Here is a 55952-nt window from a genome sequence, read left to right on the forward strand (position 1 = left end):
TTATGGGTTACAACCCCTTGGTGCAATTTCTGATGCAGCCAATATTAATTTTGGGAGTTGTTATACATTTTGTGATGGGCTTTGTTTTGGAAATCCAAAACAGAAAGGCACGGGCAATAAACTATGTAAAATATAAAGGAAGCGCCAATGCTCCTTGGGTTTCGCGTAACATGATCTATTCTGGATTGGTTGTTCTCGCCTTTCTTGTGCTGCATTTTTACGATTTCTGGATTCATGAAATGTCCTATAAATATGTGGAGGCACTCCCGGAAGACCTCACGCGGTATTACCATGAAACTGTTGAGAAATTCGCTCCCTTTTGGCGTACCGCACTCTATGTGATTTCTTTTGTGTTACTTAGTTTGCATCTTTGGCACGGGTTTGCTTCTTCGTTTCAATCCATGGGAGTGAACAATAAATACACACCGGGCATTACGAAATTTGCAAAACTATTTGCAGTGGTGGTTCCGTTGGCCTTTGCATTTATAGCCATATATCACCATCTTAACCCAATAACACATTAATTATGGGCATACTTGATTCTAAAGTTCCATCAGGTCCGTTAGCGGACAAATGGACAAAACATAAAAACGATATTGACCTAGTAAACCCTGCCAACAAAAGGAATATAGATGTTATAATTGTTGGGACAGGACTGGCTGGAGGCTCTGCTGCTGCCACCTTAGCAGAGTTGGGCTACAATGTAAAGACTTTCTGTTATCAAGACTCCCCAAGACGGGCACATTCCATTGCTGCTCAAGGAGGAGTAAATGCCGCAAAGAATTATCAAGGAGACGGTGACAGTATCTACCGGCTTTTCTACGATACCATTAAAGGCGGGGACTACCGTTCTCGCGAGGCGAATGTTTACCGCTTGGCCGAAGTATCAGGAAATATTATTGACCAATGTGTGTCACAAGGGGTCCCCTTTGCTAGGGAATATGGTGGTCTTTTGGACAACCGTTCGTTCGGCGGGGTATTGGTGTCAAGAACCTTTTATGCCAAAGGGCAAACTGGTCAACAGCTTTTGTTGGGAGCCTATGCCGCAATGAACCGACAAATACAAAGAGGAAAAATTAAATCCTATACCCGCCATGAAATGTTGGACCTTGTTTTGGTTGATGGGAAAGCACGAGGAATTATTGCTCGAGACTTGGTCACAGGGGAAATAGAAAGACATTCGGCGCACGCTGTAGTACTGGCTACAGGCGGATACGGAAACTTATTTTTCCTTTCTACCTATTGTATGGGAGCCAATGTCATGGCCGCGTGGAGAGCACACCGCAGAGGGGCTTATTTTGCCAATCCTTGTTTTACGCAGATACACCCAACTTGTATCCCCGTTTCAGGGGATCATCAATCCAAGTTAACGCTAATGTCAGAATCCTTGCGTAACGATGGTCGTATATGGGTGCCCAAAAGATTGGAGGACGCCCAAGCCATACGGGAAGGTAAGTTAAAGCCGACCCAATTAAGCGAAGAAGAAAGAGATTACTATTTGGAAAGACGATATCCCGCTTTTGGAAACCTCGTGCCAAGGGACGTGGCATCGAGAGCTGCAAAAGAACGTTGTGATGCAGGCTACGGCGTAAATAAAACTGGCGAAGCCGTTTATCTCGATTTTGCTTCGGCAATTATGCGCTATGGAAGAGAAAAGGCATTGACCTCCGGCATGAAAGATCCAGACGAAAAGACTATTCGGGAACTTGGGGAGAAGGTCGTCGAAGCCAAATACGGAAATCTCTTCCAGATGTATGAAAAAATCGTTGATGAAAATCCATACAAAACCCCAATGAAAATTTATCCTGCCGTACATTATACCATGGGTGGGCTTTGGGTAGATTATAACCTGCAAACAACAATTCCTGGTTGCTATGCAGCAGGTGAGGCCAATTTTAGTGATCATGGTGCCAACCGTTTAGGAGCTTCTGCATTGATGCAAGGCTTGGCCGACGGCTATTTTGTACTGCCATACACTATTGGCGATTATCTATCGGACGATATTAGAACAGGACCCATTCCTACTGATTCACCTGAGTTTGAACAAGCTGAAAAGGGAGTACGGGAGCGTATTGAAAAGCTTATGTCCGGCCGAGGGATCCATTCTGTTGATTACTATCACAAAAAGTTGGGCAAAATCATGTGGAACAAATGTGGGATGTCCAGAAATGAGAAAGAGCTCAACGAAGCAATTAAAGAAATTGCTGAGTTGCGTAAAGATTTCTGGGAAAATGTAAAGATAACTGGCACTCCAGATTCCAAAAATCAAGAACTGGAGAAGGCAGGTAGAGTAGCTGACTTTTTAGAACTTGGCGAATTGTTTGCCAAGGATGCACTTCACAGAAACGAGTCTTGTGGGGGGCATTTCCGAGAAGAATATCAAACCAAAGAAGGGGAGGCGCTCCGTGACGATAAGAACTTCAAATATGTCGCAGCTTGGGAGTATGTGGGCGAGCCCAAGGACTCCAAACTTCATAAAGAAGACCTGGTTTACGAAAATATCGAAGTAAAGACACGTTCATATAAATAATATTGCTATGAAATTATATTTGAAAATATGGCGTCAGAAAGATGCAAACTCCAAAGGATCCATGGTCGATTATACCCTTGAGGGGGTAGAAAGCGATATGTCTTTTTTGGAAATGTTGGACATACTTAACGAAGAACTGATTTCAAAGGGAGAAGAACCTGTGGAGTTCGACCATGACTGCCGTGAAGGTATTTGCGGAACGTGTTCCTTGATGATCAATGGTCGTCCGCACGGTCCTGATTCTATGATTACGGTATGTCAATTACATATGCGAAGCTTTAATGACGGCGACGAAATTGTGATCGAGCCTTGGAGAGCCACCGCTTTTCCTGTCATCAAAGATCTTATTACGGATAGAAGTGCATTTGACCGTATCCAGCAGGCTGGCGGGTATATTTCCGTGAATACTTCTGGTCGTCCCGTGGATGCCAATACCATTCCCATTCCAAAGCCTAACGCTGATGAATCGTTCAATGCGGCAGCCTGTATTGGTTGCGGTGCCTGTGTAGCAGCCTGTAAGAATGCGAGTGCCATGTTGTTCACTTCCGCAAAGGTTTCACAATTTGCGTTGCTGCCCCAAGGCAGAATCGAAGCTGCTGAAAGGGTTCAAAATATGGTACGCCAAATGGATTTGGAAGGTTTTGGAAACTGCACCAATACAGGGGCTTGCGAAATGGAGTGCCCCAAAGGTATTTCATTGGAAAACATTGCCCGTATGAATAGAGAGTACCTATCCGCTACTTTAAAGGGTTAGTTGGTTTTTGCCTTTAGGTTTTATTCTTAATTTGCATTTATTGAACCTTTGTTCTAATTGCTTTTTTTAAATCCCATACAGTAAGTCACAAACTCTTTCATACCCATTTTCCTTGAGCATCTTTTCCAGTTCTTTGTTATTGACAACATCGGGGACGAATGCACTTAGAATCTTTTTTCCATGATTCTTTTTTAGAGTTTTGTATTTCATCTCCAAATAGACCAACTCCAAAATGTTTAGATGATTATAAATAAGAATACTTTTTTATTTGTAGACTTATAAATTGATTCTTAAGTTTTATCAACAATGCCAAAATATTCCTCTTCCCGTATAAAGGTCCCACGCTTTCGAGAAGAAGATGGTTTTTACACGACCCCGGAACGGTCCAAGATCATGGGCAAGATTCGAGGAAAGAACACCAAGCCTGAGTTGGCGTTCCGAAAAGCCTTATGGAATGCTGGTTATCGCTATCGTGTAGATTATAAAAAGTTAATTGGAAAGCCGGACATAGCACTAAAAAAATACAAGACCGTCATTTTTATTGATGGTGAATTTTGGCATGGTCATAACTGGAACGAAAGAAGGCACAAGATAAAAAGCAACCGTGAATTCTGGATTCCAAAAATTGAACGTAATATGCAACGCGATGGCGAGGTGAACATCGAATTAAATAGAATGGGGTATACCGTGTTCCGTTTTTGGGAAAGCGAGGTAAAAAAGAATCTTGATTCTTGTTTGAACAAGGTATTGGAACATTTGGATGAAATCAGAGCTGCTTCTTCACAATCCTAAAAACCTGTAAAATATCATTCAGGGAAAGGTCGAAATCCTTATACTCCGGTGAGGTGTTCAAATTATGGCACTGCACCGTTTCCCTGTTCTTATCGTAGCCAATGATATCCTTGCAAATAATCCTGTCCTTACAGACTAGTACGTAAGACTTGTTCCACATTTCGGTATTATCTGTGCCAAGTGCCCCCTTTTTTATCTCCACTCCCAGTGCTATGGCTTTATTGGGTATGGCCTCCACTCCCTGATTGTTCATGGCATCACCGGCTATCTCAAAGGCCATATAGGTGGCATCTTCTAAAAAGTCAACGACAAAGCCAATTTGAAAAGGGGTCTTTTTGGCGGTTTCCATCTCCAGTTTTTCCAAATAACTTCCATGTTGTTCCATGAGCACTAAGGGAACCATCACAAGATATTTGCCATGATCCAAGGGATAAAAAACACTTCCATGTTTTATAAAGGGCTGTTTTCGGATATAATTTTCATCCATGTCATTTACCTCACGCAGGTATAGTTCTGCAATGGTCATTTCAAAATATTCGGCAATCTTGGTCAAATTTTTTATGGGAATGTTGGCATTCTTCTTTTCATAAAGCTGTATAGTCCGTAAGCTGACACCAATTTGGTTCGCCAAATCGGTTTGGCTCATATTTTTTTTTCTACGTAATTGTTTTATTATGTACATAAAATTACTATATTGTGTAATATAATTACACATTATTTGTTTTTCGCAGCAATCCGCCGCATTTCTGTAATTGGATTACAAACCAAATATAGAAAATAGGACTCGACCCCAGGAACCTAATTTTTACAACGCTTATTCATTGTCATGGGATCAACAAAAAACCTTGGGCTCATTATTAGGGCAGAAGATATCTTTGAAGAAGAAGATTACGGTAGGCCCATCAGCGAAAGACTTTCAGAAATTCTAAGAAGAAATGTTTCAAAGAATGACTATGCGAATATTGCCATTCGCAGCAAAGTGAGTTTTTCCACGATTAGAGATGTGGTCTACCGAACCAACAGTTTAACGAAGACCAATGCCACCGCTATTTGTTTGTTGATGCATGCGGCATTCGAAAACTCCATGGCTTATAAACTTCGCGCTGAAAGCGATATAATTTTTTTGAATGACATGTTAAACGTCTAAGCGCAATAACCAATCGGTCTGCTTGTCCGTACCAATATAGTAAGGATGTTCCCCAAATTTATGGAACCCATGCCGTTGATAAAACCGGATAGCCCTTTTATTATGTTCCCACACCCCTAGCCATACGTATTGTTTTTCCATTTTCTGAGCCAACCCTGCAATTTTTTGGAGCATCCCATATCCGAAGTTTTTTCCTTGGTAGGTCTCCAGCACATAAATGCGTTCTATTTCCAACGAGTCCAGATCATGGACATCGGTCTGGGCGTCATTCACATTAAGTTTAAAATAACCTATGAGCTCCTCTGATTCATAAACAAAGTAGAAGAGAGAGTTTTCATTTTGTAGCTCTTCTTTTATCCTTTCAGGATGAAATGCCCTCTGAACATAATCTTTAAAATCCGTGGGGTCGTTGTCCTTTTCAAAAGCAGCTACAAAGGTATCTCTGGCTACCTGAGCCAAAGTGTCTAAATGGAGAATAGTGCACCGTTTAAATTGCAGTGACATTTTTTTTGTTTTTACCAAAGTATCGCAAAAAAAAGAGCCCACAAAATTGTGGGCCACAAGTGTTTTTTTGATGTTGTTGGTTCTAAAGCATAAAAAGCTTTTTAATCAAAAGCATAAATCCAGTAAAAAAGTCATTTCTGTAAATTTGTACGCCTTCGTCCATTGTTGTGTGGTTTAATTCGGGTGCCATGTTGTTATTTTTTAGGTGTTAATTTGGGGTGCATTTCTGTACGAACAAAGTTACCCAACCTATATAGTTATTAAAATATTTGTTGCAAAAGTTACCATTTTTGTTGTAAAACCGACTCATTGGTCGGTGTTAAATTTTCATTTCTGGAATTTCCCCTTCGACCACCAGTCTTCCTTCCGTAGCTGTTTTGATTTCTTCAACGGAAACACCGGGAGCTCTTTCAAGCAATTTAAAGCCTTTGGAAGTCACCTCCAATACGGCTAAATTGGTCACTATCTTCTTTACGCAGCCTACCCCGGTAAGTGGGAGGGTACATCTTTTCAATAATTTTGATTTTCCTGCTTTGTTGGTATGCATCATCGCAACGATGATATTCTCCGCAGAGGCCACTAGGTCCATGGCTCCCCCCATACCTTTTACCATTTTACCAGGAATTTTCCAATTGGCAATATCTCCATTTTCAGCCACCTCCATTGCCCCCAAAATAGTGAGGTGTACATGCCGGCCCCTGATCATTCCAAAGCTCAAAGCCGAATCAAAAAATGATGCGCCAGGCAATGTGGTTATCGTTTGTTTTCCAGCATTGATAATGTCAGCATCCTCTTCTCCTTCAAACGGAAAGGGTCCCATACCCAACACCCCATTTTCACTTTGGAATTCCACGCTTATGTCGTCCCTAACAAAATTGGCCACCAATGTGGGGATCCCGATTCCCAAATTCACGTAATAGCCATCTTTGACTTCTCTTGCTATCCGTTTTGCTATTCCATTTTTATCCAACATACCCTACTCTTTTTTCCTGACCGTTCTTTGTTCTATTCGCTTTTCGTAATGTTTTCCTTGAAAAATCCGCTGCACAAATATTCCGGGGACATGAATTTCATTGGGGTCCAAGCTTCCAGCCGGAAGCAACTCCTCCACTTCAGCCACGGTAACTTTTGCAGCTCCGCACATGCAAGGATTGAAATTGCGCGCAGTTCCCTTAAAAATCAGATTCCCCGCTTCATCTCCCTTCCATGCCTTTACAAATGCGAAATCAGCCTTGTAAGCTGGTTCCAGAACATACATTTTACCACCAAACTCCCGGGTCTCTTTTCCCTCTGCCACTTCTGTGCCATATCCCGCCGGGGTATAAAAAGCCGGAAATCCAGCTTGGGCCGCTCGACACTTTTCGGCCAACGTTCCCTGTGGGGTCAGTTCAACTTCCAATTCTCCGCTGAGCATTTGACGCTCAAATTCGTCATTTTCACCTACGTAGGAGGATATCATTTTTTTGATTTGATGTTTTTGCAGGAGTAGGCCCAAGCCGAAATCGTCCACCCCAGCATTATTCGATATGCAGGTAATGTCCTTGATGCCCAATCTTACCAGTTCCGCGATTGCATTTTCTGGGATTCCGCAAAGACCAAACCCTCCCAGCATAAAGGTCATTCCATCAGCAACACCATCTAAAGCTTTCCTTACGTCTGAAACTGTTTTATTGATCATAAATAATTTAGTTTTTCGATTGTTTGAAAATACGATTTAAATAAAAAAGCCCCAAGACATATTATGCCCGGGGCCAATGTTTTTTGTTGCTTCAATCACTAGAAGTCTATTTCTTCCAAATCGTCTTCGGTATCCAACTCTTCCTTTCGATCTTCCAGCACTTTGGTACAATCCACATTGATCGATATTTCCTCTGGTTCTTCAAAAGCTTCCTTGGACACGCCCAACTCCTCATTTTCATAATTCTTCTTCATATACAAGCCCCATATGGGCAATGCCATGGAGGCTCCTTGTCCGTATGTGAGGCTGGAAAAGTGAATGGCCCGGTCCTCACCTCCAACCCAAACACCTGTTACCAAATTGGGTACCATACCCATAAACCAACCATCACTCTGGTTTTGTGTAGTCCCCGTTTTTCCAGCAATGGGGTTGGTAAGCTCATAAGGATATCCGGTAATTATTTCTTTGTATACGGTCTGGTTTTTGGCAAAGGAATGCCTTAACCTGCCCCCTGAGCCATATTGAGTCACACCTTCCATGAGGTTGACCATGGCATAGGCCACGTCCTTGCTCAATACGTCCTTGGTTTCTGGTCTGTATTCATATAATACCGTGCCATTCTTATCCTCTATTCTGGTTACCATTACCGGTTTTACGTATACTCCTTGGTTGGCAAATGTTCCGTAGGCTCCCACCATTTCATATACATTAAAATCGGGTGTTCCTAGAGCAATGGAGGGCACTTCGGGAATTTCTCGCGTCAATCCCATATTTTTGGCAATGGCTGCCACAGATCCTGGACCTACTTTATCTATCAGCTGAGCTGTTACGGTATTTACGGAGTTGGCCAAGGCATTTTTTAGCGTCAGGTTTTCACCGGTGTATTTTCCGTTGGAGTTTTTGGGGCACCATGCTTCCATGTTGCCATGTTTTAATGGTTCTATGCAATATTGATTATCGGGCAAAGAGTCGCATGGGGAGTACCTGAGCTGGTCGATGGCCGCTGCATACACAAACGGTTTAAAAGTGGAGCCCGCTTGCCTTGCCCCTTGAATTACGTTGTCATACTGAAAATGCTTGTAGTCCACACCCCCCACCCAGGCCTTTACATGTCCTGTTTGTGGTTCCATTGACATCATGGCTGTTCTCAAAAATGTTTTATAGTAGCGAATGGAGTCCATGGGGGTCATCACAGTATCTTTCTCAAACGAATCGCTGTTCCAATCAAAGACCGTCATCTCGGTTTTTTGGTGGAAGGTACTTTCAATATCCTTATCGGTCATTCCTTCACGCTTCAAATACCTCCATCTTGCCGAGCGTTTCATCGCGCTTCGCATGATGGTATCAATAGCACCAGATGTTAAATCCAAAAAAGGAGCTGTGCGGTTTCTTTCTGGCGTGTTCTGATGGAAAAATTCGGCCTGTAGATTTTTCATATGCTCTTGAACGGCTTCCTCCGCGTTTTTCTGCATGCGTGAGTCTACCGTGGTATACACTTTAAGGCCGTCCAAGTAGATATTGTACTTTTCGCCATCTGGCTTAGGGTTCTTTTCCACCCAGTTGTTCAAAAATCGCTGTAAGTACATCCTAAAATAAGTGGCCAGTCCTTCCCTGTGTGATTCTGGATTGAAGTTGATATCCATTTTCAGCTTTTGCAGGGAGTCTTTCTCTTTCTGTGTTATGTAATCGTACTTGGCCATTTGTGCCAAGACAGTATTTCTTCGGTTTAGAACCAAATCGTGTCTCCGAATCGGATTGTAAAGGGAAGAGTTCTTCAACATCCCGACCAAAACGGCCGATTCTTCAATTCTTAGTTCTGCTGGTTCCTTGCCAAAGTAAATTCGAGATGCAGATCGTATGCCGTCCGCATTGTAGTTGAAGTCATAGATATTCATATACATGGCTATGATTTCTTCCTTGGTGTAGTTTCGTTCCAATCTGGCGGCAATGACCCATTCTTTTATTTTTTGAAGCACAGCCTGCATTTTGTTCTTTGACCGTACACCAACGAAAAGCTGCCTTGAAAGTTGTTGGGAGATGGTACTCGCCCCTCCTTTACTCCCCAAGAAAATCAAGGCCCTCAATGTGCCTCGTGCATCTATGCCAGAATGATTATAATACCGCGCGTCTTCCGTGGCAACCAATGCGTTCACCAAATTTTGTGGTAAGTCTTCGTAAGCCACGGGGGTTCGGTTATCGTTTAGATACAGTTTCCCCAAGGTTTCACCATCGGACGATATAAACTCAGTGGCTAAATTGGTCTCTGGATTTTCTAAACGCTCAAAAGTGGGCATGGCTCCAAAAACTCCGCATGAAGCCAAGAGGAAAATCAGTGTAACCAAAAGAACACCGGAGCCAAATAGAATCCAAAACCATTTTATGTACGTGAAGTAGCCTTTTTGTTCCTGCCGTTTAGATTTTGCCATTTTTATTGGGTGCTTTTTTCAATTTCCAAACCAACATCTGTAATCCCATCCAGTATTTGTACGCCTTCCACATTTCCGTTTTGGCGCATGGCATGGATAATGCTCACCTTATATACGCCCGAATCGGGAAAAACGATTTTTTCCTTATACCAAAGTTTATTTTCCTTGATGCTTCCCAAACCTTTGCCCAACCATTCCCCTGTGGGTTCTGCCATGCGGTACTCCAGTGTATCTTTTTGTGTGTTTCCGTCTGGATGTTCCAACTCGGCAATCAAAAACAGGTTGTTATATGGGAAAACATCGTCGTTTCTAATGTTGATGAACATATTATAGGTTTGTGTCGTGTCCAACCCTTCAACTTCAAAATGGGCCGGTTTATCCACTTCCCACTTTCCATCATTCATTGTTTGGTAATCGGAGAAAACCAGATTGGAATTACAGGAAGCAATTCCCAAAAGCAGCACGACTAGAAAACTATTTCGCATCTGAAGAGGTTTTGGCTGTGGGTCTGTTTTTTCTTCTTTTCTTGTTTTTTCTCTTCTTTGGCCTGTCAAATCTTGTCAAGCTGTCTTGCCCAACCACATTTTCAAAAACGGTGTTATGATCATCTATGTTGTCTTGTGCAAATTCCTCTAAACTGGAGACTTTTTCGTTGTTTTTGTTTTTTTCGAGAATTTTCAGCACTTGGTCCTTTTTTAGGGCATGCCAAGTTGCTGGGTCGTCCTTATAGGAAAACCATAGGGTTTCCTTGAAAATATCTGCTTTTTGGCAGAAAGCCAATCCTTTTTTGGTCATCAGCTTACTATCCTGTGGAGGAAACTCTTTCAGAGCCTCCAAATACATATCGAGTTCATAATTGAGACAACATTTGAGCTTGCCGCATTGTCCCGCTAATTTTTGCGGATTCAACGCCAACTGTTGGTATCTTGCCGATGCAGTACTCACTGACCTAAAGTCGGTTAACCATGTGGAGCAGCAAAGTTCACGCCCACAGGACCCGATACCACCAAGACGCTGAGCTTCCTGCCTGTATCCTATTTGACGCATCTCAATCCGAATGCCGAAGGCCCGTGCCATGTCCTTGATCAATTGTCTAAAATCTACTCGATCCTCAGCGGTATAGTAAAAGGTTGCTTTGGAACCATCGCCTTGAAACTCTACGTCACTCAACTTCATCTGAAGTTTAAGAGAAATGGCTATTTCTCGAGCACGTTTTTTTATCTCTTCCTCTTTGTTTCTACTTTTTTGCCACACATCCACATCCCTTTGTGTAGCTTTTCGATAAATTTTTGGGAGAGACTTATCATCCAAAACCTTTTTGCGTTTCATCTGAACTTTTACCAACTCTCCGGTAAGAGTGACCATTCCCACGTCGTGCCCTGATTTGGATTGCGTGGCCACAACATCCCCTATGGAAAGCGGAAGATCATCCGCATTTTTAAAAAACTCTTTTCTGCTATTCTTAAAACGTACCTCAACACAATCAAAAGGTTTTTGACCGTTGGGCAGCGCCATATTGGAAAGCCAGTCAAAGACTGTAAGCTTGTTACAACCATCAGTGCCACAAGTACCGTTGTTCTTGCAACCACGCGGTTGTCCATCCTTCCCGGTTGAACAACTGCTACATCCCATATTTTGTATCTTGGTTTAAGGGAACTTTGCAGTATTTCCCTTAAATAAGGTTCATAAATTTACTAGATGTAAATATAGTACAATTTGTGGCGGTTGTGAAATACTACTTTTTGTACTTGAGGACCGGGGAACGGCCTTTCTTGAATATTTTGTTGCTCACCACTTTGCCCTTTCGTAACCTTTTTTGCTCTTCAAAAGGCAGGGCGTGTATTTGTTTGCATTCATCTGAACAGCAGTCATTCATGGCCTGTGTACATTCTTCACATTGAATAAACAACAAATGGCAGGCTTCGTTTGCGCAATTTACATGAGTGTCGCAGGGTTTTCCACATTGGTGGCAGTTGGAAATGACATCTTCCGAAATGCGTTCCCCTCTTCGATGGTCAAAAACAAAATTTTTGCCCAAAAACTTGTTTTCGAGGCTCTTTTCCTTGACCTGTCTGGCATATTCAATAATGCCTCCTTCCAATTGGTACACTTTTTTGAAGCCTTTATGCTTGTAGTAGGCACTCGCTTTTTCACAGCGAATGCCTCCTGTACAATACATCACCAATTTCTTGTCTTCCTTGTGGTTTTTCAAGTCATTTTCAATAATGTCCAAGGAGTCTCTAAAAGTATCCACGTCAGGAGTAATGGCATTTTTAAAGTGGCCTATCTCACTTTCGTAATGGTTTCTCATATCCACCAAAACAGTCTCAGGATCCTCTATAAGTTGATTGAATTGTTCAGCACCTACATGCACTCCTTTGTTGGTTACATCGAAGGTGTCATCATTTAAGCCATCAGCAACAATTTTTTTGCGGATTTTCACTTTTAATTTCAAAAAGGATTTGTTGTCTTGTTCAATAGCGATGTTGAGCCGCACATTCTCCAAAAAGGTAATGCTGTCCAGATGGTTCTTAAAAACTTCAAAGTTTTCCGCAGGAACCGAAAGTTGTGCATTAATGCCTTCATGGGCCACATAGATGCGACCAAGCACTTCCATTTTGTTCCAAGCAATAAAAAGATGGTTTCTTAGAATTTGAGGGTTCCCAATGTGCGCATATTTATAGAAAGAGATGGTAAGCCGGTCTTTGCCAGCTTCCTCAATGAGTTTTTCCCTTTCCTTCGCACTTAATGTATTGTACAGTTGCATGCTATACCAATATTTTAAGTTAAAGAATGGATATCTTCGTAAAACGCTGCAAAGATAAAAATTCTAAGAACCTATAAAAGAAAAGGGCTCCGTGTTACATAGAGCCCTTTTTAACTTTCAATCCCTTTTTCATAGCGCAATTTTTCCCATTGCTTGACTCGCGAATTTTCAAATTCCAATTCGCTATCTGGATTTTGAGTTAGTACACTTTAGATTCAATCTTACAAAAAGGTTGCGTCTCTTTTGCAGCATGCAGAAAGAAGTGTAATTTAGCCTTCCTAACAATTGAAAAACATGAGCAACGAGAAAGATGCAAAGTTAAAGGCGCTAAAACTGACACTGGACAAGCTGGACAAAACCTATGGTAAGGGAGCTGTGATGAAAATGGGGGATAGTGTTGTGGAAGATGTTGAGGTAATTCCGTCTGGTTCTTTAGGTTTGGATATTGCCTTGGGCGTTGGGGGATATCCTCGCGGACGTGTAATAGAAATTTATGGCCCCGAGTCTTCAGGTAAGACCACTTTAACGTTGCATGCCATGGCAGAGGCACAAAAGGCTGGTGGCATAGCAGCATTTATTGATGCAGAACATGCTTTTGACCGTTTTTACGCCAAAAATTTGGGTGTGGATATTGATAATTTAATCATTTCCCAACCCGATCACGGGGAACAAGCTCTAGAAATTGCTGATAATTTAATCCGTTCCGGTGCCATTGATATTGTAGTTATTGACTCAGTAGCGGCATTAACCCCAAAGAGTGAAATTGAAGGGGAAATGGGGGATTCCAAAATGGGGCTCCATGCACGACTCATGTCCCAAGCGCTTCGAAAACTGACTTCCACAATAAGCAAAACAAATTGTACTGTAATTTTTATCAACCAATTGCGTGAGAAAATTGGGGTGATGTTCGGAAATCCCGAAACTACTACGGGTGGTAATGCCCTCAAGTTCTATGCTTCAGTAAGGTTGGATATACGCCGATCCACACAGATAAAGGATACGGATGGCAACGTTCTGGGAAACAAAACCCGGGTAAAGGTAGTGAAGAACAAAGTTGCGCCACCATTTAGAACAGCAGAGTTTGACATTATGTACGGAGAAGGGATTTCCAAGGTAGGCGAGGTACTGGATTTGGGAGTCGCCTATGAAATTGTTAAGAAAAGTGGTTCATGGTTCAGCTATGGCGACACCAAACTCGGTCAAGGAAGAGATGCTGTAAAGGCGCTGCTGTTTGATAATCCTGAACTTTCTGAGGAGCTGGAGGCCAAAATAAAGGAAGCCATCGCTGCCGTGGGCAAATAAAACCATCCAACTTCCAAAGAACATCTATCAAGGTTGCGCCATTCCACGCAACCCTTGAATATACCAATCATCTAAAGAAAAAGAATTTGATGATGAAAAAGGGTTTTTTACCTATTGTTCTCGTTGTCGTATGTTTTTTGTTCAGTTCGTGTGATTTGGACGATGATACCCCGAATTTTCATTTTACTACATTGAATGTTGTACAGGTTTCTTTTCCTGAAGCGTTTGAGGTGAACAAAACCTATGATATTGAAGTAACTTATTTAAGGCCCGATGGCTGTACCTTCTTTGAAGGATTTGAAGTTACCAAAACGGGAGATACCGATAGGGATGTCGTTGTTATAGGAACAGTTTTGACCAATGAAGATGCAGTCTGCACACAGGCCATAGAAGAAGTCATAGCCAATTTTAGATTCAATGTGATTTTTACGGGTGAATATCATTTTAGGTTTTACAGTGGCCGTGATGAAAACGGCGATCCCGTATATCTGGAGTATACCGTTCCTGTAGAGGAAGCGCCATCAAATTAAGTAACAACAATCCAAAATTGACCAACGTTTGGATCTTGAAGAACTTATACATAATTGTAAAAAAGGAAAAAGGGAGGCCCAAGCTGAATTGTATCGGAAGTATTCCGGTATTCTTTTCGGGATGTGCCTAAAATACTCCAAAAACAAAACCGAAGCAGAGGATAACCTCCACGACAGTTTTGTGACCATTTTCAACAAAATAGACCAATACCGCTTTAAAGGTTCTTTTGAAGGTTGGATCAAAAGAATAACAGTGAACACGGTGTTGCAGAAATACAGAAAGGAACAGCACCTTAATGTGGTTTCCGAAAATTATGGGGAAACTGTTGAGGTTGATACGGAACATGCGGACATAAGCCTATCCACTCTTTTGGGGTACATTCAAGAATTGCCCAATAAATATAGGTTGACCTTCAACTTATATGTTTTAGACGGATACAGTCATAAAGAAATCAGTGAGATGTTGGGGACATCCACTGGGACATCAAAGTCAAATTTGGCCAGGGCCAAAATGATTTTGAGAGAAAAAATTGAAAAAGAAAATATAAATATTGCTTAAAGACCAATGTAATGGGGAAAAAGAATTTAGAGCAATTGTTTAAAGACAGCTTCAAGGATTTTGAACGAACACCTGACGAACGAGTTTGGGATTCCATAGAAGCCACTTTGGACAAAAAGAAACAGAAACGACGCATTATTCCATTTTGGTGGCAACTTGGTGGAATTGCTGCACTGCTGGCCATCCTTTTTTATGTGATAAATCCACTGGATACTACTACTGATGGAAATGAGGAAATCATTGTTTCTGATATTGAAAACACTGATGAGACGCCAAAAATTGAAGACAAAACAAAAGAAGCATTGCCTGCTGAAGTTAAGTCCAACAGGGATGAGAATCAGATTTTGACGGATACTTCAGACGAAACCGAAAAACGTTTGGATCAGACCACAGATGGTTCCATTGAAAAGGAATCTGGTTTTGATTCCAATGAGAAACTTGTCACGCAAACTCAGGATAAGAAAGAAGACTTGAATAAAAGAGAACCTTCTGTTGTTTCGGCCATTTCTGAAAAGAACAGGAAGAATGCACTGTTAGTAAACAATCGAGATGTTTTCAAGGAAACAGACCAGATGGATAATACCGTTGAAAAAATCAAAGAGCGTAGGTCCTTGGAAAGCACTAGCGGTGAAAAGGCACTGGCAGATAACACTGATAAGAATCCCAGCTCGAAAAAAAGTTCTTTGTCCGATGCCTTAGAAACTGAAAAACAGGGTAATGAAGCTCTTGCAGAAACCGAGGAAGAGGAAGAGACCGCTATAAAGCGATCCATTTTTGAAGCTATTGCAGAGCAAGAAGATGAAATTGAAGTGGTTGAAGCTTCTCAGGACAAATGGTCCGTTGGTCCTTCGGTGGCTCCGGTATATTTCAATGGTAATGGTGAAGGCTCACCGATACATTCAAACTTTGCCTCCAATTCCAAATCAGGAAACATTAATCTAAGCTATGGATTAACTGTTGCCTATACTATTAGTAAAAGGCTCAAAATCCGTTCTGGGGTGCATCGGGTCAATTATGGTTATGACACCAATGATGTTGTATTCTCTTCTTCACTAGAGGCTTCCACCGATCAAACAATTGACAACATCAACTATAGTGAAACCTCCCGCACCCTTGTGGTACAAAGCAAAAACGAGATTCAAGGAAAATCGTTGAATGATACTTCTGTTGAGTTGACCGCCAACGAGGTTCCCGCTTTAGAAGGAAAAATGGTACAGCAATTGGGTTACATCGAAGTGCCCCTGGAGCTCAACTACACCTTGATAGATAAAAAGCTTGGAGTTAACCTTATCGGTGGTGTTAGTTCTCTTTTTCTTGTGGAAAATACTGTTCTACTTGAATCTCAGGACTTGGTAACAGAAATGGGAAAGGCCAATAATGCCAACTCGGTAAACTACAGCACTAATATAGGTGTTGGACTTAATTATGAAATTTCGCCAAAACTGCAGTTCAACTTGGAACCCGTTTTTAAGTATCAACTGAACACGTTTTCAGAAACCGCCGGACCATTCAGGCCTTACTCCGTTGGTGTTTACAGCGGTGTCAGTTTAAGGTTTTAGGCATAACGAAGTTGGTTAGGAAGATTGCCCCTTTAGGCAATCAATTGGACACCCTGCTATTTGTGGGGTGTTTTTTTGTTCTTTAGCCTTGAGTTCATACCTGTCCCATACTCCAAAAAAGACAAAGTTGAAAAATCACTATTTTGAAGATCCTAAACCCACCGTTTTGACAAAAGGCAAATTTGAAGACATCCTAATTTATTTCTCAAGATCGCTCTTGGGAAAAGCGAGCGAAGAGGAAATTCTTTGGGATTTGGCCAAAAATTGTATCGCAAAACTCGGTTTTGTGGATTGCGTTATTTATTTATTGGATGAAAACAATAAGCTGCTTGTTCAAAAAGCTGCTTACGGCCCTAAGAATCCTAAAGACCACACCCTGTATAATCCTGTGCAGATCATGGTGGGGCAAGGTATAACAGGCTCCGTTGCCAAAACCGGTATTCCCGAATTGATTCATGACACTTCCAAAGACTCTCGGTATATAGAAGACGATGCCAAGAGATTATCCGAGATTTGTGTTCCTATTGCCGATGAAAATGTGATATATGGTGTAATCGATTGTGAGCATCCTGAAAAGGGCTTTTTTAATGAGTATCACTTAAAAATGTTATCCGCAGTAGCTTCCATCTGTGCCATAAAAATTAAAACGGTAAGAGCCGATAAAGCGCTTAGGGAAAAACAAGAAAAACTCTTATCAATAAGAGAAGAAATGGTAACATTGAAGTTCCAGGCATTGAACTCACAGCTCAACCCCCATTTTGTTTTCAACGCCCTGAATGCCATTCAATATTTTGTGACCAAGGAAAATAAGAAGAAAGCGCTGGAATATCTGTCCCTCTTCAGTCATTTGATACGATTCTATCTAAAAAATCTGGAAAAAGATACCATTCTTTTGACCGACGAGGTTGATATGCTCAAAAGTTACCTGAAGCTACAAAGTCTTCGATACGACGATTCTTTTTATTATACCATATCCTTAAAGGACAACAATAATGATTACATGGGAATGGAAATCCCTTCCTTTGTAATTCATACTCTTTTTGAGAACATCATCGAACAATCAGTGTTCAAAAAGCAGGAAAATCAACATTTTTATGTAGTATTCAATATTTTGGAGAACCATGTGCAATTAAAAGTTGACTATCGCGAAAATGAGAAGCCTAGTTCTGCTACCCCAGAGTACAGGCAAGGAATAGTCCAATTACAGGAACAAATTGACTTGCTGAACAGTGTAAAAGGTTATGGCATTACCTATAAAACTCTCGATGAGAAACAAACAAAAACTAAAAGCATAGAATTAATGCTTCCTAATCTTTATTCGAAGAGCTAAATCAAGTTTTCTTCATTAGGATGCCGAAACTATTATTCAGCGCTTATTTGTCAACTCTGTTAGCAGGAGCTCTCGAACCTCTTCCCGAAGCGTCGATTTATCTTCAGTCCCTAAGATTCCAGTTTCAAAAAAAGGCAACACTTTAACCCTTACCTTTCCGGGACCTCCACTGAAGAACGTGAAAGAAAATCGTTTTTTGTTATCATAAAAAACAATGGGGACTACCGGTATTTTATGGGCAATGGCCATTCTGAATGCGCCATCCTTAAATTCGTCCAATAGAACGCTCTCATCGGGCACTCCCCCCTCAGGAAAAATGCAGATACTCAACCCTTGGTTCAATCGCCTTTGGGCTCTGAGATACACTCCTGTGCGACTTTTTACGTTGTCACGATCGACCAAAATGCAAACCCGTTTATAAAAAAAGCCGAAAATGGGAATTTTTACCAATTCTTTTTTGCCAACAAAAACGAATGGGTTTTTGCTCACAGCCAGCATCAACATAATATCGAGCATACTGGTATGATTGGCTACGAGCATATAGCTTTTTCCTTTTTCTAGCTGCTGTTCCCATGTGATTTTTGGAATACAGCCCATCCCATAAAGTATAGGCTTAGCCCATAAGTTTCGGGCCATCCAAAAAAACTGGGGATATGTTTTTTCAGAAAGCGTAGCAACAATCAAAAAAGGCATGAAGATAAAAATGGGAATTGCGACCAATATATAAAACCAAAGCCTATACGAAATATGCCCAATACTTCTAAAAAGATGTGTCATATTATACATTGAATTCCCAAGCTTCAAAATTAAATTTTAAAGATGATTTAAATGGAAGATTTTCGGCTTGAATATTTAAACAAGATAAAATTCTTATTTCTTTCGTATCTCTTTTCTTCCCTGATACCAATCACAGAAAAAAAACATCTATCGTAATCTCTTAATTAACTATCTTAAGAATTGATAAAGACCAATACACTCTTTTCAGGACGAAAATATCGGAGGCCTAAGTTTAAAAAAATGAAGTATAGTATTTTGTTTTTAATCCTATCTTTTGGTTTAGGAATTGTGTGCCAAGCAAACGGACAAGCCGAAAAGTCCATTCCCTTTGAGGTCATAAAAAACCCCAAACATTTTGATTCCATTAATAAAACGCCAATTGAAGATGGTTATAAACCTACTTTCTTTTTTTCAGAGAAGACAATCCCAGATGATGAATATTGGATTCGGCTCGATTTCTCCAACGCCATCCCTGATTCATCTTTCAACAATACCTTGTATTTGAAGATGAACTCCTTCGACTATGGATATTTGTATTATTGGAATGGAACACGGATTTCTAAGAAAACTATAGGCCATTTTGAAGAAAACTCGGCAAGCAAAAAAATCCCCTTTGAAAACTACTATTCTGAAGTTCAAATAGACATTAAAAATCTAATCAAAAAAAAATATATTTATATAAAGGCAAAGCGTATTACCTTCAATGAAAGCATCCAGAATTGGAATTTTAGCTATTCATTCACACCGGCTTATTCAAATTACGACCTAAGTGACTTGAGGAAGCTGGTCCACTATTACATTTTTGCTGGACTATGCCTAGTGATTTGGCTCTCAACTTTGAGTTTTTTCTTCTATTTGAGAAAGTATGAGTTTCTTTTTTATTCGTTTTATATCTTGCTTCTTTTCTTCTATGTGGCAGGAGAAATCCTTAATATTAACTCATATATTTTTGGAGAAAATCAATTATTGCAGCACTGGTGGTCACAAGGCCTAATAATACCCGCTAACATTTTTTATGGTTTCTTCTTTATCTATTATCTAAGAACCAAACAAGACTATCCTAAAATCCATACACTAATGTATGTGATAATGGGCGGATTGATTTTGACCCTAACGGTAATAATTGTTTTTTACTTTTCAAATTATTTAAACGGTCTTATTTACATAAACACCTTTTTTATGAAGGTAGTCTATGCTCTGTGTGTTCTGGGTTTATTTTACTTGATTTTTTATCCTAAAAACAATCTGGCTTATTTTGTTATTTTTGCTTCGTTCGCATTTCTGATTTCCTCCTTAATCCATATCTATTTTGCCGATCCAAACGACGGTCTTTTATTGAACAGCAGGTACTATCTGCTACTTGGCTGTGTTTTGGAAATTATAATATTCACAGTAGGTCTTAATTACAAGGTTCATTTGGAATTCAAAGAAAATATTTCTTTGCAACAAAAAGCATTGAATGAAAAAAATAGGGCCTTAAGGGCTCAAATTAACCCACATTTCATTTTTAACGCTTTGAATTCATTGCAAAATTTGATTATTAAAGACAATAAGGTTTCCTCCTTAAAATATCTTTCCAATTTCAGTCGTTTGGCCAGAAGTGCCTTAGAGAGCTCCATAGAGCCCGATGCAACACTCCAATTGGAGATAAACATGCTAAAAGATTACCTAGAACTGGAATCCCTAAGATTTGACAGCGCTTTTTCTTATGAAATAGTCTGCCAGAAAGGTTTGGACACGGAGTCCATTAAAATACCGTTCATGATTTGTCAACCTTTTGCGGAAAATGCGATAATACATGGATTGCTTCCCAAAGAAGATGACAACAAAAAATTGATAATCAGTTTTAGTTTGGATGAAAATATTTTGACTTGCCGTATTGATGACAATGGTATTGGAAGACAGGCAGCAAAAGATAATGGTTCTTGGCATCAAAGAGCAAGAAAGTCACGAGGCATACAAGTGAGTAAGCTCCGTCTTGATTCAAGTGGATTAAGGGCCAACAATTATGAAATAATTGATAAAAAAGATTCCAATGGTAACTCTAAAGGCACCACAGTAATCATAAAAGTAACGGTGTCTTTTTAGGAAATGATTCCTCAAAGCACCAACCTTTATGTGTGAATCAAGTATGCACAGGTAGACTTTTTTGCACACTAACCAATAAATCTGATTTCATTGGAATTCTTTATGCATTACTTATTGGGGCGCTAGCTGGGTGGCTGGCAGAAAAGATTATGAAAGGCGGCGGTTTCGGTGTTCTTTTGAACATTGTTCTTGGTATTGTGGGCGGTGTTGTTGGAAATTGGGTCTTTGGCGCACTGGGCGTCCATATTGGTTCCGGTGTTGTGGGTAATCTCATAACAGGTGTCATTGGGGCCATTGTCGTTCTCTTTATTGCTGGGCTGTTCAAGAAATAGATTTCGGCAAACCATATGAAATAGCGGCTTCGGCTGCTTTTTTTATCCCTTTCGGATGCTTACATTTACGGACAAAAATCAAGCATGGCCCGAATTTTAACCGGCATCCAAAGTACAGGAACTCCCCATTTGGGAAACATTTTGGGAGCAATAATTCCCGCTATACAAATGGCACAAGACCCGAAAAACGAGTCTTTTCTTTTTATTGCTGATATGCATTCGCTCACCCAGATCAAGGATGGTGAGCTATTGAGACAGAATACATACGCCATCGCTTCAGCTTGGCTTGCCTTTGGTCTTGACATCGAGAAAACCGTTTTTTACAGGCAAAGCGATGTGCCCCAAACCGCTGAATTGGCATGGTACCTCAGTTGCTTTTTTCCATATCAGCGATTAACCTTGGCCCATTCTTTTAAAGACAAAGCTGATAGACTGGAGGATGTAAATGCCGGATTATTTTCTTACCCCATGCTTATGGCGGCGGATATTTTATTGTACGATGCCGATATCGTACCCGTTGGGAAAGATCAATTGCAGCATTTGGAAATGACCCGGGATGTTGCATCCAGATTTCATACTCAGATGGGTGAGGTATTTGTACTGCCACAAGCCAAAATTCATGAAGAAACCATGTACGTTCCGGGTACTGACGGGGAAAAAATGAGCAAGAGCCGCAACAACCTTATTGACATTTTCCAACCGGACAAAAAATTACGTAAACAGATTATGGGTATCGTTACGGACAGTACCCCAATGGAAGAGCCTAAGGACCCAAGCAAGGACAATGTCTTTGCGCTTTACAAGCTTTTGGCCGCTCCGGAGCAGGTTGAAGAAATGAGCGCCAATTATTTGGCAGGAAACTATGGGTATGGCCACGCCAAGCAAGCCTTATATGAGCTTGTTTTGAACAAATTTGAAGAGCCCCGTGAGAAATTTGATTACTACATGACCCATTTAGATGAAGTAGATGAAGCCTTGGCCGTTGGCTCGGAAAAGGCCAGAAAAGTAGCCGACGATGTATTGGGTAGAGTCCGAGGAAAATTGGGATATTAATTCGATTTATCTTTCATTCTAAACCTGTGCATTGCGCAGGTGAAGAATCCCACGTAATCAAGGAAAAGTCCATCTTTGGGTTTGCACTTTGAATCAATTCAAGCTTTTTTATCCGCATCCAACCTGTTATTTCTTTTTTACGGGCAATAGCATCTTGTACCTATATATATTTCTCCATGTATAAAAGATATCAATATCTGGCGGCAAAAGTCTTCTTCCCCAACGGTATATTTTCTTGATGTTCCGTCAAGCGTGTCGCCAAATTGTTTGTTATTCCAGTGTACAGCATTGGTTTGTTTCTATTTGTCAAAATGTAGACATAGTAAGTATGTTTGTCTTCAATATGCATATTGTTACTGTAAGAGATTCTTCGCTACTCTCAGAATGACAATTCAAATAGCCTCGAACAATTTACCAGGTAACGGCCTTATTAACCCTTTCATTTCCATATTAAGCAGCGTAGAGGAGGCTTTGTAAATGGGCAATTTGCATTCCAACGCCACGGTGTCCAATAATTGCTTGCCTTTCGATTGCAGATAAGAATAAATGGCTTGTTCTTGTTCTGTCAACTCCACAAACAGTTGTTTTTGAACCATACTTTCTTCCTTTTTCTCCTCTAATTCCCACCCCAGAAGATAAACGAGTTCCGCAGCGGAAGTCAGCAAATTTGCTTTTTGCCGTTTTATCAGATCATTACATCCCTTACTGAACTTATCGGTGCTTCGACCCGGCACCGCAAACACTTCCCTGTTATACCCGTTGGCCAAATCGGCCGTGACCAAGCTTCCTCCCTTTTCTGCTGATTCTACAACAATGGTGGCCTCACTCATTCCAGCAACAATTCGATTTCTTTTTAGAAAGTTTTCCCTTTCTGGTGTACTGGTGCTCCAAAAATCCGTCAAGAATCCCCCGTTTTCAAGGATTCCTTTAGCATACTTTTTGTGGGCTTTCGGATAAACCTGATTGAGTCCATGGGCCAAACATGCAATGGTTTGCAAGCCCTTGTCCACAGCCGCCCTTTGAATAGTAATATCCACACCATACGCCAATCCGCTCACAATAATTGGATCAAGGGGTGCAATCTCTTCAATGAATTTCTCACAAAAATCGGTACCGTAGCTGGTAATGTTCCTTGTACCCACGACACTAATTATCCTTTTGTTGTTCAAATCAATATTCCCTTTCTTAAAGAGTAAAATGGGACCATCTGGGCAATGCTTTAGATACTCTGGATAGTCATCAGCGATAAAATAGGAGGTATCAATCCGTTCCTGGACCAAAAACGTATATTCTGCCTCTGCTTCTGCTAAATGAACAGGGTCAAAAAGCCCTTTCAAAGTCTGTTGGCCTATGCCGTCAATTTTGAGTAGGTGTTGCCGTTTATCCTTAAAAACGGCCATTGGGCTACCACAACGGGCAATCAACTTTTTGGCAGTAATATCTCCAATGTTGGGTATGGCCTGCAGCCGAAGTGCTGCAATAATTTCAGGTTCAGTCATTTGATTTGGGACTCAAAGTTGTCCACAAAATACAGCTTTTCAAATGTTAATAAAAAGTGATGGGCTACATTTTGTTCTCCTTCTTTTTTTACAATATTTGTAGCTATGCGGATTGACTTCTACATAGAACAGTTGCTTTATGATCACCACTGCGTAGTTGTTCCTGGTTTTGGGGCATTTTTGTCCCATGCGAAACCGGCCAAGCTGGATACCGTATCCCAAACCTTGGCCCCTCCCTTCAAAACCATTTCCTTTAATTCGCAGTTGAACAAAAACGACGGTGTTTTGGTTTCCCATATTGCCCGAGACAAAAACTTGGGCTACGAGGAACTCTTACAGGAGGTGGAGCAAGTGTCCGAAACATGGAAAAAGAAGTTGGAACAGGGTGAAAGTATTGAACTTTTCAACATTGGAAAGCTATGGGCCAATCAAGAACAGCGCATTCAATTTCAACCAGAAGATAAAATCAACTATTTGACTTCATCCTTTGGGCTTTCGTCTCTTGCAATTACTCCTATTCAACGCGAGATGCTCAAGGAAGAAGTTGAAGAATTGGAAGAAAAAATTCCCTTTATTATTACCCCTGAAAAAAGGGAAGAGTCTTCGTTCAGGCCATGGCTGAAATATGCTGCCGTTCTATTCTTTGCCGTTTCATTGGGTATCACTTCATATAATACTTATGGCGATTTGCAGGAAAAGCAAGTTGCTGTGCGACAAGAGGCCCAACAGGAGGTTTCACGGTTGATTCAAGAGGCCACTTTCTTTGAAAGCGATCCTTTGGAATTGCCCGCCATAAATATCAATGTAACCAAGAGAAAGCTTGGCAGACACCATGTTATTGCCGGAGCATTCAGGATTGAGGAAAACGCCGATAAAAAGGTTGCACAGTTAAAGGAAAAGGGGTACAATGCCTTTTATTTGGGCCAGAACAAATATGGGCTTCACCAGGTAGCCTATGATAGTTTCGAGAATCCGAAGGAGGCACTTGCCTTTCTTCGCAAGGTAAAGACCACCGATTCTAGGGATGCCTGGCTGCTTTCAGAGAAATAGCCTTCTTTTCTTTAATACCATTTTCCGCTTCAATATCTTTGCGCAAATTCTAGAGGTATGCGTGCAAAGACTCCGAGTGAATCACGAACAATTATGACAGATTTGGTTTTGCCCAGTGAGACCAATCCCCTGAACAATCTTTTTGGAGGCGAGCTTTTGGCCCGAATGGATAGAGCGGCCAGTATTTCGGCTCGCAGGCACAGTCGCAGAATCACGGTGACCGCCTCAGTGAATCATGTGGCTTTTAACCACGCTGTGCCTCTCGGGAGCGTGGTAACGGTTGAAGCATCCGTTTCCCGGGCTTTTAGGACATCTATGGAGATTTTTATAGACGTTTGGATTGAGGACCGATTTACCGGAGATCGTACTAAAGCCAATGAGGCGATTTATACTTTTGTAGCGGTAGATGATACTGGAAAACCCACCGAGGTTCCTCCTCTAACTCCTGAAACCGACTTGGAAAAAGAGCGTTATGCCGCCGCTTTGAGACGCAAACAATTAAGTTTGGTGCTTGCCGGCAAACTTCCGCCATCTGAAGCTACTGAACTGAAGGCCCTGTTTTTTGATAGCTAAAATGTGAAAAGTGCTATTCCAACAGAAGGTAGAATTAGTTTTATATCATTGAAAAAACCATTTAACTCCGAAGCTGTGTCTACTTGCAATAAGTCCCATTGATGGTCAAGCTTAAGATAAATACCAATTGAATCGTTAAGGTTGTATGAAATTGCCAAGTTTGATGTTAATGAAAATCCATCATCCTTAAATCTAGTAGTGCCCTGTGTGTGCCAATATTGCACATAGCCAGGTCCAACTGCTATGTGAAGTCGAAGATAGTTGACTAATTTCAATGAATATCCTCCCGTAATGTGCAAGTGTAGGATTCGACTGTTCGAAATACCGCCCACCGCAGATATATTTTCTACATTTCCTTTAAAATAATTTAATTGGCCTCCAATGGTCCAATTGGATGGAAAGAGTACCCTGCCATCCAAATTAAGTCCTCCTTGTAAATTGTATCCCTCCATCACAAAATTATTTCCATACGATATCGGTAATGAATATGAGATGCCAAAAATTCCGAAAGGTACTACATTCGACTTTTTGGTCTCTTCTTGTGCAGCAGTGTTCATGACGTAAACAAGGCAGAGAATTGGGAAAATCGTTTTATATTCGAATTTCATAACCGTTTGTTTCTTGGTTAAACTTAATCTCTAATGTTGTTTCCCTTTTTATACCATTATTGAACAAACGAAAATATACCTGTATGGATTCGTGGCGAATATTGCGGAAGACGACAGTTTTTTGATTTACATTAGGGTATAACGATGTCGAAATTCTATCTGGCCATTGGCCATTCATTCCATCGTCATAAATAACATTTTTTCTGATAAAAGAAGCATTATGACGTATACTCAAGTACATGGAATCTGTTTTGTTCTCAATTCTTTTAATATTCAATCTTGATTCCACAATTGGCTTTATTGGTGTAGGCCCTATACTATATGTATAGTCCTTTAGGTCTAATTCTTCCATTTGCGTAAAAACAACAGTAGGCCAATCTTTGTTGTGTTCCATTCGATATTGATCATTGATGACCATCAGAATTTCATCAGCATTTTCTGGAGAAATGGCAGTTACGTTGAACTCTCCATTGGGATTCAAATTCGAGGTTCCCATTAAATCCAAATCCTCACTTGGTCCATAGGCGAATATAAAAGGGTAACCAGAAAAATTGCCCGCCGCATAAACATCAATTGGAAGTTCGGGTACTTGTTGTTTGTCTGGTAGGATGACTGTTCCCTTTACCAATAACCTAACATTGTCTTCATATGTAAGTTCACACCCAAAACATAGGAATGATAGGCTTACCATTAGAACTATTCTGTGCATAGAAAATGACTTCTTACCAACTTTCACCAATTGATGAAGGTCGACAGATTGTATTCACATCAAAATGTTGAGGTTAGAAATCGAAATTGTCTGGGTCTGGGCCGAATCGCTTATCGCAATTCAAGCTGTCCAACAACCTAATATCGTTTGATTCAATTTCAAAATCAAAGAGGTCTGCGTTGGACAATATACGTTCTTTTTTTGAAGATTTTGGGATAGTAATCACCCCTTTTTGCAAATCCCAACGCAACACTATCTGAGCAATGGTCTTGTTGTATTTTTTTGCAAGTTCTTTCATAGTATCCAAATCGAAGATGTTGCCTTGCATCAGTGGAGACCAAGCTTCGTATTGAATTCCTATGGAATGACAGAAATCTATCAACTCTTGTTGCACCAAATAGGGGTGAAATTCCATTTGGTTGACCATGGGAACAATTTTGGCATCAGGAAGCAAGTCTTCAATATGATGCTTTAAAAAATTGCTGATGCCTATCGCCCTAACTCTTTTTTCATCGTACAACCTTTCCATCGCCTTCCATGTTTCTTTGGATTTTTCTCCTTTTGGCCAATGAATCAAATACAAATCGAGGTAGTCCGTTCCCAAACGTTCCAAACTGGCATCAAAAGCCTTTAGGGTGGAATCATACCCTTGGTCTGTGTTCCAAACCTTGCTCACCAAAAAAACATCTTTTCGGTCTACAGTGCTTTGTTTGATGCCTTCACCTACACCTTCTTCATTATTATAAATAGAAGCTGTGTCAATATGCCTGTAGCCATGGTCCAAAGCATTTTTTACCGCATTTATAACTTCTTTGCCATCTTTTGAAAGATAAACCCCCAATCCAAAATAGGGCATCTCGACTCCGTTGTGCAGTTGAAAGGTTCCCTGTAAATCCGTTATTGTTCGCATGCTGTTATAATTGATAGATCCAATCCTCTGGGTTTAATCGGTTTGAGTCTCTGTATAGATAGAACTTTAGTTTGGTGGTTCCGTCAAACCGATTGGTATTAATATCTCCCAACACTTCTTTCACAGCAACCCTATCGCCCTTTTTTACATAGAGCTTTGAAAGATTATAGTATGTGCTTATATAATTTCCGTGCTTTATCTGAACTCCCTTGCTGCCTCCAGGGACTGAAAGAATGGCTATCACCTCGCCCTCGAAAATTGCTCTCGCCTTGCTTCCTTTATCCGTGGTGATCGTTACACCATTGTTTCTGTGTTTTATGCCTGGGTACAACTTATCGGAATAAACACCATAGCCTTGGCTTTTAATTCCTTTTTCCACTGGCCAAATGAGCCTTCCCTTGTTGGAGGAAAAATTATCCGCCAACAACTTTGCTTCTGGGGTCAGGGCGAATGTAGCAGCGCTAGCAGCCCTTCCTGACCCTCTGTTTGAACTGGCGATGGCACTGCGAATCAATCGTTCTATCTCCCGATCTATTTTCCTGGCTTCCCTTCGTTTCTCTTCAATCGCTGCGGCATACCGTGTTTCATTTTGACGGATACTGCGCAAAAGCGTCTTTTGAGATTCTATTTCCTTAAATAATTTATCCTTGACTGCCTTGTTTTCTACTAACAACTGCTCCTTTTCCTTACGTTGTTGTACCAATTCTTGATTCAACCCTGCCAGTTGCTCTGTTTTTTTAACAATGCTCTCGCCCTGCTTTTTCCTATGCTTCGCATATTGCTGCATGTACTGCAAGCGTTTAAAGGCTTGGAAAAAATTTTCAGCGGAGAGCAGGAACATTAAGCGATTATTTTGGGACTTATTTTGATACGTTTTTCGAATTAGGTTTGAATAATCATCCTTTAAGATTTTTAAATCTTCCCTAAGCTTGCTGATACTTCTAATGTTAACGTTTATCTGCCTGTTCAGCAGATTGGACTGTTGATTGGTAACGCGTATAAGCTCCTGCCGCACATTGATGCGTTTATCCAATGCTTCCATTTGGTCCAAGACATTGCCTTTTTCCTTTCTTTCTGCAAAAAGCAACCTATTGATTTCTTTAATTTCTTCTTGAAGGCGTTCCCTTTTCGCCTCTAGGGCTTTCTGCTCGCTGGTCTGTGCATAACAAAAAACAGATGATAAAAATATAATTATGTAGAAAACAATATAATATGAGTTTTTACTTATCATATTACTTTAATGTTATTTTATCATATCCATTCGGAACCCTATACGGAAAATTCAATGTTTTGTTGAGCTCCAAGTTTCTAAAACTTAAATCGATTACTGTTTGATCACCGTTCTCAGCCGCTACTATTTTAATTTCCTGAGGCAGTATGTTTCCTGAAATATCCTGATAAGTATATTTTGCCTTTAATTGACGATAGCTTTCTGGTTGTGAAATTTGCTGTAGTGCTATCTTGAAATTTCTAGGTTCCAATTGAAACAAGGTCTTAAAAAATGTTGCAGCCTTTTTTGGCTTTAACTGGTAATTGCCTTGACTGACATTCGATGTATATTTTTCTTCTCTCAAATCAAAAACTGCATTGCCCAATAGCATATTCTGCACCTTTTCAAAGTCCAAATCGGTTCCCAAAAGGTTACTGAGGTAACTGAAATCTCCATCAAAATACTCGTTCTGCAATTTGTTGTAAAAGGAAACCCTTTCTGGGGTAATATGCGCCTTTACAACTCCGAGTGGGGCACTCATCCAGATAACCTTGTCCTTTTCCATACGAAGACTAACGTTAACCCCTTGGCTTTCCTTACCGTTTGAGTAATCTATCTTAACTCTTCCCCGCAATGTTTTAAAATTGGGTTGGTTGTTGTAGTGGCTGTTTATGATGTTCCTTACCGACATTCTGATATCAACTTCACCACCCGCTATCGATTTGGTGCTTCTACAGGATCCCAATACTAGAACAAAGCCCATCAATAGCAGCAATCCTATCTTTTTTTGTATGTGCTGTGCCCAACTCATAATCCTGGCTTTATTTTATTGGTATACTCATTGGCCTTCGTTGTGTTTCCTATCTGTGTATAGGCTCTGGATAGCTCCCTATACATATTGTTTGCCAGAGCATCGTTATCCACGAGATAGTCCAATCCGTCTTCCAGAACTTCAATCGCTTTATTGGCATTGGAAGTGCCATTAAGTGCTGCTCCATACGCATAATAGAAAAAGGGCTGTAAAGGATAAGCGTCCAAAGCTTCTTTGGAAATAGCAAGAAGTGCTTCATGTTCGTTGCGCTCCAATAGATTCTTAATTCGATTTTGATAGTCTGCAACTGGGTTATCATCTTCCAATTGATTTTCCTTGATGCTGGGGGTAGTTGGCTCCACTATAACGTTTTTTTGTTGAAGGGAGTCATCTATTTTCCTCTTTATTTGGGCGGCAAACGATTGGTTATCCAATCCCATAATTATTATAAGTGCTTCTTGGTGTTTTTTCCTTTTAAAATATGCCAATGCCAAGTTTTCCTGTAGTTTCTGATTATCGAAAGGGATGTTCTGTTTAATGGCATCCAAAGTGTTCCCCTGTGCGTCCAAAATCTTCAACACGTTCTCCAAATACCAAAAATCCGTAGGTTCTGCATTTAAAGCTTGAAGAGCAAAATCTTGGGCCTTTATGTACTGTTTATCGCTATAATATGCCTTGGCCAATTCATAATCAATAACACTATAGGTAGGCTCCAACCGTTTACATTTTAGGAACAGGGCAATGGCTCTATCAAAATTTTGAATCCCCTTTTGCTTTAGGGCTTCAAAGAAGTTTTCTTGAAACTCATCGGTATATTCTTCTAAATAAACCTCTGCACTTTTTTCTTCTTGGGCATAGATTGGGCTATAGGTCCAAAGTGATACCATTAATCCTATTCCAAGAAGACATTTCTTGTCCATTGTTCAATTATTACTCCAAAACCGAATAATCCCCTATACTGATTGTCTCAAATTTTCCATCGAATACAACATGGTTCCCGATCATGGCATTATCCAAATTGGCATTGGTTATTTTACTGTTGCTTTGGATTAAACTATTCTTTATCGTGGTATTCTCTACCATGGTATTTGCACCTAAAGATACAAAAGGCCCTATCGTACTATTCCTAATTACAACATTTTCGCCAATAAAGCAGGGCTCAATGATGTTGGCATTGTCCTTTTTCACGGAGTTCGAAACCAGTTGCTCACCATCTTTTTCCAAAAAGCCCAACATGCGTTGATTGGTTTCCACGGTTACATTTTTATTGCCACAGTCCATCCATTCATCCACTTTACCTGGAACAAATTTCATGCCCTTTTCCATCATTCGTTTTATGCCATCATTGATTTGATATTCCCCGCCATGGGTAATATCATTATCCAATATATGCTGCAATTCCTTCTTGAGCACTCCCACATCCTTGAAGTAATAAATGCCAATTACGGCCAAATCCGAAACATACTCCTTGGGCTTCTCTACCAACTCCACAATTTCGTTGCTATCACTCAACTTTACCACCCCATAAGCTTCTGGATGCTCCACCTGCTTTACCCAAATAACACTGTCCGCAGATTTATCCAAATCAAAATCTGCCCGAATCAAAGTGTCCGCATAGGCAATTACCGCAGGGCCGCTCAATGATTCCTTGGCGCTCATAATGGCGTGTCCTGTTCCCAAAGGTTGATCTTGTCTATAAATTGATCCCTTTGCTCCCAAGCTTTCCGCCAATTGCATAAGGCTTTCTACAACATCATCCCCAAAAAAAGCAGGATCACCCAATATAAAAGCAACCTCTTCAATAGGTTCACCCAGCACTTTGGCAATATCGCTTACCAATCGATGCACAATGGGTTTCCCCGCCACGGGTATCAATGGTTTTGGAACTGTTAGGGTATGTGGCCTCAATCGAGACCCTCTTCCCGCCATTGGGACTATGATTTTCATAAATATATACTTAGTCTTTAGTGATTAGCATCTTCATTTGGTTCCCGTACTTCCAAACCCGCCTGCACCTCTATCGGTCTCCGAAAGAGATTCGACCTGGTCCCAATCGGCTCTTTCGTGTTTGGCAATAACCATTTGCGCTATCCGCTCACCGTTTTCAACAATGAAATCTTCCTTAGAGAGATTGACCAAAATCACACCCACTTCTCCCCGATAATCTGCGTCAATAGTTCCCGGAGCATTGAGCACTGTAATTCCTTTTTTTGCAGCAAGACCGCTCCGCGGTCGCACCTGTGCCTCATATCCAATGGGAAGCTCCATAAAAATACCGGTGGGCACAATGGCCCGTTCCAGCGATTTTAAGGTAATCGGTTCAGCAATATTTGCCCTCAAGTCCATTCCGGCCGAAGCCAAGGTTTCGTAATTGGGTAGTTGATGTTCTGATGTATTGATAATCTTAATCTTCACGGCGTAGCAATATGGTCTTTAGTCTCTCTCCCTCCATCCTATAAACTAACATCAAAAATAGCAAAAGTAGTATGCTCCCAGCTATTAAATTTCTATTAAAAACGTAGAAAGAAAGGGCAGAAAACCCGATGGAAACGGCCAAGTAGAACACAATTTTCCTCATGTTATAGGGAATCGGATAATATTTTCTTCCAAAGTAGTAGGACAAGAGCATCATACTTCCATAGGCGGCCAACGTGGCCAGGGCCGAAGCCATGTATCCCATTTTTGGTATCAATCCTACGTTCATTATAAGGGTGATCAAGGCACCAATTGAGGAAATATAGGCGCCAAATTTGGTCTGGTCGGTAACCTTGTACCACACGGATAGGTTATGATAAATGCCCAAACAAAAACTTCCCAATAGTATGATGGGCACAACTTCCAGAGCTTCCCAATAAATCTGATTTCGGATGAGCAACTTTCCCAGTGGTTCCACAAAAACCACCACTCCGAGCAGAATTACACTGCCCAATATCACAAAATAATTGGTGATTTGGGCGTAGGTTTTTTGTGGTCTTTCGGTTTTTGCATGACTGAAGAAAAAAGGCTCGACACCCATTCTAAAAGCAGTGCCAAATAGCGTCATGAAAAGGGCCAACTTGTAGCAGGCTCCATATTTGCCAACTTCAGTCTCTGCAATATCGGATGGTAGTATCTCTGTCAATAGAATCTTGTCCAATACCTCATTAATGGTAAACGCCACCCCTGCCAACATTACCGGTCCTGCATATTTCATCATTTGTTGCCACAATGATTTATCAAATCTGTAGGTGGCCTTGAAATAGGTGGGCAATAAAATCAAAAGTGTAACACCGCTCGCTATGATATTGGAAATGAATATGTATTGAATCTGCCAGCCCTCTTCATACATGGAATTCCATAATCCTTCAGAGGAATTTGCTGACAACTTCGGCAAAATCAGTAAGAAGAATACATTAAATCCTAAATTGACAGCAACATTGGCTGTCTTTAATAGCGCATACTTCATAGGTCTTTCCTGAGCACGTAACAGAGCAAACGGAATTATGACCAAGGCATCCAAAACCAAAATGTAAGTGGTAAACTCAATATAATCCACATTGATGTTGGTGAACTCTGCTAGGCCATCCTTGACCACCAAGGCCAACACCAAGAAAAACAGCGATGAGGTCAACAGGGATATCAAAGAGGTGGAAATTACCCGCTCCTTGTCATCTCTTTTATGGTAAAATCGGAAAAATGCCGTTTCCATGCCATAGGCCAAAAACACATTAAAAATGGCTATCCATGCATAGATGTTGGTATACTGGCCATACCCTGCTGCGTTTTCAAAAACGGAAGTGTATAGGGGAAGCAAAAAAAAAGAAATGACCCGTGGCAAAACCGTGGCCACGCCGTAAATAAAAGTTTGTTTAAAAAGCTTTTTTAATGGATTCAAATAGGTGATGCCTTAAAAGTGGTTACAAGTTACATAAAAGACACAAGTCTATTAACTCCACCATACCCTGAAAAAAGAAAAAAGCCACTTCAAAAGCGGCCTTCCCATATCTGTTATACTTAAGATTCTAATTATTCAAAGCTTCGGCACCGCCTACGATTTCCAAGATTTCATTGGTAATGGCTGCTTGTCTTGCCTTGTTGTAAGTGAGTGTTAACTGATCTTTCAACTCTCCAGCATTGTCCGTGGCCTTGTGCATAGCTGTCATACGTGCACCGTGCTCACTGGCAAAGGAATCCCGAATGGCCTTATATAGTTGGGTCTTCAACGACTTGGGAATCAATTGTTCCACGATTTCCTCCTTGGATGGCTCAAAAATGTAATCTGCGCTACCGGAGGTGTTTCCTTCCATGGGTATAATCGGTAAAAATTGTTCAGTAGTGACAATTTGGGTGGCTGCATTCTTGAATCGGTTATACACCAAATCAATTCGGTCATATTCTCCGTCCGTGAAACGCTGCATCAAACTTTCAGCAATTTCAGCTACGTTCTCAAAAGTCAAATCATCATATATTTCACCATGATTGGCAACCACATTGAATTTTTTGCTCAAAATATCATTGCCCTTTTTTCCGATGGTCATAAAATCGACGTTCTTGCCGCCATATTTGCCGTGGTACAGGGAAACACTTCCTTTGATAATGTTGGAGTTGAAAGCTCCGCAAAGACCTCTGTTTGAGGTTATGGAAACCACCAACACTTTTTTTACTTCCCTGTTATTGGCATACTGACTCCCAGAATCCCCATCCAAACTACCACTCAAGTTTTGCAACAACTCGGTCAACTTGTTGGCATAAGGTCGCATGGCCGTAATGGCATCTTGGGCCTTTTTCAACTTGGCGGCAGATACCATTTTCATGGCACTGGTTATCTGCATGGTTGATGAAACCGAAGATATTCTGTTACGTATTTCCTTTAAGTTCGCCATTCTCTTCTTTTGTCATTCCGCACTTGATGCGGCTTCTTGTTGTTTAAGGATTCCTGCGTCACCCTGAGCGCAGTCGAAGGGAAGCAGGAATGACAAGTATTATGCTCTATATTTTCCTGAAAGGTCCTTGGCCACTGATGTCAAAGTTTCTGTGACCTCATCCGTCAACTTACCTGCTTTCAAGGTGTCCAAAACATCTCTATGCTTGGCATTCAAAAATTCCAAGTAATCCCTTTCAAATTCTTTTACTTTGTCCACAGGAACATCACGCAAGAGGTTTTTGGATCCTGCAAAAATGATGGCCACTTGATCTTCCACTGTAAAAGGATCGTTCTGGCCTTGTTTCAAGATTTCAACGTTCCTACGCCCTTTTTCAATAACGTTCAAGGTAGCGGCATCCAAATCAGAACCAAACTTGGCAAAGGCTTCCAATTCACGGAACTGTGCCTGATCCAACTTCAATGTACCCGCTACTTTTTTCATCGATTTTATCTGGGCATTACCCCCTACCCTCGATACCGAGATACCCACATTGATTGCAGGACGCACCCCTTGGTTGAACAAGTCCTGCTCCAAGAAAATCTGTCCGTCCGTAATGGAAATTACGTTTGTTGGAATATATGCGGAAACGTCACCCGCCTGAGTTTCGATAATAGGAAGGGCAGTCAAAGATCCCCCACCTTTTACCTTTCCTTTCAATACATCAGGAAGATCGTTCATCTCCTTGGCCACATTATCATCATTGATAACCTTGGCAGCACGCTCCAGCAGTCTCGAGTGGAGATAGAACACATCACCAGGATAGGCCTCACGTCCTGGAGGTCTTCTCAACAACAGTGATACTTCACGATAGGCTACCGCTTGTTTGGATAAATCATCATAAATAATCAATGCTGGACGACCTGTATCCCTAAAATATTCCCCGATAGCAGCACCTGCAAAAGGGGCATAAACCTGCATTGGGGCAGGGTCGGAAGCGTTAGCGGCAACAATGGTCGTATAGGCCAAGGCCCCTTTGTCTTCCAAAATCTTGGCTATTCCGGCCACTGTGGATGCTTTTTGACCTATGGCAACATAGATACAGTATACTGGCTCACCGGCATCGTAAAATTCTTTTTGGTTGATGATGGTGTCGATACAAACCGTGGTCTTTCCTGTTTGACGGTCACCGATGACAAGCTCCCGCTGTCCTCGACCGACAGGAATCATGGCATCGATGGCCTTTACTCCAGTCTGCAACGGTTCGTTCACAGGTTGACGATAGATTACCCCAGGGGCTTTACGCTCCAAAGGCATTTCATAAGTTTCTCCAGAGATGGGTCCTTTGCCGTCGATTGGAGTTCCCAAGGTATCCACTACGCGGCCAACGATACCTTCACCCACGTTGATGGATGCGATACGCTGCGTTCTCTTAACTGTGGCGCCTTCCATAATCTCTTTTGATGGGCCCAACAACACCACACCAACATTATCTTCTTCCAGGTTCAATACAATCCCCTGCATTCCACCTTCAAACTCCACTAATTCGCCATACTGGGCATTGGAAAGTCCGTAAATGCGGGCAATACCGTCACCCACTTGTAATACGGTTCCCACTTCATCCAACGAAGCGGTGGCTTCAAACCCGGATATTTGTTTTTTTAATATTGCTGATACTTCAGCGGCTTTTACTCCTGCCATTTTTATAGACTATTTGTAAATTCTCTTTTTAATCCTTTTAATTTGTTTGCGATGCTGGCATCATACTGCAAGTCACCGACACGAAGGACAAAACCTCCGATGATGTTTTCATCAATTTTGTTTTCCACTGTGACTTTGTTGCCAGTTAGCTTTGTCACTTGGGCTAATATTTTCTTTTCCAGATCGGCGGTCAACGGAATGGCCGTAGTAACATAAGCTACATCTTCACCTTTAAGTTTCTCATGAAGAATGATATATTTAAAGGCAACTTCCTGTAACATTGCGATCCTTTTGTTGTCAGTCAATGTGTTGACGAGCCCTTTGGTGATCTCGTTTGACCCCTTGAAGATTTCCTGCAGTGCATTTCTCTTTGACTCCCCTTTTACAATTGGACTTCTCAAAAGGCTCTGCAATTCCTCGCTTCCGGAAATTGTTTTGGCAATGCTACGCATGTCGTTTTCCACAGCTTCTGCCGCCTTCTTTTCGATGGCATAATCCAAAGTTGCTTTTGCATAGCGTACCGCTGCCCTGTTCTGGTTCATCTGCTCCTAGTTCAGTTTTATATCTCCCAACATATCTTCAATCAGCTTTTGCTGTTTTTTCTTGTCGGACAACTCTTCTTTGATCACTTTTTCCGCTATATCCAATGAGAGGTTGGCCACTTGTGCCTTGATGTCGGCAACGGCGGCTTTCTTTTCACTTTCTATTGCAGCTTGGGCCTGCTTTATTATTTTGTCCCCTTCTACCTTGGACTGTTCCTTGGCTTCAGAAATGATTCCTTCCTTGATTTCCCGTGCTTCCTTCAACAAAACATCTCTCTCGGCCCTGGCCTCTTTCAAAAGCTTTTCGCTATCGGCGGTGACATTCTGCATTTCTTTTTTAGCCTCTTCTGCAGCATCCAAGGCATTTTTAATGCCCTCTTCTCGGTCGTTTACCGCTTTGAGAATAGGCTTCCATGCAAACTTCCAAAGGAGGAACAAAAGCAATGCGAACAAAAGGGTCTGCCAAAAAAACAATCCCAACGAAAACTCTTCCAATAACTTTTCCATATTCTAGAATCTTTATTTCATTGATTTTTAAACAAGTGCATAGGCCGCAACCAACCGTTACGGCCTTCTGCCCAAATGTGGTTTAGCTTACCGCAAAAAGCGCGGCAAAACCAATACCTTCAATCAACGCTGCTGCAATCAACATCGCTGTTTGGATCTTTCCGTAAGCTTCAGGCTGACGGGCAATGGCCTCCATAGCAGAACCACCGATTCTACCAATACCAAGACCAACACCTATAACCACCAAACCTGCACCTACCATTACTGGAATTTCCATATCTATCTAGTTTAAAAATTAAAAATTCAATTTTAGACACTTCTCGACTGCTCCTTCGACTGCGCTCAGGACGACATCTTGAAGTGACAATTCCTAAAGATGTGCCAATTCTGGCTCATCGTCGTGACCATGGTCATGCTCCTCGGAAGCAAATCCGAAATACAGGGCACTCAACATAGTGAATATATAGGCTTGTAGCAGTGCCACAAGTACTTCAATCAGCATAATTGCGAAAGCCAGGCCAAATGACAATGGGCTTCCAATCCAGCTCTTGAAAATGAACATCAACCCAATCAAACTACCAATAACGATGTGACCTGCCTGCATGTTTGCATACAAACGAATCAGAAGTGAAAAGGGTTTGATGATAAGTCCCAATAATTCAATAGGGACCAATATTATATATAAAGGTATTTTTCCGTACCATGGCAAAGAGTCGCCCAATGGATTGAACTGGTGCATCCAATAATCCTTGGTTCCCGTAAAGTTGGTGATCACGAAGGTCAGGATGGCCAAGGCCGTGGTAATCGCAATATTGCCAGTCACATTAACTCCAAATGGAGTCATGCCAAACATGTTCAAAAACCATATAAAGAAAAATATGGTCAATAGGAACGGCATGTATTTTTTGTATCGCTTCTCTCCAATATTTGGTCTGGCGATATCATCCCTTATATAAAGGACTATGGGTTCGAAGAAACGACCTATTCCTGTAGGAACACCATTGTTCTTTGCGTAAGATCTTGCCAAACTAGAAAACAACCAAAGCATCAACAAACCTGTAATAATAATCATCATTACGTTTTTGGTGATTGAAAAGTCCAACGGCTTTGCATTCGTGGGGTGGTGGTCTTCATCATAATTGATGGTGCCCTCAGCATCCGTTTTGTATATCTTGGAATGGTAAAGTTTATAATATTGCCCATCAACCTCAGCCAAGGTCTCACCGTGGTGGAACTGTGAAGAGGAAAATACTTTAAGACCATCATCCCACAAAATTACCGGTAGCGGAAATCCCACATATTTGTGCTCTCCGTTTTCCTTGGTATAAGAGAAAAGGGAGAAGTCATGTGAATCTTTAAGGTGATGGGAGATGTATTCCTTAATTTCTGTTTTTAAGTCCTTGCCTTGCTCACCGTGCTGCTCGTTTTCCTTTTCTGCTGGAAAAGCGAATTGGGTCGTAAAAAGCATTGCAACAAGCAGAAATCTGGTAAAAAAAGTTTTTCGCATTTCGCTCAAAAAATATCGGTCTCTGAAAATCGGTGCAAATGTAAGCCATTCTCTTAAAAAGAAAAAAGCTTTCAAACTTTTATTTTCAAGGATTTTAGGAGGTCTTTCCATCGTCCGTTTCCTCCATGTTTTTCAACATTTTAGATACGAAATAGGTCTCCCAAAAAAGAGATAGTGCATAAGGAACAAAAAATGCAGCAAATTCCAGGGTGGATATGTCCCCGTCTTTTTTATAAGTGGGATAGAACAAAAGAAAGAAAAACACGAATTTTAAAAGACTTCCTGCCATAAACAAAAAACCTATTTGATTCCTCAATTTAAGCCTGAAGCGATACAACAAAACGAAAATAAGTGCGGCCAAAAAACCGTTTACAACATAAGATTGAACAATTAAATTTTCAAAAGCTGGGTTGCCTTGAGCATATAGGATAAAGGTGTGTACAGCAAATGCGATGAGCAAGGAGGCATCGAGCAACAGTAAAAACTTGGCGGTCAAATTTAACTTTGTCATCAGTATTTAATCTTTTTTAACTGCTGCAAAACTAGCCAAATAGAAATTGCCACTCCGGCAAGAGTGGCAATTACGGTGAAAATATTCTTTTCATTTTGGTACTGGGTATCCAACCATTTTCCGCCCTGTACGGACAGATAGATGATTATGCCCATTTCGAAAGCAATACCTGTAAGTATCGCTGCATTTTTAAAGCTGTTCTTTTTAGGAGGCTTTTGCGGGCTCATTGGTTTTGGCAGTCTGCATTTTTTGCGGAGGGGGTGTTGATGTGGCAACATGGCCCTTGCCCATTGTACAGGCTGCATTAAATGTGGCCCCGGGTTCAACAGCAAGTTTGGCCACACTCACCGTGCCCTCTATTAAGGCTGAGGCCTTCAACGAAAGTAAGTCTTTTACAACGAGTTCTCCGTTAAACTTTCCTTCAATGTCGGCATTTACACATTCTACTTTTCCATTGATGTATCCATCTTTTCCAATCACCACTTTTCCGGAGGTTGTCACGTTGCCTTCCAGCTTTCCATCAATTCTAAAATCGGCCTCGGAAGTGATATCTCCTTTGATCTTGGTGTTCTTTTCTATTCGATTGGGCTGTCCGCCAAATTCATTCATAGGTCGGGGTTTTTTGTTGTCAGAAAACATTTGTGTTCTAGGGTTTTGGGGTTAAATTTTGCGCTTTATATGAATCTAAGTTTTTGTGTACTTGAATGATTTTGTAATTGTTGGATAAAACTACAAAATTCTCATCTTTGATACGGTAGTCCTTATTGTTTTTTATAAGCTCTGCGAAGCCCAGGGCAAAATCTTTGGATTTGAATCCATGCACCACTACAAATTGGTCTTCCAGGTTATAAATATCCTTTGAGGTCACATTTTTATAATTGAGGTCATCAATTGCCTCCTCAAGTCGCTTTTTTAATTGCAATGCTCTTTCATTGTCCTTTATTTTAAAAGGAAACACCACTTTCCAATTTCCGGTTCCAGAACTTACTGTTTCATCGGAAAATTCCTTGTTCTGAAGCTTTGGCAATTGACTCCCAACGATATCCTCAGCTTTCTTCCCTTCTGGATTATTTGGATAGGTCAATGCAACGTAATTGAGCGCTTCCTTAAACGCTTCAAACCCTTGCAGGCGACCGATAGCATTGGCTTTTAGCATTTCGAACTTGGGTACAATGGGGTCTCCCGTAAATTTGTTGATATATGCCTCTGCTTGGGTAATGACTTGCAGAAATTCCTGTTGTTCGTATAGTCTGTAAAGGGTTGCATACCTTGCATCGGGGCTATCTGTATTTCCTTCCAAAATGGCCTGCGGATTCAAAAGAATCTCGGCATAGCGGGTGTTGGGATGGTTGGTAATGATTTCTTGCCTCATGTTCTGCATCAAAGGGCTTCCATTTTCTTCATAGATTTTGTAGAGGTTATATTTTGATGGCAAAATCAATCTTTCCTCTGGGTTGGAAGCCAATACACGCTCCAGCTTGGATGCGGCCAAAAGATTGTCCTTAAATTTTTCCTTATAAATAAGGCCCAATTGGTAGTTTGCGAAATTTCGTTCTGTCCTCAAGCTATCTATTACCGAAATTTCGGTGGGCACCTGTTGCAAATAATAATCCAAAGAATATTTTTCGTCGTCACTTGGTTGTGCCGCTTGGGTGACATTGGTTACTTCTTCGCCAGTGGCTTCAGAGACCAGCGTTCTACTTTTGTTGCTCCAACGCCAATCATCCTCCAATTCGCGATTGCCCCAACGGGTTTTGAAATCGTTCTTTCCGTATCCCAGACTGGTTATGTTATAAAAATAAAACTTGCCCTTGTTCTCCTTGCCTCCCTGGCTCTGGGCAAAGGTGGCAAAACCAGCGGTGGTCCGTTTTAGTTCCGCTTCTGCGGCTGCCTCCTCTTTTCGCCTTAATTCGGAGATATAATCTTCGAAATAGGCCTTGCGCTCTTCCACTGGCATTTCATAAATCGTGATTACACTGTCAGCATATTGCACAACATCTTCGTACTTGATTACATCTTCCAGGTTGTCCAATTTCTTTTTTATATTTCTATAAATCTTGGTGTTCTCTGTAAGGTTTGTCAAGGTGCTATCGTAATACGCTCCCGCTGTTTTATATTTGTCCTTTTCAAAATAATACTCTGCCAAGCTTTGGTAGTTGAGCGCATTTAATTTGCGTTCTCCCTGTGTGGCCCTAAGGGACTTGTTATAGTAGACCAAAGCGAGACTATCGGATTCATTCTTCAAATGAAATTGTGCAACTTCCCGATAAATTTTGTCCAAAAAGGGCCGATTTTCACGGTTCTCTTCCAAGTCCGTCAAGTATTCCAACATCGCTTCTTTGTTGGTGTCGGTAAACTCTGTGTTTTGAATTTTTTTCAAATGGGCGTTCACCATGTACACCCTTGGGGATTTGCGATTTAAGGCAATGACCTTATCAAAGGCGTAGTTGGCGCTGTCCTTATGTCCCAATTGATTGTACAACTGCCCGATGATGAACAAATATCTACCTTTTTCTGGGTTCTTTTTGGTATATGCCTGAGCTATTTTCAGTTTTTGAATGGCAGTGTCTGGCACCTTAAGGTTGATGTAGCACTGGGCCAAAACAGCATTGGCATCTGCATATTCCTGATTTTTTAAGGACTCATATTTGAAAAGTCTTTTCAGGTTTTTGATTGCTACTTCAGGATTATCCAAACGCATGTTCGTTTTTTCCCTCCAAATGGTGGCCTCGTTCAACTTATTGCTCTCCACATATTTTCGTAGTATGTAGTTGAATGCTTCCAAAGCTGGAATATAGCGTTGGTCGAAGTAACGGGCTTTGCCCAAGAGCAAAAAGGCCTCATCAGTCTGAGGGTTGCGTTCCTCATCCTTAATGTCCATGCTGTGCTTTTGAATGGCCTTGGTGGCCTTTTCCTCAGCTAGAATAAAGTTGGGGTTGTTATCTTCAGAGTCCAGTTTTACATCATCGGAAACTTCTAGACGCTCCACGGGAAGTATTTCCCAAAAATCATCCCGGTACGAAGAGTTCAATTCTTCCTGACCTTGTTCAAAAGCAATATTCCCATTATACAGGGTATTGTACTTGGTATTTAGGGCGTGCCAATTGCGATTTATGAAACGGTCCTTTTTCGTGGAACATCCACTAAAAAACAGCCCCATGACAGCGGTAACGATAAATAGAAATCTTTGAAGCTTCAAAATCAACGGTGATCGTGTGTATTCTTAACTGAAAAAATCATGGAATATTATAGGCCCCATCGATAAAAAGCAAGAATTTTTCTACCTGTTTTCATTTTCTTTCTTCCAATGACACCTGTCAAAGCATGGCTCGTTCCAAATTGGCGTGCTCCCTGTTGTATTTACTCCTATAGGCAACGGGTGACAATCCCACATATTTCTTGAAAACGCTCCTGAATGCTTTTTGATCCATATACCCTACTTGGTACATGACTTCACTAACATTTTGTGCCGTAGATTCCAAACTGCGTTTGGCGGCCTCTATCTTCACGCGTTGAATATACTGCGAAGGTGTATTTTGGGTGGCTTTCTTAAACCTCCGTACAAAATTTCGATTGCTTATGGCATATTTTTCCGCCAGTTGTCCCACAGATATTTTGTCCTGCACGTTTTTTTCAATATAGTTTTGGGCTTCTTTGATCGCTTCATCCTCATGATCTTTTTGTCCTTGAAAAATGGCAAACTGGTTTTGGTCCTCTCGATCAATTTCTATTTCAAAGTATTTTGAGATATGGATTGCCGCTGCACGGCCACAGTATTTTTCAATTAGGTGCAGCATCAAATTCAAAAAGGAAAAGGCACCGCCACTGGTGTAAATTCCGTCCTCATCTGTAACAATCTTGTTGGAGACCAAATTTACCTCCGGGTACAATTTTCTAAAAACTTCCATCCCGGCCCAATGTGTAGCACATTGTTTACCGTCCACAAGCCCTGTTTTTGCCAAAACAAAGGCTCCCATGCACATGCTCGCCACCTCTGTCCCATGAGTGTTTCTTTGTTGCAAAATCCAAGGGATAAAGCCCTCGTTTTGCTCCAAATCTTCCATAAGCTTTTTGGGGCGAAGTGCCGGAATCATGATCAAATCGGTTTTTTCGATCTCATCGATTGTACTGTCACAATGAATGCTGAAAAGGCCATCGTACAGTGAATGGTCATAATCCAAGCCCACTAAATGAACATCAAAATAATTGTTGTTCCTCGTTCCCGACTGTATCAAAAAATCATTGGTGGCCATCAAAATTTTATATGGCCCTACTACACTGCTCAATATGGAATTGCCCCTTGGCACTAAGATGCTCACATGTTTCATAACCAAATGTTTTAACCTTATAAAGGTAATGGGAATAGTTGGCAGAATCAACCCTATAAACTGGCTTGTTTTGCCATATAGTTGCCGCATATCCTTTAGTAGCTTTGGGAAATGGAGCTTGAAAGATTTTTGGAAATCCGAAAAGTCATGTGTGCTGAAAATCCACTGGTGACGGAAGGCAAAATGATGCGTTCTCCTGCCATAAAATATAATGGAAGCGTCTTTGCCTTTTTATCACGTCAGCACAAAATGGTCTTTAAACTGGGAAAGGATTATCCAGATGAGGTTTTGGGTGTCCCACGTTCCCCATTCAATCCCTTTAAGACCAAAAAACCTCTGGCAGGTTGGTATGAACTGGGTTTTGGGCACCAAGAAAAATGGGGAGCATTTGCCGCAAAAGCGTTGGAAAAAATAAAATCGGAATAGCTATGGGCACAAAAGGAGAAAAAGCCACATCAAAGGGTAGATTGGTAACAGAATTACTGGTATCCAAGCTGGATGTGATTGATAAGATTTCATCCAAGAAAATGTTTGGTGGCCATGGTATTTTTCGTCAAGGTAAAATGTTCGCCTTGGTAAATTCCAGAGGTATTGTCCATTTTAGGACAAATGATTCGTCATACAAAAAATACGAAGCGCAGGGGTTTGAAAAACACCGAAGAATGCCATATCATGCTGTTCCAGACAAAGTGTTCGACAACCCAGAAACCCTATTGGATTGGGCCAAGGAGGCCATTGCACTATCAAAAAATAATACGAGATGATCAATTCCGCTTACAGTTCATTTTTTAAGGAACTCTCCTCGAATAACCACAAGGAATGGTTTCATGCCAATAAGAAAAGATACGAGGCTGACGTGAAGAAACCTTTTTTGCATCTGTTGGAAGATTTGCTGCCTACATTAACAAGTTGGGATGAGAATATATTTTCCGATCCCAAAAAAGCCCTGTTCCGTATCAATCGAGACATCCGTTTTTCCAAGGACAAATCCCCCTATAACACAATTATGAAAGCAGGTTTTTCTGCTGGCGGAAGAAAATCGGAACTGCCGGGATATTACTTGGGCATTGATGCTGAAAATGTTCATGTTGGTGGTGGCCTTTTTATGATAAAACCCCCCGAATTAAAAAAAGTGAGAACATCAATCGCAAAGAATCCTGACACTTTTCTATCCATTGTTGAATCAAAGTCTTTTACCTCAAATTTTGGGAGATTGAAAGGTGAAAAAGCCAAACGATTGGACAAAGAGCTAATGAATGGGGCGAACCGTACCGATTTGATTTTTAATAAGCAGTTCTACGCTATGGCCGAATTTCCCTTAGAGCCATTTTATGAGTCAAAAAAGTTGGTCGATGAAATATTGGACCATTTCAAGGCCATTAAACCATTGAATTCCTATTTGCAGGAAGCATTGATATAAATTCAAAGTTTATTTATTAATCATAAAACAGAAACAAAATGAGTACACAAGAAGTTGCAGACAAATTAGTGAGCCTTTGTAGGGCGGGAAAATATGATGAAGCCTATGGGCTTTATGCCCAGGATGCCGTGAGCGTTGAAATGCCAGGTGTTCCCAATGAGGTGACTGAAGGATTGGACAATATTTTGAAGGGCTTTGAGGAATGGGCTGGAAACATTCAGGAAGCCCATGGCGGGACGGTTGGTGACCCAGTGGTTTCAGGAAATCACTTTGTTGTTCCCATGACCAGTGACGTTACCTTCAAAGATGGGAGAAGGGTAAACATGGAAGAACTTTGCCTTTATCAGGTTGAGGCTGGAAAAATAAAGAAAGCTTCTTTTCACTATAATCCATCTGCTATGTTTTAGGCAAGTTATTGTTAGTTTGAACGGAGTCGAGAACTTTTTAGAGCAGTTATTGTAAAGACATCTCGACTCCGCTCGTTGTGACAATTTATTTTATAAAGAAAATATTATCCGGTAAAAAAAGTTTCCAGCTCTTTCAGTGTTTCCACACTGGTCTGTATGTCCTTAACTATTTCGCCTTTGTTCAATACCACTATACGCTTACAGACCTCCGTTACGTGCATGAGATCATGGCTGGATACCAATACGGCAACTTCCTTGTTCTGTGTGAGTTCCTTTATTATGGCCTTTAGCCTTATTTGCGTTGTTGGGTCTAGGTTGGCGAAAGGCTCATCCAATACAACCACCTTAGGATTCCCAATAAAAGTGGCAACTATTCCCGCTTTTTTTTGGTTCCCCTTGGAAAGATCCCTCAAAAACTTTTTCTGTCCCAAGATCTCACCATGAAAAAAATCCTCGAATCTGGAAAGTAGCGCATCCACATCCGCCTTGTTTCTTCCCCTGAGCTCTCCAATGAAATAGAAATACTCTTCCGGGGTCAAATACCCGATCAAAAAGCTTTCATCAATAAAGGCAGATGTGAAAGGCTTCCATGCTTCACTTGTGTTTACTTGAACACCATTGTTTATTATTTTTCCGGAGGTAGAGCGTATCAAGTCCAATAGAAGACTGAAAAAGGTGGTTTTGCCCGCTCCATTGTTTCCCACCAATCCAAAACTTTGACCCTTAGGAATTTCAATATGGTCCAAGTTCAACACCGTTTGGTTTCCATAAACCTTGGTTAATTTATCTACTGTAATCATAATTTTACGCTAGCTGTTCTTTTCTTTGAATCCGGCTATCATGCCGTATTTTTTTATTCGATATTGCTCGGTGATTAGGGCAGTCAACTTATCTCTAAACAACAACCCCAATAATCCCAATAAGGATAAGGCTATAACTCCAGCCTCCAATGAAACAAGGAAATATAATCCTGTAAAAAGCAATATGGGCGCCCCTAAAACGGGTAATATTATTAAAAACTGGGTCGCACTGGTCCCTTGCATATTCCCAAAGGGACTCTTATCCAGCTCAATTCTCTTCTTGTTGAGAGAACCAAAAAACAAGATCACTGGAATATTTACGCCAAGATTGTAGAGGGCCGTAGCAAAGTTAATGGCCAATACATCCCATCCGAAATAAGAGTATGGTATGGTCAGAAAAAACATGACCACAACGCTCACAGAGATCAACAGTGCCTTTGATTCAAGATATTTTCGCAACGGAATATTCTGGGCCATCATCATATTATAGTAGGCACTGTCCCATGCAGGGATGAACTGTCCAAAATTCGTAAGAAAAATTCCCGTCATAAAAATTCCCAAGAAAGCATACATGGGATACATTTGCGCATATATTTCCTGCGTGTAAAAAATCAATCCATAAAAAACGAACAAAAGGGAAATGAATACTTGGGACTTGGTTCGCTTATTTCGCCAAATCAGTCTTAGATCCAATTGCAGAAAAGGAGCCATATCACCAAATTTCCTGGTCCAGGCCAGGTCGGAGGTTTTAGCTTCGGTGGATTTTGCCTTTAAAGACTCATCCAAAGAAATCCTATTCCTTAAAAATTTGAAGTTGATAAAATAAGCCGACAATGCTAGCAGCAGTGGAATGAAGACAGTGCCTGGATAAGCAAAGAGACCATTAAAAATAGGGCCAAAAAAATCTCTCGCCATCAACAACCCGAAATAATCCAAGGCAAAAAACAGCACAATGATACTGCCAATCACAATCAAGGCCTTTTCACTTTTGTTGATCAAGAAATTTATATAATTAACACTCAGCACTATTCCCAATATGGAAAAAAGCCATGTAATGATGTTTAGAGGAGGGTATCCTTGATACAACAACACTATTCCAAATGGGACAAAGAAGAAAAGTGCCATAAGGTTATAAGCAGATACTCCGGAACGTGCAAGGATATAGTGGGCAATGCTGCTCTTTTTAATGCGCTGTAAAAGCAGCGGCTTGATATCCATTACCGGTAGCTTTTGCATGAAATATCTAAATAGCACTTCAGCTAATACCCAATAAACCAAGTATTGGCTTAAGGTCCACATAGGACTGGCATCTGGGGATATTTTCTTTAGAACGAAATAAAGGGTCCCTCCGGAAAACACAAGAAGTGCCAGCATGTAAATGGCAAAAAAGGCCATTAGCGATTTTAGCAACAGCCCCTTTCCCATAGAGGAAGACCTAAAAAATGACTTCCATTGAAGGGTGATGAATATTTTGAACATGCTGTGGTTTACTTTTGGTTAGTACTAACAACCCAAAATTCGTTACAGATGATTTTCATTTTTAAAAAAACTAGCTTAGATAAGGCAAAGGAATTCTTAGTTTTGCAGCAAAAAAATTTATGAGCGATTTCCATGCCTTACAGGTTTCAGCCATTGAGAAGTTAACCCCAAGTTCGGTTGCAGTCAGTTTTGATGTTCCTGAAACCCTCAAAGATACTTTTTCATTCAAAGCGGGGCAATATATCACTATAAAGCATCAAGTCAATGGCCAAGAGTTGCGAAGGGCTTATTCCATTTCCTGTCCACCATCATCGGGCAGACTCACGGTTGGGATAAAAAAAATGCCAGGTGGTACATTTTCTGTTTATGCCAATGAAGGCCTTAGAGAAGGAGCTACCTTGGAGGTAATGCCACCTGAGGGTCGTTTTATTTTTGTGCCTGATGGAAATCCAAAGAACGTTATCGCCTTTGCTGCCGGAAGTGGCATTACTCCTATAATGAGCATTGCCCAAACCGTTTTGGAGAGTCATCCAGAAAATATTTTTGTGCTCATTTTTGGTAATCAAAGCGCCACTGAGACAATGTACTTGTCTGAAATACAGTTTCTTGAAAATAAATATACTGATAGGTTTTTCATTCAGCATGTGTACAGCAGGGCCCAAGAAGATAATGCCTTGTTCGGCCGTATTGAACGCTCAACCGTGAATTTTATCATCAAAAACAAGTTTAAGAACATTGCGTTCGATGCACATTACCTATGCGGTCCCGAGCCTATGATCAATACAGTGGTCGATGTTCTTAAAGAGAATGGTGTCTCTGAAGAGAAAATCTTGTTTGAACTTTTTACAAGTTCGGATACAGAGGATGATTTGGCAGAAGACTTGGAAGGAAAAACTCAGGTTGAGGTCATTGTGGATGATGAAACGTTTTCTTTTACCATGGACAAAAAACAGCTGGTTCTAGATGCAGTGCTCAAGGAAGACATTGATGCGCCTTACTCCTGTCAAGGTGGTGTTTGCAGCAGTTGCATTGCCCGAATCAAGGAAGGGAAGGCGGAAATGGTAAAAAACCAGATTTTGACCGATGGAGAAGTGGCCGAGGGATTGATCCTAACCTGTCAGGCGCATCCTTTGACCTCCAAGTTAAAGATAGATTATGACGACGTCTAGTAAAAATTGAGTTGTTTTTCCCTGATTTAGGACAAAGCTTTTTCCAGTGCCCTACTACCATGCTCGTAGCCAATGGCAAAGGCATTTTCAATGCCCTTTTTGTCTAAAACTCCTATCTTTTCCAGCGCCGTGGGTTCTATGTATAGGTCACACTCCCTTAATTTTTCATGATTAGAGGCATAAATCATTAAGCTGGTAACTCTTCCGGCCAATTGCAATGAGTTTTTCAGATCTTTTTTCTGAACCTGTCCTGCGATGGAAACATTGCTCCCGATAATGTAATCGGTCTTCTCCTCCACATATTCCTTTGGAAAGTTGTTCATAATACCACCATCCGCAAAAAAGGTCCCCTTAATTTCAACCGGGCTAAAAACAGGAGTCAATGCCGCAGAAGCTAGCAAGGGCTTAATCAACTCTCCTGAACTGAAAACGCTTTCTTCTCCTTTTAAAAGATCTGTTGCGACAATGAACAGGGGTTTTTTCAAATCTTCAAAGGTGTCTTTTGGAAAATGCCTTCTAAAAATGTCAAAATATCGCTCAGTATCAATAAAACCAGGCTTGCCAATAGCAAAAAAACTATATTGGAACAAAGGGGTGTCCTTGAAAAACTGTAGCATTTCCTCCACGGTATTTCCATTGGCATAAAGTGCTCCCACCAGTGCTCCCACGCTGGTTCCGGCCACTATCTGGGCCTCTAGGTTGTGCTCTTGCATCGCCTTTATCAATCCAATATGGGCCATACCACGCACGCCTCCCCCTGAAAGTACCAATCCTATGGATTTTGCTTCTGAAATTTTCATTGTTATCTATATCGGCCTTTTAAATGTAGTGCCTTCCATGCAAAAGAAAGCTTTTTTGACACCTTTTTAAACAACTTTTACCAACCGTTGGGTTTGTATTCCATTATGGAAATGGTTTTTTTGGCAGTACATCGAAGAGTTATCGATTTTTATCCCCAAATTCTTAAAGGGTTCATTATCAGAACCGACCCAGCGGTCTGTTTGTTAAAATTCGTCATTTCCAAAAAAAAATGTAATTCAAAGCACAAAAATTCGACCTAAATTATGCTTATAATATTGTAAGTTTAGTGTAGTTATACTATTGTGTTGCGAACAAAGCCAATCCAAAATACCGCAGTTCTCATTTTTGCAAATTCTGCTGCAAAGGATTGCCGCGATAAAAAAATCATTGCTGAAACCGCTTTGTTTGACACCTTAACGCGTCATATCATAAAAACTGTCAAGGCGACAGGACTTCCCTATTTCCATTTTACGGAAAATGAGCAAATTGGTGATACTTTTGGCGAACGTTTTACAAATGCCATAACAGCGGTATACGATAAAGGTTTTGAAAACATTGTTGCCATTGGAAACGATTCTCCTGAGTTAAAATCTTGGCATTTAAGAAAAGCTTTTCAAGAATTACAGCAAGGAAATACTGTTCTGGGGCCGGCTTTGGATGGGGGGTTTTATCTTATGGGCATTCATCGTTCCCATTTTGACCAACTTTCATTTTCCAAGCTTCCTTGGCAAGAAGTAACCCTTTTCACTAGAACCAAAAAGTTATTGGATGAAGTCGGTGCTCGTCTTTTTAGGCTTCCGATTTTGAAGGATCTTGACAGTCAAAAAGATATTGTGCTACTTGCAAACTACATCCGCAGTATTTCGTATGGGGTAATTGTTGTATTGAGAAGGATGTTGACGGTTTCCACGGACATTTATTCGATAGTCCATATCTTCCTCCAAGATAAACAGGGCTACACCCATCACAACAAAGGTTCACCCATACCTCTTTTCTTTTGAAGCCGTGGCTTTTAGGTCACTTCCCAGCGCTTCTTTTCCCAAACGCAGATATTAATCGATCGTCCATCAAAAAAGACGGTTAAAAATGCATTTTAAGGGAATAACTCGTAGGGGCAATCCCTTGGATAATAAACATAAAAAACAATATACCAATCATTATAAAATGGAAGACACATATTATCATCCCGCAGACCTTCGCAAATTCTCAAAAATCACCGAATGGAGTGAAGAATTGGGGACCAAGTTCTTTGACTATTATGGTAAAGTATTTGAAGAAGGGGCCTTGAGCGCACGCGAAAAATCCTTGATTGCATTGGCCGTCGCGCATGTGGTCAAATGCCCCTATTGCATAGACGCTTATACCAAAGATGGCCTGCAACGGGGTATTACCAAAGAAGAAATGATGGAGGCAGTACATGCTGGAGCCGCCATAGAAAGTGGGGCAACACTTGTCCATGGGGTCCAAATGATGAACAAGTACAATAAGTTGTCCATGTAGTGTCATTGACACAAACTGTTTAATCTCAAGAAAAATGCAAGAAAGCTTAATGCCACAAATCAAAAAAGCTGCCAAAAAATCTTTGAAGGCTAGGGAAAATGAGCTTGCTATGACCAACAAGCAACTGGAAATCCTTAATGGAGGACTTTTTGCCGAGGGCGAACTCCCCTATTTCAAAGATAAAATAGCTGAAGTCGGCCAATTTCCGCTACGGCCAAAGAAATTGGAAATACTGCAAATCAATGTAGGCTACATGTGCAACCAAGTGTGCGAACATTGCCATGTGGATGCCGGTCCCGACCGAAAGGAGATCATGACCCGTGAGACCATGAAATTATGTCTCGAGGTCATTCGCAATACAGGGGCGCATACGTTGGATCTAACAGGTGGTGCACCCGAAATGAACCCTGATTTTAGATGGTTTGTGGAAGAAGCTTCCAAAGCAGGGATCCAGGATTTTATCGTTCGTTCGAATTTGACGATTATAAGGGCCAACAAGAAGTATTATGATCTTCCTGAATTCTTCAAAAAACACAATGTGCACGTAGTTTCCTCCATGCCACACTATACCCGGGGGAAAACCGACAAGCAGCGCGGAGATGGTGTTTTTGACAAGTCCATTAAGGCTTTGCAGGAATTGAACGCCGTTGGCTACGGTATGCCGGGGAGTTCTCTTCGTTTGGATTTGGTCTACAATCCCTCTGGAGCATTTTTACCAAGCGACCAAGCAGCTTTAGAAAATGACTTCAAAAAAGCATTGAAAGAGGATTTTAATATCGACTTTCATAGCCTGTTCACCATAACCAATTTGCCCATATCCCGTTTTCTCGATTACCTCATTGCATCCGAGAATTATGAAGACTACATGTATGCCTTGGTGGAAGCCTATAACCCTGCAGCAGTGGAAAATGTAATGTGCACCAATACCATTTCGGTAAGTTGGGACGGATGGCTATATGATTGCGATTTTAACCAAATGCTGGATTTAAAGGTGGCCAGTAAGGTAAAACACATAAAAGATTACAACGAAGATGTCCTTAAAGACAGGAATATCATCATTTCACAACATTGCTACGGCTGCACGGCGGGAGCTGGAAGTAGCTGCCAAGGTACCGTAGCATAAATAATACTATTCTTAAAATACTAAACTATGAGTTATTTAAACGCCACCCATGATTTATATAAAGAGGCGGCCCTTACCCCAGACGTGGGTCTTTGTTGTACCACCAACCCTATATGGGAGTTGCCTGGGCTGAAAGTGCCAAAAATAATGCAGGAAATGAACTATGGATGTGGCAGCACAGTACACGCCCGAGACCTTGGCAACAGCCCAAAAACCCTTTACGTTGGTGTGGGCGGAGGTATGGAGTTGCTCCAATTTGCCTATTTCAATCGACAAAATGGTGGAGTGATAGGAGTGGATGTGGTCGATGAGATGCTGGAGGCCAGTAGGAATAATTTTAAGATTGCTGAATCTGAAAATGATTGGTTCAAATCCGAATTTGTGGAGCTCAGAAAAGGAGACGCTTTAAACCTGCCTGTTGAGGACAACATTATTGATGTTGCCGCACAGAACTGTCTCTTCAACATTTTTAAGGAAGATGATTTAAAAAGGGCCATCGAAGAAATGTATCGGGTATTGAAGCCTCATGGAAGGTTGGTCATGAGCGACCCTGTTTGCGAACAGCCCATGAATGACACTCTGAGAAATGATGACCGCCTCCGTGCGCTGTGCTTAAGTGGTAGTCTCCCGATTAAAGATTATGTAAAAGCTTTGACGGATGTTGGTTTTGGCACCATTGAGATTCGGGCGCGTAAACCGTACCGTATTCTGGACCCAAAACATTATCCCACAGAAGAGCTAATTTATATTGAGTCCATCGAAGTGGCAGCCATTAAGGACCCAATTCCAGAAGATGGCCCCTGTGTGTTCACCGGTAAAGCGGCCATATATTTTGGAGGAGAGGACTATTTTGACGATAACAAGGGGCACGTGCTGTTAAAAAATCAACCGTTGGCCGTGTGCGACAAAACTGCAGGTGCTTTGGCTTCTTTGGGAAGGGAAGATATATTCATTAGCGAGTCTACCTATCACTATGATGGTGGGGGTTGTTGCTAGAAAAACCTGTTGTTCATCCATTGCACAAAAGATTCCATCGACAAAATGACGCATTTAAACCGACTCCTTGGTCGGTTTTATTTTTGGAAAAACTGCCATATTCATCCCAATTTGTCATTTGGACGAAGTTTCTTTCAATTACATCCATGGATTTTTCAGTTGCCTACTTCTTGCAAGTTCTTTGAAACAGACTTAACGGTCTGATGCGATTCAAAACCCAAATCTGATGAAAACAACACTGAAAAAGCGCGAAACCATGCACCTGTTATGTGCCAAAGGATTGGAACTTTTCCACAATAACGGTTTTTACAACACCAGTTTAGATGATATCCTAAAAGAGTTGTCCCTTTCCAAAGGGGCTTTTTACCACCATTTTAAATCGAAAGAAGACTTTTTCGTAAATATCATACAGAATTTCGTGGTACAAAAAGTGTATGCCCTCTTGGTAGAACCTTTGAGTACGCAGGAAAATCCATTGCACGTTATTGTTGATAGTTTGGAAAATGCCTTGGAACCCAGCAAAAGCAATGAAATGGCCTATGGTTTTATGCTCAATGATTTTTTGACCGAATTCAACAAGCGTAATACAGAAATCCACCGATATTTAAAAGACATTCTGAATGTTTGGGAGGTCAACCTCATCTCCTTACTAAAAAAAGGAAAGGTGGACGGTTACATAGCCCGTCATGTTAATTGTGAGGGTGTCGCCACCTTTATTATTGCTTCTTATTTAGGAATGCGTTCCTTGATGATGGATGGCACCGACGCTCAGCTCAAGTACCAATACATGCAACAGCTAAAGCAATATTTCAATATGCTGACCGAACGGGAATCGGTGATTTAGGCTTCAAGCTGTTCAAAAAGCTTTTCAACCACTTCTTCTGGCCTGATGGTTTCCATTACTTTTTCATAGCCTTTGGGGACTTTATTTCCATAGACCGAAGTGGGAATCAATGGATATTTTGACCTATCGGCCAGCAACGCATTTTCCAGCGGCTGCCCAAATGGATAGAATCCCGCATAAGGATGGGTTACCCCCCAAAGCGTGATTACCGGAATGCCATAATTGGCAGCCATATGCGCATTGCCACTATCCATGGATAGCATAAGGTCCAAATTGGATATCAGCTCCAACTCTTCGGACAAAGACAGCTTTCCAGCCACATTTATAGCATTTTCAAAGGTGTTGGAAATTGAATCCAGCCGTTCAATTTCTTTGGCTCCTCCCCCAAAAAGCAAAATTTTATACTTTTCGGTATCATTACAGGCTTTTATAACCTGTTTCATTAGGGCAAGCGGATACATTTTGCCTTCATGTGCTGCAAAAGGTGCTATCCCAATCCACTTTTTGGCATCTTTCCCTACCACTTGCAACACTTGTTCCGATAGTTGCTTTCTTTTTAAAAATTTTGCTTCTGATAAATCGATGGGGAATCCCAATTGGGCAAACACATCGGCATACCGCTGATGGGTGCTTTTAAGTGGTTCCAACTTCTTGGCACCAGCCTTGGTAAGGGCGCGCTTTTCTCTGCGCCCTTTTGCAATTTGTGAAAAAGGAACTCGCTCCAAGGCAAAATAGCGTTTTAAAACATTACTGCGCAACACATTGTGGAGATCGGCCACTGCATCGAAATGAAGCCCTTTCAGTGCTTTGTATAGGCGCCACAGCCCGACAAATCCTTTGTGAGCTTTATGGATGTCTGCTGTAAATACAGTAACTCGTTCCATTCCCAAAAAAATAGGAAGAAAACTCTTTTTTGTGAGAACGGTGAGGTGTATTTCGGGATACTTATCGGTAAGACAACGAATAATGGGAACGGTCATGGCCACATCACCCAAGGCCGATAGCCTAATGACCAAAATATGGGTCCGTTTACCCTTTTTGTCCACGGAGCACCGGGTTTAGTTCGTCGTCATTGTACATCTTCATTTGTTTGTACACTTTCATGTACTTGTTCCCTGCTTCAATATCGGCAAGCAGTTGGTCTATTGCCGTGGAAAGGTCCTTTTTTTGTTCCAAAAGCACCGCCAGCTTCTCTTTGCATTTCGCAATGTGCTCTGGCGAAGCATCCGTTCGGTCTGCTTCTTCTTGCATGTGATAAATCTTCAATGCCAAAATGGAAAGTCGGTCTATGGCCCATGCCGGACTTTCTGTGTTTATAGTAGCGTCGTCCTTTAGCTGCACATCGCTATACGTTTCCAGAAAGTAACTGTCAATATATTCTACCAAATCGGTACGATCTTGATTGCTGGCATCAATTTTTCGCTTTAGTTCCAAGGCGGCAACTGGGTCAATATTGAGGTCGCGGATTATATCTTCATAATGCCATTGCACCGTATCAATCCAGTTTTTTCGATAAAGCAGGTGCTCCACCCTATCCTTCGGATACGGATTTGTAAAATCTTGGTCTACATCGTCCTTAATGTGATACTGGTTGATGCTTTCTTCAAACACTTTAAAAGCAAAGGCACTAAACATGGTGAACAAATTTAAAGCAAAGATATTGCTTTATCGTTTAATGGTTCAGCTCAATGACCAAAAGCAAAAACGGCACGACTGCACACAGGGTCAATATCGCTTCACGTAACTTTTTTCGTTTCACACTTTCCAAAAAATTGGCCCAAAAAATGGCTGCCGGAAAAAACGTGACCAAAATTGAAGAAGCTTCATTCGTTTTTAGCAGGTCCAAGAGAGTGCCCAGTAGAAACGCCATAAAAATTATCCGAAGGGAGACCAATTTTCCTCCTCCTTTTTTTCTTGTTCTGGTAAAAACAAAAACAATCAAGACCAACATCAATAGGAGATAAATGATAAGTTTGCT

General features: G+C 41.1%; 63 protein-coding genes (2 of these 63 cut by a window edge). 25 read left to right on the plus strand and 38 right to left on the minus strand.

Annotated features, from left to right (window positions below; all coding sequences use genetic code 11):
* The 3 genes in view from GTQ34_RS06575 to GTQ34_RS06585 are tightly spaced (at most 7 nt apart) and all read left to right on the plus strand, a layout consistent with a single transcriptional unit that may run on beyond the window.
* A protein-coding gene (locus GTQ34_RS06575; RefSeq protein WP_166522987.1) for a succinate dehydrogenase cytochrome b subunit crosses the window boundary here: on the plus strand, window positions 1-524 show its 3' portion. Its footprint begins 145 nt before the window's first position; the window shows 524 of its 669 coding nt (coding positions 146-669); its start codon lies off the left edge, out of view; it ends in the stop codon at window positions 522-524.
* 2 nt (window positions 525-526) lie between these two features.
* Window positions 527-2530 carry a fumarate reductase/succinate dehydrogenase flavoprotein subunit gene (locus GTQ34_RS06580; protein WP_166522988.1) on the plus strand — a complete coding sequence of 668 codons (2004 nt, stop codon included), beginning with the start codon at window positions 527-529 and terminating at the stop codon, window positions 2528-2530.
* A gap of 7 nt (window positions 2531-2537) precedes the next feature.
* Window positions 2538-3284: a succinate dehydrogenase/fumarate reductase iron-sulfur subunit gene (locus GTQ34_RS06585; RefSeq protein ID WP_166522989.1), complete on the plus strand. Its 747-nt coding sequence runs from the start codon at window positions 2538-2540 to the stop codon at window positions 3282-3284.
* 66 nt (window positions 3285-3350) lie between these two features.
* Here the strand turns inward: GTQ34_RS06585 and GTQ34_RS06590 are convergent, their stop codons facing one another.
* On the minus strand, window positions 3351-3515 hold the full coding sequence (locus GTQ34_RS06590; protein WP_166522990.1) for a hypothetical protein: 165 nt from the start codon (window positions 3513-3515) through the stop codon (window positions 3351-3353).
* Window positions 3516-3590: 75 nt separating this feature from the next.
* Here GTQ34_RS06590 and GTQ34_RS06595 point away from each other — a divergent pair, with 75 nt between their 5' ends.
* Window positions 3591-4076, plus strand: coding sequence for a very short patch repair endonuclease (locus GTQ34_RS06595; protein WP_166522991.1), 486 nt, complete (start codon window positions 3591-3593; stop codon window positions 4074-4076).
* On the opposite strand, the gene GTQ34_RS06600 is transcribed toward GTQ34_RS06595, so the two are convergent.
* Window positions 4051-4758: a helix-turn-helix transcriptional regulator gene (locus tag GTQ34_RS06600; RefSeq protein WP_166522992.1), complete on the minus strand. Its 708-nt coding sequence runs from the start codon at window positions 4756-4758 to the stop codon at window positions 4051-4053. The two genes, GTQ34_RS06595 and GTQ34_RS06600, sit on opposite strands and share 26 nt — an antisense overlap.
* Before the next feature lie 144 nt (window positions 4759-4902).
* On the opposite strand from GTQ34_RS06600, the gene GTQ34_RS06605 reads away from it, so the two are divergent.
* Complete coding sequence (locus GTQ34_RS06605; RefSeq protein ID WP_166522993.1) at window positions 4903-5223, plus strand: hypothetical protein; 321 nt, start codon at window positions 4903-4905, stop codon at window positions 5221-5223.
* On the opposite strand, the gene GTQ34_RS06610 is transcribed toward GTQ34_RS06605, so the two are convergent.
* The 7 genes from GTQ34_RS06610 to trhO form a co-directional block, all read right to left on the minus strand.
* Complete coding sequence (locus tag GTQ34_RS06610) at window positions 5212-5727, minus strand: GNAT family N-acetyltransferase (RefSeq protein ID WP_166522994.1); 516 nt, start codon at window positions 5725-5727, stop codon at window positions 5212-5214. The two genes, GTQ34_RS06605 and GTQ34_RS06610, sit on opposite strands and share 12 nt — an antisense overlap.
* 319 nt (window positions 5728-6046) lie before the next feature.
* Window positions 6047-6700, minus strand: coding sequence for a 3-oxoacid CoA-transferase subunit B (locus GTQ34_RS06615; protein ID WP_166522995.1), 654 nt, complete (start codon window positions 6698-6700; stop codon window positions 6047-6049).
* A 3-nt stretch (window positions 6701-6703) separates the two neighbouring features.
* The gene (locus tag GTQ34_RS06620) at window positions 6704-7405 is read right to left on the minus strand and encodes a CoA transferase subunit A (RefSeq protein WP_166522996.1); all 702 of its coding nucleotides are present in this window, start codon (window positions 7403-7405) and stop codon (window positions 6704-6706) included.
* Between the two features lie 98 nt (window positions 7406-7503).
* A complete protein-coding gene (locus tag GTQ34_RS06625; protein ID WP_166522997.1) occupies window positions 7504-9831 on the minus strand; it encodes a transglycosylase domain-containing protein in 2328 nt (775 codons plus the stop codon).
* Between the two features lie 2 nt (window positions 9832-9833).
* Complete coding sequence (locus GTQ34_RS06630; RefSeq protein ID WP_166522998.1) at window positions 9834-10316, minus strand: gliding motility lipoprotein GldH; 483 nt, start codon at window positions 10314-10316, stop codon at window positions 9834-9836.
* On the minus strand, window positions 10306-11463 hold the full coding sequence (locus GTQ34_RS06635; protein WP_166522999.1) for a PSP1 domain-containing protein: 1158 nt from the start codon (window positions 11461-11463) through the stop codon (window positions 10306-10308). Before GTQ34_RS06635 ends, GTQ34_RS06630 begins: the two co-directional genes overlap by 11 nt.
* 103 nt (window positions 11464-11566) lie before the next feature.
* Window positions 11567-12598: an oxygen-dependent tRNA uridine(34) hydroxylase TrhO gene (gene trhO / locus GTQ34_RS06640; RefSeq protein ID WP_166523000.1), complete on the minus strand. Its 1032-nt coding sequence runs from the start codon at window positions 12596-12598 to the stop codon at window positions 11567-11569.
* A gap of 294 nt (window positions 12599-12892) precedes the next feature.
* On the opposite strand from trhO, the gene recA reads away from it, so the two are divergent.
* From recA to GTQ34_RS06665, 5 genes are all read left to right on the plus strand, one after another.
* Window positions 12893-13900, plus strand: coding sequence for a recombinase RecA (recA, locus tag GTQ34_RS06645; protein ID WP_166523001.1), 1008 nt, complete (start codon window positions 12893-12895; stop codon window positions 13898-13900).
* An 89-nt stretch (window positions 13901-13989) separates the two neighbouring features.
* On the plus strand, window positions 13990-14430 hold the full coding sequence (locus GTQ34_RS06650) for a hypothetical protein (RefSeq protein ID WP_235914982.1): 441 nt from the start codon (window positions 13990-13992) through the stop codon (window positions 14428-14430).
* Window positions 14431-14458: 28 nt separating this feature from the next.
* Window positions 14459-14989, plus strand: a complete 531-nt coding sequence (locus tag GTQ34_RS06655; protein ID WP_166523002.1) for an RNA polymerase sigma factor — start codon at window positions 14459-14461, stop codon at window positions 14987-14989.
* 11 nt (window positions 14990-15000) lie between these two features.
* On the plus strand, window positions 15001-16548 hold the full coding sequence (locus tag GTQ34_RS06660) for an outer membrane beta-barrel protein (RefSeq protein WP_166523003.1): 1548 nt from the start codon (window positions 15001-15003) through the stop codon (window positions 16546-16548).
* Window positions 16549-16675: 127 nt separating this feature from the next.
* Window positions 16676-17878, plus strand: coding sequence for a histidine kinase (locus GTQ34_RS06665; RefSeq protein WP_235914983.1), 1203 nt, complete (start codon window positions 16676-16678; stop codon window positions 17876-17878).
* A gap of 36 nt (window positions 17879-17914) precedes the next feature.
* On the opposite strand, the gene GTQ34_RS06670 is transcribed toward GTQ34_RS06665, so the two are convergent.
* Window positions 17915-18655: a lysophospholipid acyltransferase family protein gene (locus GTQ34_RS06670; RefSeq protein WP_166523004.1), complete on the minus strand. Its 741-nt coding sequence runs from the start codon at window positions 18653-18655 to the stop codon at window positions 17915-17917.
* 240 nt (window positions 18656-18895) lie between these two features.
* On the opposite strand from GTQ34_RS06670, the gene GTQ34_RS06675 reads away from it, so the two are divergent.
* The 3 genes from GTQ34_RS06675 (at window position 18896) to trpS (ending at window position 22128) form a co-directional block, all read left to right on the plus strand.
* Window positions 18896-20743: a sensor histidine kinase gene (locus tag GTQ34_RS06675; protein WP_166523005.1), complete on the plus strand. Its 1848-nt coding sequence runs from the start codon at window positions 18896-18898 to the stop codon at window positions 20741-20743.
* Window positions 20744-20775: 32 nt separating this feature from the next.
* Entirely contained in the window at window positions 20776-21075 is a 300-nt protein-coding gene (locus GTQ34_RS06680; protein ID WP_417936261.1) for a GlsB/YeaQ/YmgE family stress response membrane protein, read from the plus strand.
* Window positions 21076-21159: 84 nt separating this feature from the next.
* Window positions 21160-22128 (plus strand): tryptophan--tRNA ligase, encoded by a 969-nt coding sequence (trpS, locus tag GTQ34_RS06685; RefSeq protein ID WP_166523006.1) that lies wholly within the window; start codon window positions 21160-21162, stop codon window positions 22126-22128.
* Window positions 22129-22318: 190 nt separating this feature from the next.
* On the opposite strand, the gene GTQ34_RS16930 is transcribed toward trpS, so the two are convergent.
* The gene (locus GTQ34_RS16930; protein WP_313790410.1) at window positions 22319-22477 is read right to left on the minus strand and encodes a GIY-YIG nuclease family protein; all 159 of its coding nucleotides are present in this window, start codon (window positions 22475-22477) and stop codon (window positions 22319-22321) included.
* 43 nt (window positions 22478-22520) lie between these two features.
* Window positions 22521-23627 carry a DNA-processing protein DprA gene (gene dprA / locus GTQ34_RS06695; protein WP_166523007.1) on the minus strand — a complete coding sequence of 369 codons (1107 nt, stop codon included), beginning with the start codon at window positions 23625-23627 and terminating at the stop codon, window positions 22521-22523.
* Window positions 23628-23732: 105 nt separating this feature from the next.
* Here dprA and GTQ34_RS06700 point away from each other — a divergent pair, with 105 nt between their 5' ends.
* Both GTQ34_RS06700 and GTQ34_RS06705 read left to right on the plus strand, forming a co-directional pair.
* Window positions 23733-24677 (plus strand): HU domain-containing protein, encoded by a 945-nt coding sequence (locus tag GTQ34_RS06700; protein ID WP_166523008.1) that lies wholly within the window; start codon window positions 23733-23735, stop codon window positions 24675-24677.
* 57 nt (window positions 24678-24734) lie between these two features.
* Complete coding sequence (locus tag GTQ34_RS06705) at window positions 24735-25250, plus strand: acyl-CoA thioesterase (protein ID WP_166523009.1); 516 nt, start codon at window positions 24735-24737, stop codon at window positions 25248-25250.
* Here the strand turns inward: GTQ34_RS06705 and GTQ34_RS06710 are convergent.
* The 20 genes from GTQ34_RS06710 to GTQ34_RS06805 form a co-directional block, all read right to left on the minus strand.
* Window positions 25247-25858, minus strand: coding sequence for a hypothetical protein (locus GTQ34_RS06710; RefSeq protein ID WP_166523010.1), 612 nt, complete (start codon window positions 25856-25858; stop codon window positions 25247-25249). The two genes, GTQ34_RS06705 and GTQ34_RS06710, sit on opposite strands and share 4 nt — an antisense overlap.
* On the minus strand, window positions 25842-26567 hold the full coding sequence (locus tag GTQ34_RS06715; RefSeq protein WP_166523011.1) for a hypothetical protein: 726 nt from the start codon (window positions 26565-26567) through the stop codon (window positions 25842-25844). Before GTQ34_RS06715 ends, GTQ34_RS06710 begins: the two co-directional genes overlap by 17 nt.
* Before the next feature lie 73 nt (window positions 26568-26640).
* On the minus strand, window positions 26641-27477 hold the full coding sequence (locus GTQ34_RS06720) for an aldo/keto reductase (RefSeq protein ID WP_166523012.1): 837 nt from the start codon (window positions 27475-27477) through the stop codon (window positions 26641-26643).
* 4 nt (window positions 27478-27481) lie between these two features.
* A complete protein-coding gene (locus tag GTQ34_RS06725; RefSeq protein ID WP_166523013.1) occupies window positions 27482-28708 on the minus strand; it encodes a murein hydrolase activator EnvC family protein in 1227 nt (408 codons plus the stop codon).
* 1 nt (window position 28709) lies between these two features.
* Complete coding sequence (gene lolB1, locus GTQ34_RS06730; RefSeq protein ID WP_166523014.1) at window positions 28710-29498, minus strand: lipoprotein insertase outer membrane protein LolB1; 789 nt, start codon at window positions 29496-29498, stop codon at window positions 28710-28712.
* Window positions 29495-30418, minus strand: coding sequence for a tetratricopeptide repeat protein (locus GTQ34_RS06735; RefSeq protein ID WP_166523015.1), 924 nt, complete (start codon window positions 30416-30418; stop codon window positions 29495-29497). Before GTQ34_RS06735 ends, lolB1 begins: the two co-directional genes overlap by 4 nt.
* Before the next feature lie 10 nt (window positions 30419-30428).
* Window positions 30429-31445: a sugar phosphate nucleotidyltransferase gene (locus tag GTQ34_RS06740; protein ID WP_166523016.1), complete on the minus strand. Its 1017-nt coding sequence runs from the start codon at window positions 31443-31445 to the stop codon at window positions 30429-30431.
* 33 nt (window positions 31446-31478) lie between these two features.
* Window positions 31479-31913, minus strand: coding sequence for a dUTP diphosphatase (gene dut, locus GTQ34_RS06745; RefSeq protein ID WP_166523017.1), 435 nt, complete (start codon window positions 31911-31913; stop codon window positions 31479-31481).
* Window positions 31903-33372 (minus strand): lipopolysaccharide biosynthesis protein, encoded by a 1470-nt coding sequence (locus GTQ34_RS06750; RefSeq protein WP_166523018.1) that lies wholly within the window; start codon window positions 33370-33372, stop codon window positions 31903-31905. The genes dut and GTQ34_RS06750 overlap by 11 nt, the downstream gene beginning before the upstream one ends.
* A gap of 127 nt (window positions 33373-33499) precedes the next feature.
* A complete protein-coding gene (atpG, locus tag GTQ34_RS06755; protein WP_166523019.1) occupies window positions 33500-34360 on the minus strand; it encodes an ATP synthase F1 subunit gamma in 861 nt (286 codons plus the stop codon).
* A 99-nt stretch (window positions 34361-34459) separates the two neighbouring features.
* The gene (gene atpA / locus GTQ34_RS06760) at window positions 34460-36040 is read right to left on the minus strand and encodes a F0F1 ATP synthase subunit alpha (RefSeq protein ID WP_166523020.1); all 1581 of its coding nucleotides are present in this window, start codon (window positions 36038-36040) and stop codon (window positions 34460-34462) included.
* A gap of 2 nt (window positions 36041-36042) precedes the next feature.
* On the minus strand, window positions 36043-36582 hold the full coding sequence (atpH, locus tag GTQ34_RS06765; protein ID WP_166523021.1) for an ATP synthase F1 subunit delta: 540 nt from the start codon (window positions 36580-36582) through the stop codon (window positions 36043-36045).
* Window positions 36583-36588: 6 nt separating this feature from the next.
* The gene (locus GTQ34_RS06770; RefSeq protein WP_166523022.1) at window positions 36589-37089 is read right to left on the minus strand and encodes a F0F1 ATP synthase subunit B; all 501 of its coding nucleotides are present in this window, start codon (window positions 37087-37089) and stop codon (window positions 36589-36591) included.
* An 82-nt stretch (window positions 37090-37171) separates the two neighbouring features.
* Window positions 37172-37366 (minus strand): ATP synthase F0 subunit C, encoded by a 195-nt coding sequence (gene atpE, locus GTQ34_RS06775; RefSeq protein ID WP_166523023.1) that lies wholly within the window; start codon window positions 37364-37366, stop codon window positions 37172-37174.
* Between the two features lie 93 nt (window positions 37367-37459).
* Window positions 37460-38557, minus strand: coding sequence for a F0F1 ATP synthase subunit A (atpB, locus tag GTQ34_RS06780; protein ID WP_235914984.1), 1098 nt, complete (start codon window positions 38555-38557; stop codon window positions 37460-37462).
* Window positions 38558-38690: 133 nt separating this feature from the next.
* The gene (locus GTQ34_RS06785; RefSeq protein ID WP_166523025.1) at window positions 38691-39107 is read right to left on the minus strand and encodes a DUF6168 family protein; all 417 of its coding nucleotides are present in this window, start codon (window positions 39105-39107) and stop codon (window positions 38691-38693) included.
* Entirely contained in the window at window positions 39107-39334 is a 228-nt protein-coding gene (locus GTQ34_RS06790; RefSeq protein WP_166523026.1) for an AtpZ/AtpI family protein, read from the minus strand. The genes GTQ34_RS06785 and GTQ34_RS06790 overlap by 1 nt, the downstream gene beginning before the upstream one ends.
* Window positions 39312-39746 carry a bactofilin family protein gene (locus tag GTQ34_RS06795; RefSeq protein WP_166523027.1) on the minus strand — a complete coding sequence of 145 codons (435 nt, stop codon included), beginning with the start codon at window positions 39744-39746 and terminating at the stop codon, window positions 39312-39314. Before GTQ34_RS06795 ends, GTQ34_RS06790 begins: the two co-directional genes overlap by 23 nt.
* A gap of 7 nt (window positions 39747-39753) precedes the next feature.
* Window positions 39754-42306, minus strand: a complete 2553-nt coding sequence (gene porW / locus GTQ34_RS06800) for a type IX secretion system periplasmic lipoprotein PorW/SprE (RefSeq protein WP_417936262.1) — start codon at window positions 42304-42306, stop codon at window positions 39754-39756.
* 118 nt (window positions 42307-42424) lie between these two features.
* On the minus strand, window positions 42425-43435 hold the full coding sequence (locus GTQ34_RS06805; RefSeq protein WP_166523028.1) for a GlxA family transcriptional regulator: 1011 nt from the start codon (window positions 43433-43435) through the stop codon (window positions 42425-42427).
* Between the two features lie 111 nt (window positions 43436-43546).
* Between GTQ34_RS06805 and GTQ34_RS06810 the strand changes: the two genes are divergently transcribed.
* From GTQ34_RS06810 to GTQ34_RS06825, 4 genes are read left to right on the plus strand one after another with little or no spacing between them, the layout of a single operon-like run.
* Complete coding sequence (locus tag GTQ34_RS06810; RefSeq protein WP_166523029.1) at window positions 43547-43861, plus strand: hypothetical protein; 315 nt, start codon at window positions 43547-43549, stop codon at window positions 43859-43861.
* A 2-nt stretch (window positions 43862-43863) separates the two neighbouring features.
* Window positions 43864-44199: a TfoX/Sxy family protein gene (locus GTQ34_RS06815; protein WP_166523030.1), complete on the plus strand. Its 336-nt coding sequence runs from the start codon at window positions 43864-43866 to the stop codon at window positions 44197-44199.
* Entirely contained in the window at window positions 44196-44855 is a 660-nt protein-coding gene (locus GTQ34_RS06820; protein ID WP_166523031.1) for a DUF2461 domain-containing protein, read from the plus strand. Before GTQ34_RS06815 ends, GTQ34_RS06820 begins: the two co-directional genes overlap by 4 nt.
* Before the next feature lie 38 nt (window positions 44856-44893).
* A complete protein-coding gene (locus tag GTQ34_RS06825; protein ID WP_166523032.1) occupies window positions 44894-45262 on the plus strand; it encodes a nuclear transport factor 2 family protein in 369 nt (122 codons plus the stop codon).
* A gap of 104 nt (window positions 45263-45366) precedes the next feature.
* Here GTQ34_RS06825 and GTQ34_RS06830 read toward each other — a convergent pair whose 3' ends face one another.
* Both GTQ34_RS06830 and GTQ34_RS06835 read right to left on the minus strand, forming a co-directional pair.
* The gene (locus tag GTQ34_RS06830) at window positions 45367-46062 is read right to left on the minus strand and encodes an ABC transporter ATP-binding protein (protein ID WP_166523033.1); all 696 of its coding nucleotides are present in this window, start codon (window positions 46060-46062) and stop codon (window positions 45367-45369) included.
* 9 nt (window positions 46063-46071) lie between these two features.
* A complete protein-coding gene (locus tag GTQ34_RS06835; protein WP_166523034.1) occupies window positions 46072-47541 on the minus strand; it encodes a DUF5687 family protein in 1470 nt (489 codons plus the stop codon).
* A 119-nt stretch (window positions 47542-47660) separates the two neighbouring features.
* Here GTQ34_RS06835 and GTQ34_RS06840 point away from each other — a divergent pair, with 119 nt between their 5' ends.
* Window positions 47661-48710: a ferredoxin--NADP reductase gene (locus tag GTQ34_RS06840; protein WP_166523035.1), complete on the plus strand. Its 1050-nt coding sequence runs from the start codon at window positions 47661-47663 to the stop codon at window positions 48708-48710.
* 26 nt (window positions 48711-48736) lie between these two features.
* On the opposite strand, the gene GTQ34_RS06845 is transcribed toward GTQ34_RS06840, so the two are convergent.
* Window positions 48737-49510, minus strand: coding sequence for a patatin-like phospholipase family protein (locus GTQ34_RS06845; protein ID WP_166523036.1), 774 nt, complete (start codon window positions 49508-49510; stop codon window positions 48737-48739).
* 306 nt (window positions 49511-49816) lie between these two features.
* Here GTQ34_RS06845 and GTQ34_RS06850 point away from each other — a divergent pair, with 306 nt between their 5' ends.
* The 5 genes from GTQ34_RS06850 (at window position 49817) to GTQ34_RS06870 (ending at window position 53974) form a co-directional block, all read left to right on the plus strand.
* Entirely contained in the window at window positions 49817-50512 is a 696-nt protein-coding gene (locus GTQ34_RS06850) for a TIGR04282 family arsenosugar biosynthesis glycosyltransferase (RefSeq protein WP_166523037.1), read from the plus strand.
* Window positions 50513-50675: 163 nt separating this feature from the next.
* Window positions 50676-51011 carry an arsenosugar biosynthesis-associated peroxidase-like protein gene (locus GTQ34_RS06855; RefSeq protein WP_166523038.1) on the plus strand — a complete coding sequence of 112 codons (336 nt, stop codon included), beginning with the start codon at window positions 50676-50678 and terminating at the stop codon, window positions 51009-51011.
* Between the two features lie 34 nt (window positions 51012-51045).
* Window positions 51046-52134, plus strand: coding sequence for an arsenosugar biosynthesis radical SAM (seleno)protein ArsS (gene arsS / locus GTQ34_RS06860; RefSeq protein WP_235914985.1), 1089 nt, complete (start codon window positions 51046-51048; stop codon window positions 52132-52134).
* 27 nt (window positions 52135-52161) lie between these two features.
* Window positions 52162-53130 carry an arsenosugar biosynthesis arsenite methyltransferase ArsM gene (gene arsM / locus GTQ34_RS06865; protein WP_166523039.1) on the plus strand — a complete coding sequence of 323 codons (969 nt, stop codon included), beginning with the start codon at window positions 52162-52164 and terminating at the stop codon, window positions 53128-53130.
* 226 nt (window positions 53131-53356) lie between these two features.
* Complete coding sequence (locus tag GTQ34_RS06870; RefSeq protein WP_166523040.1) at window positions 53357-53974, plus strand: TetR/AcrR family transcriptional regulator; 618 nt, start codon at window positions 53357-53359, stop codon at window positions 53972-53974.
* Here GTQ34_RS06870 and GTQ34_RS06875 read toward each other — a convergent pair.
* The 3 genes in view from GTQ34_RS06875 to GTQ34_RS06885 are tightly spaced (at most 37 nt apart) and all read right to left on the minus strand, a layout consistent with a single transcriptional unit that may run on beyond the window.
* The gene (locus tag GTQ34_RS06875) at window positions 53971-55020 is read right to left on the minus strand and encodes a glycosyltransferase family 9 protein (RefSeq protein ID WP_313790411.1); all 1050 of its coding nucleotides are present in this window, start codon (window positions 55018-55020) and stop codon (window positions 53971-53973) included. The two genes, GTQ34_RS06870 and GTQ34_RS06875, sit on opposite strands and share 4 nt — an antisense overlap.
* Window positions 55004-55609: a DUF4254 domain-containing protein gene (locus GTQ34_RS06880; protein WP_166523041.1), complete on the minus strand. Its 606-nt coding sequence runs from the start codon at window positions 55607-55609 to the stop codon at window positions 55004-55006. The genes GTQ34_RS06875 and GTQ34_RS06880 overlap by 17 nt, the downstream gene beginning before the upstream one ends.
* 37 nt (window positions 55610-55646) lie before the next feature.
* Window positions 55647-55952, minus strand: the end of a protein-coding gene (locus GTQ34_RS06885; RefSeq protein WP_166523042.1) for a DUF6427 family protein. 627 nt of this gene lie beyond the right edge of the window; 306 of the gene's 933 nt are visible here — the last part of the coding sequence; the start codon falls outside the window, past its right edge — the gene reads right to left on this strand; the stop codon is at window positions 55647-55649.

This window comes from Flagellimonas ochracea, assembly GCF_009903685.1.
Lineage (GTDB): Bacteria > Bacteroidota > Bacteroidia > Flavobacteriales > Flavobacteriaceae > Flagellimonas > Flagellimonas ochracea.

What these genes read in the sequence shown, in the direction of transcription:
- GTQ34_RS06580 (WP_166522988.1), top strand. Translation starts at nt 527, where the DNA reads ATGGGCATACTTGATTCTAAAGTTCCATCAGGTCCGTTAGCGGACAAA.
- GTQ34_RS06585 (WP_166522989.1), top strand. Translation starts at nt 2,538, where the DNA reads ATGAAATTATATTTGAAAATATGGCGTCAGAAAGATGCAAACTCCAAA.
- GTQ34_RS06595 (WP_166522991.1), top strand. Translation starts at nt 3,591, where the DNA reads ATGCCAAAATATTCCTCTTCCCGTATAAAGGTCCCACGCTTTCGAGAA.
- GTQ34_RS06600 (WP_166522992.1), bottom strand. Translation starts at nt 4,758, where the DNA reads ATGTACATAATAAAACAATTACGTAGAAAAAAAAATATGAGCCAAACC.
- GTQ34_RS06605 (WP_166522993.1), top strand. Translation starts at nt 4,903, where the DNA reads ATGGGATCAACAAAAAACCTTGGGCTCATTATTAGGGCAGAAGATATC.
- GTQ34_RS06610 (WP_166522994.1), bottom strand. Translation starts at nt 5,727, where the DNA reads ATGTCACTGCAATTTAAACGGTGCACTATTCTCCATTTAGACACTTTG.
- GTQ34_RS06615 (WP_166522995.1), bottom strand. Translation starts at nt 6,700, where the DNA reads ATGTTGGATAAAAATGGAATAGCAAAACGGATAGCAAGAGAAGTCAAA.
- GTQ34_RS06620 (WP_166522996.1), bottom strand. Translation starts at nt 7,405, where the DNA reads ATGATCAATAAAACAGTTTCAGACGTAAGGAAAGCTTTAGATGGTGTT.
- GTQ34_RS06625 (WP_166522997.1), bottom strand. Translation starts at nt 9,831, where the DNA reads ATGGCAAAATCTAAACGGCAGGAACAAAAAGGCTACTTCACGTACATA.
- GTQ34_RS06630 (WP_166522998.1), bottom strand. Translation starts at nt 10,316, where the DNA reads ATGCGAAATAGTTTTCTAGTCGTGCTGCTTTTGGGAATTGCTTCCTGT.
- GTQ34_RS06635 (WP_166522999.1), bottom strand. Translation starts at nt 11,463, where the DNA reads ATGGGATGTAGCAGTTGTTCAACCGGGAAGGATGGACAACCGCGTGGT.
- trhO (WP_166523000.1), bottom strand. Translation starts at nt 12,598, where the DNA reads ATGCAACTGTACAATACATTAAGTGCGAAGGAAAGGGAAAAACTCATT.
- recA (WP_166523001.1), top strand. Translation starts at nt 12,893, where the DNA reads ATGAGCAACGAGAAAGATGCAAAGTTAAAGGCGCTAAAACTGACACTG.
- GTQ34_RS06650 (WP_235914982.1), top strand. Translation starts at nt 13,990, where the DNA reads ATGATGAAAAAGGGTTTTTTACCTATTGTTCTCGTTGTCGTATGTTTT.
- GTQ34_RS06660 (WP_166523003.1), top strand. Translation starts at nt 15,001, where the DNA reads ATGGGGAAAAAGAATTTAGAGCAATTGTTTAAAGACAGCTTCAAGGAT.
- GTQ34_RS06670 (WP_166523004.1), bottom strand. Translation starts at nt 18,655, where the DNA reads ATGACACATCTTTTTAGAAGTATTGGGCATATTTCGTATAGGCTTTGG.
- GTQ34_RS06675 (WP_166523005.1), top strand. Translation starts at nt 18,896, where the DNA reads ATGAAGTATAGTATTTTGTTTTTAATCCTATCTTTTGGTTTAGGAATT.
- trpS (WP_166523006.1), top strand. Translation starts at nt 21,160, where the DNA reads ATGGCCCGAATTTTAACCGGCATCCAAAGTACAGGAACTCCCCATTTG.
- GTQ34_RS16930 (WP_313790410.1), bottom strand. Translation starts at nt 22,477, where the DNA reads ATGCATATTGAAGACAAACATACTTACTATGTCTACATTTTGACAAAT.
- dprA (WP_166523007.1), bottom strand. Translation starts at nt 23,627, where the DNA reads ATGACTGAACCTGAAATTATTGCAGCACTTCGGCTGCAGGCCATACCC.
- GTQ34_RS06700 (WP_166523008.1), top strand. Translation starts at nt 23,733, where the DNA reads ATGCGGATTGACTTCTACATAGAACAGTTGCTTTATGATCACCACTGC.
- GTQ34_RS06705 (WP_166523009.1), top strand. Translation starts at nt 24,735, where the DNA reads ATGCGTGCAAAGACTCCGAGTGAATCACGAACAATTATGACAGATTTG.
- GTQ34_RS06710 (WP_166523010.1), bottom strand. Translation starts at nt 25,858, where the DNA reads ATGAAATTCGAATATAAAACGATTTTCCCAATTCTCTGCCTTGTTTAC.
- GTQ34_RS06715 (WP_166523011.1), bottom strand. Translation starts at nt 26,567, where the DNA reads ATGCACAGAATAGTTCTAATGGTAAGCCTATCATTCCTATGTTTTGGG.
- GTQ34_RS06720 (WP_166523012.1), bottom strand. Translation starts at nt 27,477, where the DNA reads ATGCGAACAATAACGGATTTACAGGGAACCTTTCAACTGCACAACGGA.
- GTQ34_RS06725 (WP_166523013.1), bottom strand. Translation starts at nt 28,708, where the DNA reads ATGATAAGTAAAAACTCATATTATATTGTTTTCTACATAATTATATTT.
- lolB1 (WP_166523014.1), bottom strand. Translation starts at nt 29,498, where the DNA reads ATGAGTTGGGCACAGCACATACAAAAAAAGATAGGATTGCTGCTATTG.
- GTQ34_RS06735 (WP_166523015.1), bottom strand. Translation starts at nt 30,418, where the DNA reads ATGGACAAGAAATGTCTTCTTGGAATAGGATTAATGGTATCACTTTGG.
- GTQ34_RS06740 (WP_166523016.1), bottom strand. Translation starts at nt 31,445, where the DNA reads ATGAAAATCATAGTCCCAATGGCGGGAAGAGGGTCTCGATTGAGGCCA.
- atpG (WP_166523019.1), bottom strand. Translation starts at nt 34,360, where the DNA reads ATGGCGAACTTAAAGGAAATACGTAACAGAATATCTTCGGTTTCATCA.
- atpA (WP_166523020.1), bottom strand. Translation starts at nt 36,040, where the DNA reads ATGGCAGGAGTAAAAGCCGCTGAAGTATCAGCAATATTAAAAAAACAA.
- atpH (WP_166523021.1), bottom strand. Translation starts at nt 36,582, where the DNA reads ATGAACCAGAACAGGGCAGCGGTACGCTATGCAAAAGCAACTTTGGAT.
- GTQ34_RS06770 (WP_166523022.1), bottom strand. Translation starts at nt 37,089, where the DNA reads ATGGAAAAGTTATTGGAAGAGTTTTCGTTGGGATTGTTTTTTTGGCAG.
- atpE (WP_166523023.1), bottom strand. Translation starts at nt 37,366, where the DNA reads ATGGAAATTCCAGTAATGGTAGGTGCAGGTTTGGTGGTTATAGGTGTT.
- atpB (WP_235914984.1), bottom strand. Translation starts at nt 38,557, where the DNA reads ATGCTTTTTACGACCCAATTCGCTTTTCCAGCAGAAAAGGAAAACGAG.
- GTQ34_RS06785 (WP_166523025.1), bottom strand. Translation starts at nt 39,107, where the DNA reads ATGACAAAGTTAAATTTGACCGCCAAGTTTTTACTGTTGCTCGATGCC.
- GTQ34_RS06790 (WP_166523026.1), bottom strand. Translation starts at nt 39,334, where the DNA reads ATGAGCCCGCAAAAGCCTCCTAAAAAGAACAGCTTTAAAAATGCAGCG.
- GTQ34_RS06795 (WP_166523027.1), bottom strand. Translation starts at nt 39,746, where the DNA reads ATGTTTTCTGACAACAAAAAACCCCGACCTATGAATGAATTTGGCGGA.
- GTQ34_RS06805 (WP_166523028.1), bottom strand. Translation starts at nt 43,435, where the DNA reads ATGAAACATGTGAGCATCTTAGTGCCAAGGGGCAATTCCATATTGAGC.
- GTQ34_RS06810 (WP_166523029.1), top strand. Translation starts at nt 43,547, where the DNA reads ATGGAGCTTGAAAGATTTTTGGAAATCCGAAAAGTCATGTGTGCTGAA.
- GTQ34_RS06815 (WP_166523030.1), top strand. Translation starts at nt 43,864, where the DNA reads ATGGGCACAAAAGGAGAAAAAGCCACATCAAAGGGTAGATTGGTAACA.
- GTQ34_RS06820 (WP_166523031.1), top strand. Translation starts at nt 44,196, where the DNA reads ATGATCAATTCCGCTTACAGTTCATTTTTTAAGGAACTCTCCTCGAAT.
- GTQ34_RS06825 (WP_166523032.1), top strand. Translation starts at nt 44,894, where the DNA reads ATGAGTACACAAGAAGTTGCAGACAAATTAGTGAGCCTTTGTAGGGCG.
- GTQ34_RS06830 (WP_166523033.1), bottom strand. Translation starts at nt 46,062, where the DNA reads ATGATTACAGTAGATAAATTAACCAAGGTTTATGGAAACCAAACGGTG.
- GTQ34_RS06835 (WP_166523034.1), bottom strand. Translation starts at nt 47,541, where the DNA reads ATGTTCAAAATATTCATCACCCTTCAATGGAAGTCATTTTTTAGGTCT.
- GTQ34_RS06840 (WP_166523035.1), top strand. Translation starts at nt 47,661, where the DNA reads ATGAGCGATTTCCATGCCTTACAGGTTTCAGCCATTGAGAAGTTAACC.
- GTQ34_RS06845 (WP_166523036.1), bottom strand. Translation starts at nt 49,510, where the DNA reads ATGAAAATTTCAGAAGCAAAATCCATAGGATTGGTACTTTCAGGGGGA.
- GTQ34_RS06855 (WP_166523038.1), top strand. Translation starts at nt 50,676, where the DNA reads ATGGAAGACACATATTATCATCCCGCAGACCTTCGCAAATTCTCAAAA.
- arsS (WP_235914985.1), top strand. Translation starts at nt 51,046, where the DNA reads ATGCAAGAAAGCTTAATGCCACAAATCAAAAAAGCTGCCAAAAAATCT.
- arsM (WP_166523039.1), top strand. Translation starts at nt 52,162, where the DNA reads ATGAGTTATTTAAACGCCACCCATGATTTATATAAAGAGGCGGCCCTT.
- GTQ34_RS06870 (WP_166523040.1), top strand. Translation starts at nt 53,357, where the DNA reads ATGAAAACAACACTGAAAAAGCGCGAAACCATGCACCTGTTATGTGCC.
- GTQ34_RS06880 (WP_166523041.1), bottom strand. Translation starts at nt 55,609, where the DNA reads ATGTTTAGTGCCTTTGCTTTTAAAGTGTTTGAAGAAAGCATCAACCAG.